Here is a 57,501-nt window from a genome sequence, read left to right as displayed (position 1 = left end):
CTGTTAGTGTAGACGGCTTTTTAAATACAACTGCCATTTGATTCTATCCTTTCGCCTTATTTCAAAAGTTTATCGATCTCGCCCAGAATTTCCTTCGGGGTAGGAATCACACCGCCGGTACGGCCGTAGAAGTGCACCGGCACACGGCACTCTGCCGCAAGACGCACATCGTCTACCATCTGGCCCATGCTCATCTCCACAACGAGCAGCTCTTTGGCGTGGTCTGCCGCGCGCTTGATCGCGTCCTTCGGGAACGGCCACAGCGTGATGGGACGAATTAAACCGACCTTCTTGCCGGCTTCACGCGCCTTATTCACGGCGCTGCGCGCCACACGGCTCGATGCGCCGTAAGCGACGACGATGACATCCGCGTCCTCCGTGCGGTATTCCTCCGCACGCTGCTCCTTTTCTTCGACGATCTTATAGCGCTCGTAGCGGGCACGCACAAGGTCTTCAAGGGCGTTCGGCGTAAGGTAAAGGGAGTTGATGATGTTGTGCTCTCTTTTATTTTCGTGGCCGCAGGCTGCCCACGGCTTTTCGGGAAGCTTTCTGTCTTTGTGCTCCGGCAGCTCCACCGGCTCCATCATCTGGCCCAGCATGCCGTCTGCAAGGATCATCGCGGGCATGCGGTATTCGTCGGCTTTATCGAATGCGTCGGAAACGAGGTCGACCATTTCCTGCACCGTGGACGGCGCGAAAACGAGAATCTGGAAGTCACCGTGGCCGAGGGCTTTCGTCGCCTGCCAGTAATCGGACTGTGAGGGCTGAATGCCGCCGAGGCCCGGGCCGCCGCGCTGCACGTTGATGATGAGCGCCGGCAAGTCGGAGCCTGCCATATAGGAAATGCCTTCGCCCTTAAGGCTGATGCCGGGCGAGCTTGAAGACGTCATGGCGCGCACGCCGGCCGCAGCCGCACCCAGCACCATATTGACCGCCGCAATTTCCGATTCAGCCTGCAAATATGTACCGCCGATCTTCGGCATACGCTTTGCCATATAAGCCGCAAGCTCTGTTTGCGGTGTGATGGGATAGCCGAAGAAATGATGACATCCCGCCTGAATAGCGGCTTCGGCCAGGGCTTCGTTGCCCTTCATCAAAACTTTTTCTGCCATAGTTTTTAACTCCTCTCTCAGCGTTCCACCGTGATCGCCGAATCCGGGCACATAGTCGCGCATGCCGCACAGCCCACGCACGCTGCCTCATCGGTCAGCTCTGCGGGGTGATAGCCCTTCGCGTTCAAACGATCCTTCGCGAGCGCGATGATCTTTTTCGGACACGCGTGAATGCACATGGAGCAGCCTTTACATACTTTTTCGTCTACAATGATCCTTGCCATTCGGTTTCCTCCTTTATCCTACTCGGTTTCGTCCTCCCAGACGAAACGTACATATCGCTTTACCGCTTTAAATCCCTCGGGCAGTGTGTTTTCCACCGCAAAATCCGGCACGGTGGAATAGAGAAGCGGCAGATGGCATAATTCTGCGGCTTTTTTCGCAAACGGCACAGCATTAAGCACCGTTTGCATATCGGTCTGCACAGCGAGGTTTGAATTGTTCACGACCGCCGTCGCTTTCAGGTGCGATGCCGTTTCGATCTCCCGAAGGAGCGGAAGCGTTTCTTCCGGCTTTGTGGAAAGCACGCGGTACCGGTTTACGACGTACAGCATCTCGTACCCGGCAGTCTCGATTTGCCGATGCAGCTGCCCGAGCGCCGTAGCGCCCACGTCGTCACCGCCCGCATCGATAAAAATATCGGCGTTCTCCATATTAAAGATGGAGAAAATCTCCGGCGGCAGCACAGGGGTATCGAGCGTTGTGTTCGCGAACACCGGCGCGATGAGCTCCACGCCGAGTTTTTTGAGCAGCGCGGAATAATCCGACGAGCGGAAATACGGGTTCACGACGTCCATATCGACAACAACGCTGCGTCTGCCGCGCTGCGCCGCCTCTGCTGCCAAATTCAGCACGAGATTGGTCTTTCCGCAGCCGTAATGCCCGCAAATGACCGTAATGGAGCTTTTCATGCGCTCACCCTTTCTTCTATAAATAAAGCGGTCCGGTACTCATCATCATACCACCGGACCGCCAAAAAATCAACCTTTCCCGCCGACTTCGCCGCTTTATTCATAAATTTTTATAAGTCTTACAAAATGTGGGATTCGTGAAAATCTTTTAGGCTTTCGGTTCTTTGGCGGTGTTGATGGAAGAAATCAGCATTCTTCGGATGGTGCCGCATAAGGTATACAACTCCCGCGCCGCCTCTCTGCCCAAAATATCGGATTTCACAAATATCTCTATCCAATACTCCGTTTCATAACACTCTTTGAGCGCGATTTGCAGCTTTGCAATGAAGTCCGCTTTTCCGTGCGCATAGTTCGCTTCCCGAATATTCGCACCGATGGAAGTTGCGGAGCGCTCAAGCTGATTAACGATAGACCGATGCCCGTGGATCGTTTCAGTTAACTTTATCGCCTTGACCGCAAAGTCCGTCGATAGGTCGCGCAATTTGGATTCTGACACGCTATCACCTTCCTTTTTAGGAAAGTATAGCATAACTTTAGCGATGAGAAATATATTTAAAGGAAATTTAGAAATTTTCAGAAGTTTTTTAGTGAAATATTTTGCTGATGCAAAATGTGAAATAATGCTAACGCATTGTGAAATTTGATGCCAGCATCAAGTGAAATGAAATAAATCCACGCACGCCCGCAGGCATTTCACACGCCATAGGCGTATTTCACGTGCGAAGCACATTTCACAAATCCGGCAGGATTTATTTCGTTGAAAAAGAGACCTGACACATTGTGTCAGGTCTCTTTTTCTGGAGCGGACGACGAGGCTCGAACTCGCTACCTCCACCTTGGCAAGGTGGCGCTCTACCAGATGAGCTACGTCCGCATTTCGGATTTCGTGTCACTTGTTTCGCAACGTGATTTATTATAACGGAGATGACCCGATTTGTCAAGCCTATTTTTGAATTTTTCCGACTTTTTTCGTAAATGCTTGCAATCCGTGAAAAAACTGCTATACTTTATGCAATGATTTTCGGCAGCACTGTGCGAATACGGAGCTGCTTTCTGTTATTTTAGAAGGAGTTATGTTTATGTATTGTAAAACCTGCCGTCAACCGCTGCCTCACGATGCCCGCCGCTGCCCAAACTGCGGCGCACCTGTTGAAAACACCGTTTTGCAAAGCGGCGCACGGGATTTCACCGCCGACTACGACCCGCGCGACATTCAGGAGAATCGCGGCTGGGGCATTCTTTCCTACCTCGGCTTTTTGGTACTCATCCCCATTTTCGCTGCGCGCAACTCGTATTTTGCGCGTTTTCACGCAAACCAGGGGCTTGTGCTGTTTCTTTTCCACGCGTGCTATTCGGTGCTGACGCGCATCATCACGAACATCTTAAACCTCGCGCTCGGCTTTATACCGTTTGTGCCGGGCATGATCTCCGCCGCGCTGCAATTTATCGGCATCATCTTCTTTGTGCTGATGATCCTCGGCATCGCAAACGCCGCTTCCGGCAAAGTAAAGGAGCTGCCGTTCATCGGCCGTATTCGCCTTTTGAAATAACCGTACATAGCAAAATTGCCCTGCGGGATTTTCTTTCGCAGGGTATTTTTATACGCGAATTTCGCAAAACCGTTGCGCATAAAGTCGATATATGCTATACTGCGTAAGGAAAAATTCAGCGTTCGGCGGATTTTAATCAAGCGGCAGCGCGGGGGAGCGCCCGATTTGCCGTGCCGGACTGCTTTCACATAGCGATGGGACTCCGTGTTTCGGATTGAGAGGAAGCAATTGAGCTTCGACCGCCCGGCCTGAATTTACATTCGAGCGCGCTTCGCTATGTGCATTTGTGCGCCTCTTTTAAATATGGGTCGGAAACGCTTATATTTAGAGAGGTACAAAAAATGAAAAGAGAACACATTCTGAAAATGGTCATGCTTGCAATGCTCGTCGCCATCGGCGTCGTCATTTCGCCGATTTTGCGCGTGGAGGGCATGTGCCCCATGGCGCATCTCATCAACATTGTCTGCTCCGTTTTCCTCGGTCCATGGTATTCCCTGCTGTGCGCCACGCTTATCGGCATCATTCGCATGACGCTGATGGGCATTCCGCCGCTTGCCTTAACCGGCGCGGTGTTCGGCGCGTTTCTTTCCGGCGTATTTTACCGCCTTTCGGGCGGCAAGATCCTTTGCGCAGTGCTCGGCGAAGTGTTCGGCACCGGCGTCATCGGCGCGCTGGCTTCTTATCCGGTGATGACGTACATCGTCGGGCGCGAGGGGTTGACATGGGCTTTTTATATTCCGTCGTTCATCGGCGGCACGCTGATCGGCGGCTCCATTGCGTTCGTGTTCCTCATGGCGCTGCGCCGCAACGGACTGCTTGCAAAATTCCAGCATGATTTGGGGGCGAAGGTCTATGACACCACAGCTGCAAAACGCGCTGCTCAAAGCACGAAATGATCTGCGCGAGACGGCGCCGCTCATCCACTGCATCACGAATCCGATTGCGATCAACGACTGCGCGAACGGGATCCTCGCCGTGGGCGGAAAGCCTATCATGGCGGAGCATCCCGACGAGGTGGAGGAAATCACGTGCATAGCGGGCGCGCTCGGCGTAAACATCGGCAACATCACAGACGCGCGCCGCACCTCCGTTTTGACGAGTGCCAAGGCGGCGAAAACGGCCGGTGTGCCGGTCTCTTTTGACGCGGTGGGCGTGACGTGCAGCGCCCTGCGCCGCGACCTGACGCACACGCTGCTGCGCGAGGCCTGTCCGGAAATTTTGAAGGGCAACGACGCGGAGATTCGCGCCATTGCGGGCGCGCATTTTGAAAGTCGCGGCATCGATGTTTTACGGACGAACACGGCGGAAACGATTGAAATTGCAAAAATGCTCGCCTCTACCCTGCACTGCGTGGTGCTCGTCACCGGCAAAACGGACATTATCACAAACGGCGAAACAACTGAGCTGTGCGAAAACGGCACACCACGCCTGTCGCTCGTCACCGGCACGGGCTGCATGGTACACGCGTTGTGCGCTTCATACAGCGCCGTGACGGATCCGTTTACGGCTGCGGTTTTAGCCGTTTCCACCATGGGCATTTGCGGCGAGCTGGCCGAACGGAAATCCGAGGGGCTCGGGTCGTTCCGCATTGCGCTTTTGGACGCACTTTCGCTGCTTTCGGACGATGATTACACGCGTTTATTACAGCTGCGCGAAGTTTAAAAGAAGGAGTTTTTCTATGAAATTCGATCCTACCTTATACCTTGTGACCGACAGCACCGGCCGCACGGACGATGACTTTCTTTCCATCCTCGAAAAGGCACTCACGGGCGGTGTGACGCTGGTGCAGCTGCGCGAAAAAGAGCGCGGCGGCGGTGAATACCTGCGCCTTGCGCGCCTCACAAAAGCTGTTTGCGACCGTTACCGCGTGCCGCTTATCATCGACGACCGCGCGGACATCGCCATGGCGGCAGATGCGGCGGGCGTACACGTAGGTCAAAGTGATCTGCCCGTCTGTGAAGCAAGAAAGCTTTTAGGTGAAGATAAAATCGTCGGCGCAACGGCAAAAACCGTGGAGCAGGCGCAGAAAGCGTACCGCGAAGGCGCGGACTACCTCGGCACGGGCGCGATCTTCCCGACGACCACGAAGGTGAAAACCGTGCTGACGCCGGTTTCGCGCCTGAACGATGTCTGCCGCAGCGTGCCGATCCCGGTCGTGGCCATAGGCGGTTTAAATGCCGGGAACATGGATGTTTTGAATGGCAGTCCCATTGACGGCATAGCGGTCGTTTCGGCCATCATGAAGAGTGCAGATCCCGAAGCTGCCGCGCGGGAGCTTTTCGCGCGCGTGCGGGTGATTAAAGAAAATAACCGCTGAAAGGCATAGAATGCTACACTTTGTGCTGATTTCACAAATTGAAACGACATTTGGCGGTGAAATCTTTTCCGAAATGACACACGGTTTTTACGCGCGGTTTATTGACTCTGCGTTTTACCGGTAGTATGATAATGGTAGAAGCAAAATTCCCCATAATTTGCGTACAAGCCACTTTTTATAAATCCACACCTTAAACGAAAAAATCACCGAGTTTTTCCTCGGTGATTTTTTCGTTATAAAGCGTCGGCAAAAAGATTTTTCGTTCTTTTTGCCGGCGCTCTCTGTTTATTCTTAAAAACTTTTACAGTGTAAACGTATACGTACCCGCGGTGAGCGTCATTTCTTCCGTAGTGCCGTCTTTTTTCGGCAGGTAGACTTCCGCTTCGGCGTCAAACGGGATGACGACGGTGTACGTCACTTCGCCGTTATCCTCGTACCGCCAGCCGGTTTCATAGTAGCCTGCGGCGGTATTGACCCTGGCTTTTGCCGCGCCGAGTCTTACATCGGGCTGCGGGCGGATGACGGCCTTTTTATAACCGGGCACGTCCGGCACGGGGTTCAGGCCGCAGACATTCTTATACACCCACTCGAACACCGCGCCGTAAGCGTAGTGGTTCATGGAGTTCATGCCGATGCCGCTGATCTTACCGTCCGGATTGACGGAGTTCCAGCGCTCCCAGATCGTTGTGGCACCCATATTGACCTCATACAGCCAGCCGGGATTTTCCTCGTTCAAAAGCAGCGTATAGGCTTCTGCATTCGCGCCGTTATCGGAGAGCGCGCGGCACAGCACAGGTGTGCCGAGGAAGCCGGTCTTCAGCTTGCCTTTATTCATCGCGAGCAGGCCGCGCAGGGTTTCGGTGATCTTCTCGCGCGCGAACTCCGGCGCAAGCCCAAACGAAAGCGAAATGGCGTTGCCGGTCTGCGTTGCGGCCGCGCATCTGCCGCCCGCAGTGTAAAACTCGCGGCGGATGGCGTCGAGAATTTCGTCTGCACGCTTTTTGTAGACGTCGTACTCGGTCGTTTTGCCGAGCGCGCGTGCGGCGTTTGCAACGCACATGGTGCTCTTATAGTAGTAGGCGGAGCACAGGAATGTAATGTCCGTGCCGCCGAGAACAGACTCGGGATTGAAGCCGGATTCCGGGCCGTCCAGTGCAAGCCAATCGGCAAAGTGGAACTCAATGCCCGGCCACAGACGCGTTGCGCCGTGCGCTTCATCGTAGCGGTAGATCCAATCCGCCCACAGCTTCATGCTCTCGAAGCCGTTTTCGAGCACGCTGATATCGCCCGTTGCAATGTAGGTTTCCCAAGGGACGATGGCCGCGGCATCTGCCCAGCCACAGTGACCGCCGCCGTTTGCGAGCATTGGGTTTGCTTCGCCCGGCTTGCGGCTGATGAGCAGCGGGGCAACATCCGGCACCTTGCCGTCAAGGCGCTTCTGTTCCTCCAAAAGGTCTCGGATATACTTCGTATAGAACGCGCCGCAATCCATGTTGTAGTTCGCCGTGGGGCAGAACGCCTGCGCGTCGCCCGTCCAGCCCATGCGCTCGTCGCGCTGCGGGCAGTCGGTCGGCACGTCGAGGAAGTTATCGCGCTGACTCCAGACAGAGTTCAAATACAGGCGGTTGACCTTCTCGTTTGCGGTCGTGATCTCGCCGGTTTGCTCGAGGTCGGAATACATGGCCCACGCCTGAATATCCGTGATGCCGGTGAGGTCTGCCACGCCGGAGAATTTGATGTAGCGGAAGCCGTAGAAGGTCGCAATCGGTCGAATAAAGGCTTTTTTGCCCGTCGAAATATAGCGGTATTCGGAAAGTGCAGTGCGCAGGTTATCGCGGTAGAAGCAGTCATCCTGCAACAGCTCGCCGGTCTGCACGCGCAGCTCGACACCTGCGGGCAGGTCGGCCATGAACGTGAACCAACCCGTAATGTTCTGGCCGAGGTCGAACACAAGCTCGTTTTTCGGCGTGGTGATCTGCTTCGGGGTGATGATATGCTTTGCTTTTACGGGCAGCGAGAGGCGCGCGGAAATTGCGCCGAGGTTCGTCGTGGTGTTGCGCTTCACCGGCTGCCAATTTGCATAGGTGCAGGACGGCGCGCACCAGTTTTCGATTTCGAGGTTCGCATCGTAGCGCTCGCCGTCGTAGATGTTGCCGAACGTCAGCGGGTTCGGCGCGCACTGCCAGCTTTCGTCCGTGACGATGACGGTCTCGCCCTGCGTGGTGGTGACGTGCAGCTCACCGAAGAGCAGGTATTCCTCTGTGTACATGTTGCAGGGTTTTCCCGGGAAATTCGTTTCGTAATCGCCGACGACGCCGTCAAAACCAAAGCGGCCTTTCGCCCAGCCGTTGCCCAAAATGGCGCCGATGACGTTTTCGCCGGTGTGAATGAGGTCGGTCACGTCGTAGGTCTGGTACTGAATCCAGCTGTCGTAGGCGGTGCAACCGGGGGCAAGGTACTCATCGTTCGCCTTTTCGCCGTTCAAATAGAGCTCGTAGATGCCGAGACCCGTGAAGTATGCGCGGGCAGAGAGAACTTCGCCGATGATCTCAAACGCGCGGCGCATGTACGGGGCGGTGTCCGGCGCAAGGCACGGAGAAATACGCTGTGCCGTGAACGGCTCATCAAGCTTTGCGGTCTCGAACCACGCAGTGTCGCTTGTGACCAATTCACCGTTATCGCCCATAACGGTAACGCGCCAGAAATAGCGCGTGCGGGGCTCGAGGGCGATTTCCACCGGTACACCGAGGGACGACGCGGTTTTGCACGCGCCGGTATCAAAGATAACGTCGGCAAAATTCTCCGTTTTGGAAACCTCCACGCGCGCCCAAAGCTGCTTTTTCGCTTCGGTATCCGTGACTGTCCACGAGACGTGCGGCGTTTTCAGATCAAAACCGAGCGGGTTGACGATACGGTTTGTTTTCATTCTCTGAATTTTCATGTTCCGTTCCTTTCTGTGCGTTTGCACGTGCGGCTTTTTCCTTTGCCGCTTTGTATTCCGGCCGCGTAAAGCTGCGGCATTTTGTTCTATTTCACAGAATATCAGATATGAAGATGAAAAACAAGGACTCAATTTCCGCAAAAATACGTCCTTATTTTCAGTAATTGCATGCGAAGATGTTGAACTAAGCCGTTTTCAAAAGTTCTTATAGGTTAGCCGCGACTTTAGCTTGACACAAGTCCATATTTGTGGTTTAATAAGCAAACATGATTATCGGTGCCGCAAAGCGGCACTGCGATAAGGGAGTAGTCGGCGCGAAGCGTTGTATGGTCGACACACTTGAGGTAACTCACGGCTATACATGAAATGACGAGACTTATCCGAAAGGCATTTCCGGGCTTTTCGGGTGAGTCTTTTTTATTGCGCGCACGCGTATACTTTTGTAACAAAATAGCGGAAAACGGTGATCAAAATGAACTTATGGGAACTCTTTATTCTGGCGGTAGGCCTTTCAATGGACGCATTTGCGGTTTCGGTATGTAAGGGGCTTTCGGTGAAAAAGCTGAAAGCGAAACACATGCTGACTGTGGGTGCCTATTTTGGCGGATTTCAGGCACTGATGCCCCTTTTAGGGTACATTTTGGGTATACAGTTCCAGTCAATGATTCAGCAGTTCGACCACTGGATCGCGTTTGTGCTGCTGGTGCTGATCGGCCTGAGCATGATAAAGGAATCGCGCGAGGAAGCGGAGAACCTCAACGATTCGTTCAGCTTTAAGACGATGCTGCCGCTCGCGGTGGCGACGAGCATCGACGCGCTGGCGGTGGGCGTAACGTTCGCGTTTTTGCAGGTCAAAATCGTACCGGCCATCAGCTTTATCGGCGCAACAACGTTCATTCTTTCGGCGATCGGTATTCGCATCGGCAACATTTTCGGCGCGAAGTATAAATCGAAAGCAGAGCTTGTCGGCGGCATCGTGCTGATTTTGATGGGTGTGAAAATTTTGTTAGAGCACCTCGGCGTACCGGATATGATTTTCGATTAAGAACCGGAAACAAGAAAGCGCCCCGCTTCCTTTTATTGAAAGCGGGACGCTGTTTTGTTTTAATTTACGAACTAAAGTAACCCGTTAAATTACTTCTGTGCGTCGTAGTAATCCTGATATGCGGTGTAGCCCTGGAGCTCGATGTTCGATGCACGCTTATCGGTGTAGATCTTCTCAATGTCATGAACCTGATTGGACTCAGCAAAGTCTTTCAGATCCTGAACGAGCTTATCGAACGTTGCGTCGTCGGAAGCCATGATGATCTGCGGGATACGCATCTTGCACTCATCGGCGATAGCCTGTCTGGACATACCGAGGTCCTCGGTCGGATCGATCTCAAGAGAGAGGTTGGCGTTTTCGTCGGTCAGGAACTTCTGGCCGGGGACTGCCGGATGGATGGAATCTTCCGGAGTGAAGACGTGAGCCTGAATGGAGATAACCCAGCTTCTGGATTCTTCCGGCTGTGCATCGTTAACTGCATACTTCGTCAAGTCAACGTTATCGGCGTGAGCCGGCTGAGCCCAGAACCAGCAACCTGCTGCGTTCTTTTCGTCAGAGCTAAGCTCTTCTTCCGGCTTCTTGAGGATCGGGTTGCCGTTTTCGTCCTTGCCTTCCCAGAGGCCGCCCTCAGGACCGTACATCATGTTGATGGAGCCGTCCTTCGTGAGCATCCAAGAATAGAGATCGAAGATACGCTGCGGGTTTTCAGCCTTTGTGGTGATGCAGTTGACGTTGCTACCAGGCGTGCCGTTTTCTTCGCCATATACCCAATCTACGCCTTCAGCCGGCGGGAAGATCGGAGAATCCTTAAGCTCCCAACCGAGGAGATCGTAGGTGTTGCCGTCTTTCTCCTGAAGGAGGGTACGGAAGTGGTTGGTATCGTCCTGAGAGAAGTCATAGTACAGAACCGCTCCACGGCCGTTGGAGAGCTTCTCTACGTACTGATCGTTGCTGTCGGTATAAATGGTTTCCGGGAAGAGGCCTTCTCTAAACCACTGGTTAGCAATCTTCAGAGCGGAGACGTAGTTGTCGTCAAAGACAGCAAGCTTAATGTCGTTATCCGCCTGAGACCAGTATGTATCAACAAGGTTCGGGTTGCCGTAGGAACGATAGATAGCGGAAACGGTGTTGAAGCCGTTATCGTCCTGTCTCGGGAGCCACGGGAAGATGCTCTGGCCGTCGGAGGTCTTAACGCCCTTGTCCTTAGCATCCAGCATGAACTGGTGCAGGTCTTCGAGCGTCTTGAGCTCCGGGGAACCGAGCTGCTCATAAACGTCATGGTTGACCATCCAGCTCGCGTTACCGCCGGTAGCGCCCTTACGAGCCCAGTTCGGGATACCATAGAGACCGCCGTTAACGGACAGCAGCTTCTGGGAGGATTCGAGGATGTCCTCATCAAAGGAGCAGCCTTCATACCTCAAGGTGTTGATATCGACGAGCTTGCCGAGGCTGATGAGCTTCTGCCAGTTCGCGTTACGGTCGAGGATGATAACATCCGGCAGGTCGTCGGAGGAGATCATCAGGTTCAGTCTGGAATCCGCATCGGCTTCCGGGCAGGAATAGTTGACCGTGATGTTGAACTTTTCGTTCATGTACTTCGATGCAGCGTCTTCGCCCCAGGGCTTAACGGAACCCTGATAGCTGTAATATGCATCAAATTCGTAGTGCTCGGTGGTGTCGTCCGGGCCGGAGGAACCGGTTACCTCGGAGCTTGCGTCACCGCCGTCTGTGGATTCCGCTGCGGAAGATTCCGTTTTGGAAGATGTGCTGCTTTCAGCCGTGGAAGAGTTTCCGCCGCCGCCGCAGCCGGCTACTGTCAGAATCATGGATGCTGCCATGACTGCTGCCAGAGCCTTCAAGAGAGAGTTTCTGGACTTCATACTTTGCCTCCTTAAAGAATGCTTCGTCAATACACCTTGCATTGACAATTTATTTTATGATTAGCCCTTAACGGAGCCGATCATAATGCCTTTTACGAAGTAGCGCTGCAGGAACGGGTAAACGATGATGATCGGAATGATCGTAACAAACATCGTAGCCATTGTGATGGAGCGCACGTTGGTCTCCTTGCCCTTCAACATGTTGGCGTCGATGGTGACGCCCATGCCCGCAGAGGCCATCTGTTCTGCGAACTTCGCTTCGTTGACGATTCCGAGAAGGACGTTCTGCATCGGCTTCAGGTAATCCTGTGTAATGTACAGGTTTGCCTGGAACCAGTCGTTCCAATGCTGCACACCGAAGTACAGGGCGATCGTCGCGATGATCGGTGTGGAGAGCGGGAAGTAAATTTTAAAGAAGATGGTTATGTAGTTTGCGCCGTCGATGAGGGCGGATTCTTCAAGCGCTTCCGGCAGAGACTGGAAGTAGCTGCGCATGAGAATCATGTTCCACAGGTTGACGAGTGCCGGGATGATGTACACGAGGAAGTTGTTCTTGAGACCGAGATTGAGGATCAAGAAGTAGGTCGGCATGAGGCCGCCGCCGAAGTACATCGGGATAAGACACAGCATTGCGTAAACTTTTTTGCCTACGAGATTCGTTCTGGAAATTGCGAATGCCAGCATACCGGTAATGAGCACGCCGCCGACCGTACCGATGACGGTACGTGCGATGGTGATGAAGTACGCCATCCAGATCTTCTGGTTTGTGAAAACCAGCTCGTAGTCGCTGGCCACGCGCTTGGCGCGGATTTTGTTTGGATTTTTTGCCATCTCTCTGTTCCCCCCTTAGAAAAGCTGTGCTTCGCCGAATTTACCTGCTACGTAGTTGGAACCAAGGAGCAGTGCGAAGTTGACGATAGACTTAAAGAGACCGGCCGCTGCTGCGAAGGAGAAACGACCCTGGCTGACACCCAAACGATAAATGAAGGTATCGAGCACGTCTGCGTATTCTTTCAACATGGAGTTGCCCATCTGCTTGGTGAGCATCATGATCTGGTCGAAGTTTGCATTCAGGATGCCGCCGACCTGGAAGATAAACATCAGGATGATGGTCGGTTTGATGGACTTAATTGTGATATGCCACATCTTCTGTGCGCGCGTTGCGCCGTCGATATCAGCCGCTTCATACATATCCTGGCTGATGCTCGTGATAGCGGAGATGAAGATGATCGCGTTCCAGCCAAGCTCCTTCCAGATATCCGTGCACAATGTAATGCCCCAGAAGTACTTGCCTTCGGTGAAGAAGCCGATTGGTTCTTTAATGACGCCGATCCACATGAGGAACTCATTGATGGCGCCGCCGTCGGTGGACATGAGGTCAAACATCAACGTTGCACATACAACCCAAGAGATGAAGTGCGGCAGGTAGCTGACGGTCTGAACCGTTTTTTTCAGCGGCTGGAAGTTCATTTCGTTCAGCAGCACTGCGAAGAAAATCGGCAGCGGGAAGCCAATGAACATCTTAAGGGCGCTGATGACCAGCGTGTTGCGCATGGCCAGTCCGAAGTACTTATCGGCGAACATGGTCTGGAAGTGTTTGAAGCCTACCCACTGGCTGAAGCCCGGGAAATCACCGAGCTGGAAATCCTGGAAGCCCATAACCACGCCGTACATCGGTACGTAGCTGAACAGGAGGACTAAGAGGATGCCGGGAACTAACAATATCTGCAGATCCCACTGGGCAAGCATTCTGGAAAAGACGTTCTTTTTGCGTAAGACCGTATTTCCACTCGCTTGTGCTTGTTTCAATCTCATCACGCTCCATTTCCACAAAAGATGGAAAATTTTTTACAAAAAGCAGAACTCAAAGCCTGCTTAAAGCCAAAATTTTTTTGAAACCCGACTGCCTTTTGCAGTTTTACGGTTTTCTCATCGAAAGCCCTGAACGATGTTCGGATGGTTTCCAAATTTGTCTAAATCTCCGCAACAACTTCTTCAGGAATTGTTCATATTATACACACGCATTTGTAACAATTCAAGGACAAATTGTGCAAAGCATATTGACAAATTATGCAAACCGTGTACAATATAGGTACAAAAGGTAAATTTTATGGTGAAGCTGGTGGGCATATGTCACAAAGCACTATCTTAGACACACAAAAATGCGAGCATGAAACCGCATCCATTTTGAACAATTTTACTATTGCCTTCGGAAAGGTGCATTGGGGCCTCCCAAATTTCGAAAATTTGGATGAATTGTTTGAAAATCAGCAGTTTGTTTTGATGCTCTGCGTCAAAGCTTCGTCTGAAAAAAGCGATTTATATTTGAATAACGACATTTTAAATGTAATTACCGGAGGGTTAATTTGTGCGCCGCAGCGATAAAATCCTTTGGAATCACTGCTGCTGCGACAACATGCAGATTCTCTGGCTTCCCTTTACAATGAAATGCGTTTCCGACTGTTCCTGCGAAGACGCCGATGTTTTAAATGACTTTTTGTGCGGAAAGCTGAGCCCTGTCGGTTATAATACACAGCTGATCGATTACAGCGACTTTCTCAGAAAGCGCGTTTGCAGCTATACCAAGTGCTGCCTGAACCAAGTTCTTTCCGGATTTATACTGGACTGCATTTTTACCCTTAAGCAAAATTACGACGGCCTCACCAACAAGGACAAAATCACCCAATACCTGCTCGACCACGCAACGGAGAAGATCAGCGTGCCGGAACTTGCGAAAAAGCTTTCGATTTCCGAACGCGCACTGTTCTATTATTTTCAAGATAACTTCGGTTCCACCCCGAGCAATTACATTAATCGTATACGCATGAACGCCGCCGCAGAGCACATCCACCGCGGGTTATCCGTGAAAGAAGTGACCGAAATGTACCACTTTTCGGAATCTTCTGCGTTCTGCCGGTTATTTAAGAAGTACTTCGGCATCACGCCGACGGAATACCGGCAGCTGGCAGAGAAATCGCAGCTGAAAATCGTCTCGCGGGACGAGCTGAAGGATTAACCGTATATCTTTCACGCGATCCATAGATAACAAAACACCGCCCGTTCGGAAAAGCTCCGAGCGGACGGTGTTCTTTATCTTATATTATATTGTATTCGATCAGTCAATGACCTTGTTGTCGCGATCCGGAACAATTTTTTCAAGGAACTGCTCTACGGTCATGGCGCCGAGGTCGCCCTCTTTGCGCTTACGGATAGAGATGGTGTTGTTTTCGATGTCCTTATCGCCGACAACGACCATGTACGGCACCTTTTCGAGCTGTGCTTCGCGAATCTTGTAGCCAATCTTCTCGCTGCGGTCGTCGACCTCGCAGCGGAAGCCCTTGTCTTCAAGCTGCTTCTTGACTTCATAGAGATAGTCGAGGTGGCGGTCTGCGATGGGCAGCAGCTTCACCTGTACCGGGGCGAGCCACAGCGGGAACGCGCCTGCGTACTTTTCGATGAGCAACGCGAGGGTACGCTCGTAGCAGCCGATGGAGGTACGGTGAATGATGCACGGGGTCTTCTGCTTGCCGTCCTTATCGGTGTAGACCATGCCGAACTGCTCGGCAAGCATCTGGTCAATCTGAATGGTGATAAGCGTATCTTCCTTGCCGTACACGTTCTTAATCTGGATATCGAGCTTCGGGCCGTAGAACGCAGCTTCGCCGATGCCGATCTCGTACGGAATCTCGAGGTGATTAAGGATGCGCTCCATGAGGCCCTGTGCCTCGTTCCACTGCTCTTCCGTACCGATATACTTTGCACGGTCATTCGGGTCCCATTGCGAGAAGCGGTAGGAAACGTCCTCATACAGACCGAGTGTCTTCAGCATGAAGATTGCAAGCTCCAGGCACTTTCTGAACTCATCTTCCAGCTGCTCCGGTGTGCACATGAGGTGGCCTTCGGAAATGGTGAACTGGCGCACACGGATCAGGCCGTGCATCTCGCCGCTTGCTTCATTACGGAACAGTGTGGAGGTCTCGTTGTAGCGCAGCGGCAGGTCGCGGTAGGAACGCTTGCGGTTTAAATAAGCCTGATACTGGAACGGGCAGGTCATCGGGCGCAGAGCGAAGACTTCCTTGTCCTTCTCCTCGTCGCCGAGCACGAACATGCCATCCTTATAATGATCCCAGTGACCGGAGATCTTGTACAGGTCGCTCTTTGCCATAAACGGGGTCTTTGTCAGCAGCCAGCCGCGGCGCTGCTCCTCGTCCTCGACGAAGCGCTGCAGAAGCTGAACGATGCGTGCGCCCTTCGGCAGCAGGATCGGCAAGCCCTGACCGATAACGTCGCTTGTGGTGAAAAGCTCCAGCTCACGGCCGAGCTTGTTGTGATCGCGCTTCTTGGCTTCCTCCATCATGGTGAGGTGCTCTTCCAGCAAGCTCTGCTTCGGGAACGCGATGCCGTAGAGACGCTGCAGCATCTTGTTGCTTGCATCGCCGCGCCAGTATGCACCTGTGATGGAGGTGAGCTTTACAGCCTTGACATTGCCGGTGCGCATGAGGTGCGGGCCTGCGCAGAGGTCCGTGAAATCGCCCTGCTTATAGAAGGAGATGTGCTCGCCCTCGGCAGCGTGCTCACGGATGAGCTCCTCTTTATAGTCCTGACCCTTCATGAGCTCCAGTGCTTCCGCGACCGGCAGCTCGAAGCGTTCAATCTCGATGTCTTCCTTGATGATCTTCTTCATCTCGGCTTCGATCTTTGCGAGGTCGTCGTTGGTGATGGCCTGCGGCAGCTCCATATCATAATAGAAGCCGTTATCCACAGCCGGGCCGATGGCGAACTTTGTGCCCGGGTACAGGCGGTTTACCGCCTGCGCCATGATGTGGGACGCGGTGTGCCAATATGCCTTTTTTCCCTCTTTATCGTCAAACGTCAAAATCTCTACTTTGCAATCTTCGTTGAGCACGGTGCGCAGGTCGCACACCTCGCCGTTCACTTTTGCGGCACATGCGGACTTATAAAGACCCATGCCGATGCTTTTTGCGACTTCCGCTACGGAAACGCCGCTTTCAAATTCCTTTTCGCTGCCCTTCAGGTCAACCTTGATCATGATTCTCAATCCTTTCCTAATTCTCTGATAAAATAAAAAGCCCCGGGATCCCTCACCGGGATCTCGGGGCGACACTGCGCGGTTCCACCCGAGTTCCTGCGTGTTAAAACACACTTGTGTTAACACACAGCTCGTTCTTCCGCCTTAACGCGGCGGCAACGTCCGCCTTTTCGGTAAACCGTTCGGCGGCGGCTCAAAGGCGGTATTTCGGTTTCGCTTTCCGCGGTGCTTTCAGCCGGTGGCAACCGCTCTCTTTCGAAAAGACCTGAACCCGAACTTCCTTATCAAAGCCCTTTTCTTGTCCCCATACTATCACCGTTTTTCTGAAATGTCAACACCCAAGAAAAGAGTTTTTCACATAAATCCATTATTGTCTATCATCATAGACAATAAAATGTCTATTTACGCATACAATTTGCGTAGAGGTGATACACTTGCTTTGGGAAAATAATATTGTGGGGCAAACGATACGGTCTGTGCGCAAAGCAAAAGGCATGTCGCAAGAGGTTTTAAGCGGCTTTGCGGGCATCGCGCGCACGCATTTGACGATGATCGAGTGCGGGACAAAGCAGGCGAATTTCTCGACGATATGCAAGATTGCGGAAGCGTTTGATATGCGCCCCAGCGAGCTTGTCCGCAAAATGGAAGAAGCGGAAGAAAAGCGGGATAAATAGACCCGCAGAAAAAATTTTTCTTCTAAAAAGCAAAAAAATCGGCTTATATACTGGGCTCTTGTATAAAACAGAAAGAAACCGTAACTATTTCTTAAATTCTTTGGTTGACATATGCAAGGAAAAGAGATAAAATTGTACATGGAGTGTTTTACACTTTTTAAGTCAGCCGTGTTCCGAGCAGTTTATGCGGCTGCTTTTTGTGTGAGCCTTCACAGGGAATAACGCACCCTGCATAACCTAATTTAGTAATTGAATATCGAAAACCTTAGCGAAGGAGGTGCCCAATGCCACAAGTACCAATTTGGGTTTGTGTTCTGATCGCAGTGTTGGCAGCCGCCGTGTGCGGTGCTGTCGCTTTCTTTGCGGGTGTGAATCATCGAAAAAGAGAAGCGGAAGCTGCCATCGGTTCGGCAGAAGACGAAGCCAAGCGGATCATCAGCAACGCGATCAAAACGGCTGCCGCAAAGAAAAAGGAAGCCGTGCTCGAGGGCAAGGACGAAATTCATCGTTTGCGCAACGAGTCCGAACGCGAGATGAATGACCGCAGAAAAGAAATTCAGCGTCAGGAGCGCCGCGTTTCCCAGAAGGAAGAATCTTTGGATAAAAAGATGGAAAATCTGGAATCCAAAGAAAACGCGGTCGAAAATAAGATGCGCAAGGCGGAGGAACGCCTGAAAGAGGCAGAATCCGTTAAGAAAAGTCAGATCGACATGTTGGAGAGGATCTCTTCCTTTACCGTGGACCAGGCAAAAGAGTATTTGCTCAAGTTACTTGAGGATGATCTTGTGCATGAAAAGGCCATTAAAGTAATGGAGTATGAACAGCAGACGAAGGAAGAATGCGACAAGCTGGCAAGAGAGATCATTTCGGTCGCCATTCAGCGCTGCGCGGCGGATCACGTATCCGAAGCCGCCATCAGCGTCGTTCCGCTGCCCAACGATGAAATGAAGGGCAGAATCATCGGCCGCGAAGGCCGTAACATCCGCGCCATTGAACAGCTTACCGGCGTGGATCTCATCATCGATGACACACCTGAAGCCATTACGCTTTCGAGCTTTGAGCCCGTAAGACGTGAAGTGGCAAGAATCGCCCTTGAAAAGCTGATCTCGGATGGCAGAATCCACCCGACCAGAATTGAGGAGACGATTGAGAAAGCCCGCCGCGAAGTGGATGCGACCATTAAAGCCGAGGGCGAACGCGCCGTGCTTGCTGCCGGCGTAAACGGCATTCACCATGAGCTTGTTAAGCTGCTTGGTCGGCTGCGTTACCGCACCAGCTATGGACAGAATGTCCTCAACCACTCTCTGGAAGTTTCTTACCTTGCCGGTATGATGGCTTCCGAACTGGGTCTTGACCCCACCATTGCAAGAAGAGCAGGTTTGCTGCATGATATCGGCAAAGCGCTCGACCACGAGATTGAAGGCTCCCATGTGGAGATCGGCGTGGATGTTGCAAGAAAGTACAAGGAAAGCGAAGCCGTTATCCACGCAATTGCCGCACACCACGGCGACATTGAAGCGAAAACGGTCATTGCCTGCCTGGTGCAGGCGGCCGATGCCATCTCGGCAGCACGCCCCGGCGCGCGCCGCGAGAACATCGAAAACTATATCAAACGTCTCGAAAAGCTCGAGGCCGTGGCTGCATCGTTTGACGGTGTGGATCGCTGCTACGCCATTCAGGCCGGCCGCGAGATCCGCGTCATGGTAAAGCCCGAAGTGATCAACGATGAGAAAATGACGCTGCTCGCCCGCGACATCTGCAAGAAGATTGAGGAAGACCTCGAATATCCGGGTCAGATTAAGGTTAACATGATCCGTGAAAGCAGAGCGGTCGATTTCGCGAAATAACATAGTTCGTCACAACGCTCAACCGAATCACAAGCAAAGCCCTCCGGGAGGAATCTCGGAGGGCTTTTGTTATGTAAAACCGCGCGTCGTTGGGTTCTCCCCCGCCTCGACACGCGATTTTGCTGTAAAAAAAGCAACACCTCTTACCCTGCCGACAAGATCAAGCATAAATGCTCGGATTTTCGGTGCTACGGTCAAAAGGTGTTGCTTTGCAAAATACAATTTTAATTATGTGCTGAAATTCGTGTTAGCTTTGATAAACGGAGTGCGCAAAATATGTGTAAAAAATTCACATTTTGTCGATTAAGACGCATTGTCCATCTGCAAACACAGTTTATCGGAAATCATGGCGATGAACTCGCTGTTCGTGGGCTTGCCCCGCGTATTGTGAATGGTGTAACCGAAATACGAATTCAACACATCCACATCACCGCGATCCCAAGCGACTTCGATCGCATGGCGAATGGCGCGTTCCACACGGGAGCTCGTGGTCTCGTACTGCTTTGCCACACTCGGATAAAGCTGTTTTGTCACCGCATTGATAATCTCCGGGTCTTCGATGGCCATGATGATGGAATCTCGAAGATAGTGGTATCCCTTAATGTGGGCCGGCACGCCAATCTGATGCAGAATCTCCGTAACCTGAATGCGCAGGTCGCTGCGGCTGGTGCCGTTTGACGGATGCTGTGCCGCACCGGCCAACGTAAAGATACGGTCGATGATCTCGGTTTTGCTGAACGGCTGGATGGCGTAATAATCTGCGCCGGCCTCCATGATCTGCCGCTCCAAAGTGTTTGAGGAATACGCTGCCGTGATGATGAACACCGGCTTTGGCAGTCCCTCGGCTTTCACCGCGTGCATAACGCCCAGCGCATCCACGCCCGCCATAAAGAGATCCATTACAACCACATCCGGTTTCTCATCCCGTATTTTGGTCAGTAGCGCTGTTCCGTTCCTGTTTACGGTCACAACCTGTGCACCCCGCGAAGCCAATGCGTCGGTGTTTTCACGGCTCCATTCGCCGTCATCCGCACAAATGATGACCTTTATTTGCTTTTCCATGGCTTACCTCCTGCGTGATTTAAATTGTGAACAAATTTTACCATATCATACACGCTATTTCAAGAGGGTAAATGAAATTTCTTTAATTTATTTGTTTTCTAACAAAAATATGGATCTTGATTTTGTTAGCTTTCATCACGATTTCGGTTGATACACTTCTTATTTCGACAAAAATCAGCAGATAATAAGATATTTTTATTACAGCTAATATCCCGGCGAGTTTCTTACCAAAAAGATGTATGAAACAGAACGGAAACCGATTCTGTAAGATTGTGTCATACCTTCTGTGAGAAACATGGCAAAGCGGCGCGAAAAAGGGACGCGTGCGCCGCAGCCCACCGTCCCCCTCGTCTTAATTTTCGTTCAGGTTTTCGAGCATCGTTTCGGCAAAAATGCCATAGCCGCGTGTAGCATCATCTACGAAAACGTGCGTCACCGCACCAACCAGCTTACCGTTCTGCAAAATGGGGCAACCGCTCATGCCCTGCACAATGCCGCCGGTACGTGCAAGCAGTTCCGGGTCGGTCACGTGCAGCACAAGGGTACGTGTTTCCTGCTTGCCGTCTGTGCTGACGCGCTCAAGCTCCGCATCAAACAGCCGCATACCCTCATCGTCGATTGTGGCGGCGATCTGTACGGCACCTGTATGCACATTTCCGCGCGGCAGCACCTCTACGGTCTCGCCCTCGTGCGGTGCGGAGAGTTTGCCGTAAAGCCCAAGCTCCGTGTTCTGCGTCAGCGTGCCAAGGCTCTTGCCGCCCGTAAAATACCCGCGCAGGCGGCCCGGCCGACCGCTGCTGCCGCGCTCGATGCCGCAGACGGAAACGGCAGCCGGCTCGCCGCTGCGGATCTCCAAAACATTGCGCGTGTCGGCATCGCAAATGCCGTGACCGAGCGCGCCGAACGCTTTGCCGTCTTCGGTGTAAAACGTCACGGTGCCGATGCCCGCAGCGCTGTCCCGTACCCACATGCCCGCTTTGTACGAGCCCTCACACAAAACGGAAGTAACTTGCGCCGTGAACACTTCCGTGCCGCGCCGCAGCGTGAGCGTGTTCGTTTCGTTTTCGGAAAGCACAGCGGAAAGCGCAGCGTTCGTCTCTACGTTATTGCCGTTTACGGAAAGGATATAATCGCCGGGCTGAATGCCGGCTTCGCTTGCAGGGCATTTTAAGCCACCGTCTGCATAAATTTCCGAAAGTGCGGCAACAATAACGCCGTCCGAAAAAAGTTTTATGCCGAAAACATCGCCGCCAAGCTGCACGGTGCGCACCGTTTCTGTCTTTGCCGTGATATGGGAAGCGGAAACGGCGTGCGCCGCTGCGTTTTCCGGCAGCGGCAGGCCGATGAGCCCGCACACGGAAAGCATCAGTAAAGCCGCCGTGCCCACGCTTGCCGCAAATGTGCGGATGCCCTCAAAAAGCGAGATGTCGCGTCGTTTTGGGGCGTGCGGTTGCGGTTCATTTTCAAAATTCAAATCTTCTCATCTCCTTACAGAAAAATTCAGAAAGCTCAAACGAGCCTTCTGTTTTTACTTTTCCACGCGGAGAGAAAAGTATTTGCGGCAATTAAAAACACCTTTGCACAACGAAGGAAATCGTTACGCAAAGGCGATCGTTTTTGGTCTGCCGCACTGCCGGGCTCGCAGCACCCGGCAGAGGACAGTGGGGTAAAAAATAGGGGTAATATCGGAAGAAACGAACTGTTTCCGATTTTCGGCTCCGCGTAAACGCTGTGGGGAAGCAGCGCCCGGCTATCGACCCGGTGCGGAACGTTTAAAGAAATGAAGGAAGTAAAAAATGAAGAAGTTTGTAACTCATTCGGCTCTCTCTTGTTCCTCCTGAGTACATTACGTAGTATAGAGGAAGAATATGAAAACGAAATTGATATTTCGTGAAAAAAGGAGGAAGTTTTTTTGAAAAACATGTGAACAAAAAAGGCCGCATACTCCACAAATTTTGATTGACTTTCGGCGGAAAAGCTGTTATACTTTGGATAGTGTAATAAACAATGTCAATGTCTCACAGGTTTTCTTTGTAAGTCATTCTTTGGGTGGTTTACAGGACCTGTGTTTTTTTGTATGGCGTTTACGAACACAATCTTTATTTTTATATGGAGGTACCACAATGAACAACGGTACAGTCAAATGGTTTAACGCAGAAAAGGGCTACGGCTTCATCTCCAACGATGAGGGCGGCGAGGACGTATTCGTACATTTCTCCGCAATTCAGGGCGACGGCTTCAAGACGCTGAACGAAGGCCAGAAGGTCACCTTTGAGACCGAGACCGACCCGAAGAACGGCAAGCTCCGCGCAGCAAATGTCGTAAAGCTCTAATTGTAAATTAGAACAGCGAGATAAGAGGCACCTGTGATTGATTTCACCGGTGCTTTTTTTTTTTGTATAAGCTTCGCTTTTCGGCGCACAATACTGTGGGAAGGAAGGGATGCCAAATGCAAAAGAAAAACGAAAAGAAGTTCACCCACGGCGAGCATGTGACGATTTACCCTGATACGCCGGAGAGCGTCGCAAGCGCTACGGAGTGCACCGGCCTCATGCCCACGCCGCCGCAAAACGACGCGGAGTTTACGTCGTACCAAGACCTGCACAGCATGGAGATCCCCAAAAAGCTCCCCGGCAAGCGAAACTTCGAGCTTGGCGTGTACGACGATAAGCCGGAAGACATTCAGTTATAAAAAGTCAGCCTCATCGGTCGGATTCGGCGCGATGAGGCTGGTTACTTTTTAGCTTTATATTCGCTTGTTTTACTCTTCCAGCTGTGCGGTATAAAGCTGGTAGTAGTGGCCCTTCTGTTCCATGAGCTCGTCGTGGCTGCCGCTTTCGGCAATGCCCTTATTCGAGATGTACAAGATGCGGTCACAATTTTTGATGGTGGATAGGCGGTGCGCGATGATGAAGCTTGTTCTGCCCTTTAAAAGCGCCTGCAGGCCTTCCTGCAAAAGGCGCTCGGTCTTCGCATCAATGGAGGACGTGGCTTCGTCCAGCACGAGAATCTTCGGGTCGGACAGCAGCGTTCTTGCAAACGCAATAAGCTGCTTTTGGCCCTGCGAGAGGCGCGAGCCGCGCTCGTTTACCTGCGTATAGTAGCCATCCGGCATTTCGCTGATGAACTCATGCGCACGCACGGTCTTTGCAGCGGCGATGATCTCCTCATCCGTGGCGTCCAAGCGGCCGTAGCGGATGTTATCCATGATGGTGCCGGAGAAAATGAAGCTGTCCTGCAGCATGATGCCCATTTGCGCGCGCAGCGAGTGCAGCGTCACCTTGGAGATGTCGTGCCCATCGACGAGCACCCGGCCGGAATTGATGTTGTAGAAACGCGAGATGAGGTTGACAACCGTCGTTTTGCCGGCACCCGTGGGGCCGACAAGCGCGATGGACTCGCCCGCTTTCACATCGAGATTGAAGTGCTCCAGAACGTTGATGGAGCCGTCGTAAGAGAATGTCACGTCGTCGAACGTCACGTCGCCCTTAATCGGCGGCAGCTCCGTTGCGTCCGGCGCGTCATCGACAAGCACGGGCTCATCGATCATCTCGAAGATACGCTCCAGATACGCCACGGCGTTGATGAACGTGTTGTAGAGGTTGGAAAGCTGCAAAATCGGCTGCCAGAAGCGCCACGCATACGCGGAAATGGCGATGAGCGTACCGATTTGCACGGCGGGACCCAAAAGCGAGAAGCCCACAAGGTACATAGCGCCAACGACCCATGTGGAGATGTTGTTGACGGAAAACCACACGAGGTTCGAGGTGTACTGCGCCTTCATCCAGCTTTTGTACATTTTGGTGTTAAGATTGTTGTAGATCTTCGCATTTTCCTCTTCACGCGTGAACGCCTGCGTGATCTTCATACCGTCAAGGCTCTCGTGCAGGTAGGCGTTGAGGTTGGAGCTCTTATTGGAAACATCCTGCCAAGCGCGGCGCTGTGCAGGCTTGATGACGAGCACAATGATGAGGAACAGCGGAATGCCCGCCATGACGACGAGCGAGAGCCTGACATCGCACATGAACATGAACACGGCGATGAGAATGAGGTTGAAAATTTCGAGAATGAAATTGATGATGCCGTTGGAAAGCGCATCGGAAACAGAGTTCACGTAGTTGATGACACGCGTCAGAATTTTGCCGTGCGGGCGGTCGTCGTAGAACTGGAACGAAAGCCGCTGCAAATGCTCAAAGAGATCCTTGCGGATGTCGTAGATGATGGCCTGCCCCACCACCGTCATGTAGCGTGAGCGCTTGACGGAAAAGAAAATGGAAAGCAGAATGGATAAGAGCATGATGCCTGCCAGAATGAACAGCATTTTATAATCGCGGTTCGGCACGGCGACGTTCAGGGCGGTCTCGATGAGCTTAGGACCTACAAGCGCACACGCGGCGGAAATGGCGGAGAAAACGAGCGATAAGATCATTTTCTGTTTGTGCCGCTTGATATACACGCCTGCACGCAGCAAGTGTTTGATATTAAATGGGGTTTCCAGCGTTTCGTCAACGTCAAAACGGTTTCTTGCCATTACGCAGCACCCCCTTTCTTTTCACCGGCAATGCCGTTTTGCAGTTCATAAACCTCGCGGTAATAGCCCGGGCGGGAAATGAGCTCTTCGTGCGTGCCGACATCCACAACGCGGCCCTTATCAAGGATCACGATGCGGTCTGCGCGCTTCGTGGTGGAAATACGCTGCGCGACAATGATCTTCGTGCAGTCGAAATCAAGGTGCGCAAGCTGGTCTTGAATATATTTTTCGGTCTCCATATCCACGGCGGAGGTGGTGTCGTCCAGAATGAGAATAGACGGCTTAATGGCGAGGGCGCGCGCCAGCGCGATACGCTGCTTCTGACCGCCGGAAAGGCCGGTGCCGCGCTCGCCGATGACCGTATCAAAGCCTTCGGGCAGCTTATCAACGAAATCGACGCAGGCGATCTTTGCGAAGCGCTTCACATCGTCCTCGGACATTTCGGGGTCGCCGTAGGCAATGTTGCCGTCTACGGTATCGGAGAACAGGAACACGTCCTGCGTGGCGATGCCGACGGAGCCGCGCAGCTTTTTGAGATCATACATACCGACAGGCGTGCCGTCCACGGAGACGGTACCGCCGGATACATCCGAAAAGCGCGGGATAAGGCTGATAAGCGACGTTTTGCCGCAGCCGGTTGGTCCCATGATGGCGATGGTCTCGCCGGGTTTGATGTCAAGATTGATGTCGTGCAGAACCTCTGTGCCGTTGCGCTTTAAGGTTACGTGGTCAAACTTCACGGCGCCCTGCACGCGGCCTTCCTTCTTCACGGCATCCTGACGTGTGACGATGGTGGAGCGCGCGTAGTAGAGCTCGACAATCTTCGACGCAGAGGCAAAGAAACGCTGCAGGTCGTTGATGAGCATACCGAGCGTGCTCATCGGGTTCGTCAGCGTCCAGCACAGCGAGTTAAAGAGTGCAAACGTGCCGATTGAAATGCGGCCCATGATGAGGAACGAGCCGCCGACGAGCAGAACGGCGATGGAAAGCGACTGCGAAAAACCATCGATATACGGCGAGAATTTGAACCACAGCAGCGACGCTTTGAGGTTCGCTTTGCGGTAATCCTCGTTTTTCTTATCAAACTGCTCGATCTCGTAGTCTTCGCGAGCAAAGGCTTTAACGACACGGTTGCCGGCGATGTTCTCCTGCGCGGCGGTGTTCATGCGCGAAAGGCGCTCGCGCAGGTCGACATACAGCGGGTGCACCTGCTTTGCGAAAACCTTCGTCAGGATGAAAATAATCGGCGTTACGGCCAGCATGGCAAGCGCGAACAGCCAGTCCACACAAAGGAATGTGATGGATGTGGTGAGAAACAGCACCACGCAGTCGATGATCATGCGGATGACATAGCACGTAGTGTGGCGCACCATGTCAAGGTCGCCGGTCAGGCGGGTCATCAGATCGCCGGTGCGGTTCTTTGAGAAGAATGAGCTATCCTGCGCCTGCATGTTTGCGTACAGATCGCGGCGCAGTTTAAAGAGCAGCTTTTGCGAGCACGTCTCGTACGTCATGACCGAAAGATAGTTAAAGCACATTCTGAACATCGTGAAACCGATCAGAATGGAGACGAGCACAACGAGCCGACGCCAAAGCTCCGGCGTAGTGCCCTGCCCCTCTTTTACCGGCGTAAATACGGTGTCCATGATCTGCGCGGTCAAAACCGAGTTGACCAGCGCCATCATAGAAAGAACCGCGGTAGAGCACAGCGCGAAAACATATCGCTTTCGGCAGCCTTCCAGGTTTTTCCAAACCCATTTCAGCTGAAACATAGCGTTCCCTTTCCTTTCAATGCATATCCTGCTTTCTCTGTACCCTTGGTACAGTTGTACCTTTGGTACAGTCCGCACCGTACGTGCGGTTTCCTCCTCAGGCGCATGGAATATTTACGCAGAAACACTTCATACGCTTGTTTAAACTATTATAACTGTATTCTGTTAAAATGGAACCCTTTTTCGCGATTTTCTCTCCGTGAGAACAAACAAACTTTGGTTGAGATTTTTAGGCAATAAAACAACCCCGCAAATCGGATTTTTCATCCGTTTGCGGGGCATGCTCTATATGCTTTTATTATATATAGTATACGTACTTTTGTAATTTAGATTTCAAAGACCGTGTAGGCGTACTCGGCTTCTTCGCCGGGCTGCAAAGTGCGCATGCCGTGCTTCTTTTCAAACACGTCGTCCTCCTGTACGGCGGTGGCGCAGCCGGTCCACGGCTCCAGCGCAACATACGGGCCGTCGTTTGCGGCAGACCAGATACCAAGCATCGGGAAGCCGGAAAACTCCATCATCACACCGCGGCCGGACTGGCGGCTTTTGAGTGAAACGCAGGTGGAGTTGAGGTTCTCGAACACGAGCGCGTCCTTATAGAACAGGCTGTGCTGCAGCGGGATGGTATCCGTATCGTCAAGCTCGAAGTTCGTCTTCTCAAAATCGATCAGGCAGCTTTCCATATCGAGCGTCGGGCATTTCTGCTCTTCCTTTTCCTCGAACACGATGTCGTAATCTTCAAAAATTTCATCGGACTGAATCGGGATATTAAAGCCCGGGTGACCGCCGATGCAGAACGGCATGGGCTTCGTATCGGCATTTTTAACGGTAAATTTCGTCGTGATGCTGCTGCCGGTGAGGTAATAGGAGACCGTCAGCACAAAATCGAACGGGTACTGCTTTTTCGTCTCCTCGTTCGCCGTAAGCTGCAGGGTGACGTAGTCCTCTCCCTGCTCTGTGACGGTGAATTCCTCGTGGCGTGCGATGCCGTGGCGCTTCATCTCGTACCACTCGCCGTTGATACATGTGCGGTTATCGCGCAGCGCGCCGACGATAGGAAACAAAACCGGCGCGTGGCCGCCCCAATATGTTTTATCACCCTGCCAAATGTGCTCAAAGCCGTCATCGCCCATAAAGGAGACGAGCTCGGCGCCGAGCGTATCAATGGCGGCAGTTTCGTTTTCGTTTTTTATGTGGATCAGCATAATTCGTCCTTTCAAATCGCGGCGCTTTTGCGCCCTGTCTTTTTGCATGCACATAACCTGATTTTCAATCAACAGTATTATAACAAACAAAACCGCTTGAAGCAAGAGCGAAAGCCTGCTATAATTGAGAAAACACCGAAGAAATCTCCCGTTTTATCGGTCAAAATCCACCAACCGGAAAGGAATTTACAATATGAGAGCAGTTATTCAGCGTATAAACGGTGCAGAGATCACCATAAACGGCGGCGAGACCCGCAAAGTCGGCGAGGGCCTCGTTGTCTTCATCTGCGCCATGGAGGGTGACACGGACGCGCAGGCGGATTTTCTCGTGCAGAAGGTGTGCGGTCTGCGCGTATTTAAGGACGAAAACGACAAGATGAACCGCTCACTCGAAGACATCAAGGGCGATATGCTCATTGTCTCGAACATCACGCTGAGTGCCGATATGAAGCACGGCCGCCGTCCGGATTTCAGCCGTTCCGCTTCCCCGAGTGAAGCTTTGAGATTATATAACTACTTTGTGGAACAGGTGAAAAACCAGCCTATCGGCAAAGTATGCACGGGTGAATTCGGCGCGCACATGCACGTAAGTGTGGAAAACGACGGCCCCGTGAACATCATCATCGACACGGAACGCATCGGAAAGTGACGGTGTGCCTATGACGCGATTTTTAACGCTGTTTGACACGGTTGTCACCGACCCGCTTGAGGACATTCCCACCGTGAACGAGCTTGAAAAATGGCTGAAAAACGTCGGCGAACAGGCGTTTTACTTTTTCATTCGCTTAGCCGCCGCAGGGCTGCTTTTGTTTATCGGCAGCAAGCTCATCAAATTTTTGATGAACCGCTTCAAGCGCTCGAAACTATATCAAAAGATGGACCCGGGGCTCGCTTCGTTCATGGCGAGCGGCAGCCGCATCGTGCTGTATATCATCCTCATTTTGATGTGCTTCGGCGTTCTTGGCATCGAGACCGCCTCGTTCCTCGCACTGTTCACCTCGGGCGGCGTTGCCATCGGCCTTGCGTTTCAGGGCGCCGTGACGAACCTTGCGGGCGGCGTGATGATTTTGCTTTTTCACCCGTTCCGCGTGGGCGATTACATTGAAACGACGGAAATTGCCGGCACGGTGAATGCCATCAGCGTTTTATACACCGTGGTGCTGACACCGGACAACAAGCGCGTGACCGTGCCGAACGGCTCGCTGACGAACGCCGCCATCACGAATTACAGCGCGGTGGGACAGCGCCGTGTAGAGCTGACATTCTCCGTCTCCTACGATTGTGACATTGACAAGGTGAAGCAAATTTTGCTTTCCGTTGCCGAAAGCGACCCGAAATCGTTGAAAGACCCCGCCCCGCTGGCGCGCATGAAAACGCAGAGCGCGAGCTCGCTCGATTTCGTCCTGCGCGTTTGGTGCGCACCGGAAAATTACTGGGACCTCTATTTTGACCTCAACGAAAACGTGAAAAAGGCGCTGGATGAAGCCGGCATGGAGATTCCGTTCCCGCAGATGGACGTGCACATGCGGTAAAGCACGCACGAAAATACGAATATTCCCGCAGCAGCGCCGTGAAACTTCCGTTTTCGGCGCTGAAATTTTCGTGGACTTTTCCAAACAGAACCCCCGAAGGGAGATTTATCAGGTCTTCCTTCGGGGGTTCTGGATCTTATTCTCATACTTTTGAAATTGAATATTCTCTTATAACTAAATCGGTATATAAATGTATAATCGAAGGACGATATTGATTCATCTATTCAACATTTTTTCATTCTGTTAAAACGAAATCGAAAAGAGGAGAAGGATCAAATCCCTCTCCTCTTCTTTTTTAGTTATTCAGCGGGGTAAAAAGCATCTTTTCCGAGGCCGCAGGTGGGGCAGACCCAATCTTCGGGGACATCTTCCCATGCCGTGCCGGGTGCAACGCCGTTTTCCGGATCGCCGAGTGCGGGGTCATAGACATAACCGCAGGGACACTCATATTTCATAAAATACACTCCTATTACTTGTCACCGAAATATCTCTTAAGGAGACCTGCGAACGCCTTGCCGTGGCGGGCTTCGTCGCGGGCCATTTCGTGAACGGTGTCGTGGATGGCATCGAGATTTGCGGCCTTTGCGCGCTTTGCAAGGTCGAACTTACCGGCGGTTGCACCGTTCTCGGCTTCAACGCGCATCTCAAGGTTCTTCTTCGTGCTGTCCGTTACAACTTCGCCGAGCAACTCTGCGAACTTTGCAGCGTGCTCTGCTTCTTCGTAAGCAGCCTTCTCCCAGTAAAGGCCGATTTCCGGGTAGCCCTCGCGGTGTGCAACTCTTGCCATTGCGAGGTACATGCCGACCTCGCTGCACTCGCCCTGGAAGTTTGCACGGAGATCAGCAAGGATATCCTCGCTGACGCCCTGTGCGACGCCGACAACGTGCTCAGCCGCCCAAGTCATGTTCTCTTCCTGCTTCGTGAACTTGGAAGCCGGTGCCTTACATACGGGGCAGAACTCCGGAGCTGCTTCGCCTTCAAAAACGTAACCACATACGGTGCATACAAACTTTGCCATAATAAGATCCTCCTAAAATTGATTTTCGTTTGCGGCTTTTAAGCCGTTTTATTTTTGCTTTTTTCTTTGCATTCGGCGCACATACCGCCGAACAGCAGGTCTTCTTTTGTGATTGTAAACCCGTGTTCCGCTTCCATGCGCTCGAGTGTTTCTGTATCCACAAGCGGTTCAAAGATATCGAGCACGCGCCCGCAGCAGTCGCAGACGAAATGGCTGTGTGCCGAAGTATCGCCGTCGAAATGCTCCTGCCCGTTGATGACGCCGACGCTTCTCGCTTTGCCCTCTGCACAGAATTTTTTAAGATTGCGGTAAACTGTGCCGAGACTTAAATCGGGATATTCGGGCCGCAGCGCAGCGTAGAGCCACTCCGCAGTTGGGTGCACCGTTGTGGCACGCAGTGCGTTGTAGAGCGCCTCACGCTTTCGGCTGAACTTTTCCGGCATCGGCTTCACCTCCTTTAGGTTTGTGGGATTTCTTTCTCTCTCACTTGTTGGCACTATTATAGCACGCCTTTTTCGATTTGTAAATAGTAATAATTATCATTTTTATTATTATTTTGTAAACAAATTGTGAACAAGCCTATTGAAAAGCTTTCAAAACCCCGTTTGCTTGCTTTCCGAAAACCAGATGCAAAACGGCTCTGCATTTTACCCGCAAAGCCGTTTTCTTCGTTTCTATTTATTCTCCTTTGGTCTCATCGTTTTCCGGTGGAAACATTTTCATGAAGTTAAGTGCTGCGCCGACGAGGTCGTCGTTTTTCATCATTTCGGGAACATCCTGCGGCCGGAACCAGATCTGCGCAAACTTCTCTATGACGGGACGCACCATTTCTCTTTCCGCATCCGTATGCGGTGTGCCGATGCCGCCCGGGTTCATCATGTGTGCAATGAATGTCGCGGCACTCTGCACGCGCGCTTCACCTTCGGGGTTCCACCCGTCTTTTGTCATACAGTTCACGCCTTGCTTTGCGGCAATTTCAATTTTCTTTTCCGCGCGGTGTTCAAAATCTGCGTAATCCCCTGCTTCGTTCCACGCGATTTCGGATACGGCATACAGGCGCGGGAACAGCAATTCTTCGAGGTGTTCCGGCGTTTCCACCTGCTCCGACCACAATGCCGCTTCGTAACCGAGCATATTCGGACTATCTGCGTAGCTCTTGCCCATGACGACCGGCTGATAATGGTAAACCTTATTCAACGAATTGATGCCATGCGGATAATCGAAATACAAAGCGGACATATTGGAGAAGATCACCTTGCCGCCACGCTCGATAAATGCCGGCACCGGCGCTTCATGCTGCGCCGTCCAATACTGTATGATGTTTCCGGTATCGACATCTTTGGATTCCAGAACGTCGTTCCAGCAGACGGCGCGCTTGCCGTGCTTTTTGAGGATAGCGACGACACGCTTCGTGAAGTAGCCCTGCAAATCTTCATAATCGGTAAGGCCAAGCGCTTCCATGCGCGCCTTGCAGTGCGGGCATTTTTTCCATTCGGTCTTCGGCGCTTCGTCACCGCCGATGTGGAAGCGGTCGTCCGGGAACAGTGCGCAGACTTCTGTCAGAAGCTTTTCGATAAACTCGAATGTTTCGTCCTTACCGGGGCAGAGAATTTTCTCAAAAATGCCGCCAAACTGGCACAGCTCCGTTTTTTCGCCAAAGCAGCTCAAATGCGGGTATGCCGCAATCATCGATCTGGTGTGGCCCGGCATATCGATTTCCGGGATGATCTCCATGCCGCGCACGCGGGCATATTCGATAACGCTCCTGATCTCCTCCTGCGTGTAATACGTGCCGGTCGTTTCGTGCAGCAGCGGCAGCGTTTTGCACTCGATGCGCCAGCCCTGGTCATCTACAAGATGCCAGTGCAGAACATTCAGCTTCACACGCGTCATCTGGTCGATGACCTTTTTCACTTCGTCCGCCGTAAAGAAATGACGGGAGCAGTCAAGCGACAGGCCGCGATGGCCGTAGTGCGGTGCGTCTTCAATGGTGACGATTGGCAGCGCTTCGCCCTCTGCTGTGAGCTCCGTGACAGTCGTCAGCGCCCACACGGCGCCGCTTTCGTCCGCCGCTTCCACGGTGATGCCGTCCTTTGTGACGGTCAGCTTGTAGCCCTCTTTTGCGATATCGGCCTTTTTCAGCGTGATAAACCCGTTTTCGGCGATCTCCACGTGGCCGTTCAGTCTTGCAGCAAATGCCTCAAGGCACCACGATGAAAAATCACCGAGCGAAACGGTGACGGTCTCCGGCAGCTTTACACTGCCCTCCTGCATGTGCACCGATCCGCGCGGCGCGGGAATAAGATTCAACATAAGCAAGATTCCTTTCTTCGGGCAAACGAATAACACGCTTGTCCTTTTACAACTTCTCCTCGGCTGCAACCGAACCGCAGCCTTTTTGTTCTATTAAGAACATTATACCGCAATTTGCTTCTTTTGCAAGAAAATCGTGCTATATTTCTATATAATTTTCAAAATTTTAATAATTATAAGCAGATGTGACAAAGCGGAATTTTGAATCTCCGTCTGGACTTGTCGAAATAGATATGGTATACTTCAAGCGAAAAGTTTTTGCATGACGGAGGAGCAAGCATGGGCAGATTGATCTTAATTACGAATGACGATGGCATTGACGCAGGCGGCATTCGCCAGCTGGCAGAGACAGCAAAAGCATTCGGCGAAGTGTGGGTCGTCGCACCGGAGAGCCAGCGCAGCGGCAAATCGCACAGCGTAACGTATTTAGAGCCGCTTTACGTGCGCGAGCGTCCGGGCTACATGGACGGCGTAAAGGCATACGAATGCAGCGGCGTACCGGTGGACTGTGTGCGCGTGGGCATCCATCTGCTCGGTCGTAAGCCTGACGTTGTGCTTTCCGGCATCAATAGCGGCTACAATATTTCCGGCGATATTCAGTATTCCGGCACGGCGGGCGCCGCGCTGGAGGCCGCTTTCTGGGGAATCCACGCCATCGCGCTTTCCCAGGCCAACCTCGATTATCATCCCGTGACCGACCGCTACTTGCGTGCGCTCATCGGTGAATATATGGATAAACCTCTGCCGCAAAACACGGTTTGGAACATCAACTTTCCCGGCTGCGCACCGGAAGACTGCAAGGGTGTAAAGCACGGCTGCGCCGTTTCGCAGGATAATTTTTACACGGACAGCTTCACCTGCAAAACACTCGGGGACGGCACGGTGGAATACACGGTCGTGCCCGGCAGAAACTGGCACGGCAGCGAAGGCACCGACCTTGGCGCAGTGTGCGACAACTACGTCGCCGTCGGCACCGTGACGAATGTGCGATAATAAAAACATACAGATTTTGCACCTGTTCTTTGAAATCGCAAAAGCAGGTGCTTTTCTATTTTTAAAAACCGTGTTATACTGAAGAAAAGCAAAACATTGAAAGGAAACAGAACATGGTTATATTAGGTGTAGACCTCGGCAAAGCGCGTACGGGCGTTGCCGTATGCGATAAAAGCGAGCTGCTCGCAAGCCCCGTAGAAGTCGTGAACGAGCACAACCGCGAGCGCCTTTTGGAGCGTGTAGCGCAGCTTGCCAAAGAGCGCCGCGCCGAGCAGATCGTTGTCGGTCTGCCGCGCAACATGGATGGCAGCGAGGGCGAAAGCGCGCAGAACGCGCGCGCTTTCGGTGCGGAGCTTGCGGAAAAGACCGGGCTGCCCGTTGATTTCTCCGACGAACGCGGCACGACTATCACAGCACACGGCTTTTTAAACGAAACAAATACGCGCGGTAAGCGCCGCAAAGCAACTGTGGACGCCGTGGCGGCGACGATCATTTTGCAGGATTATCTCGATTATCGGCGAAACCGCAAAGGGTAATTTACACAAAAAACGCATAGACAAATTCGCTTCGCCTGTGCTATAATAACGATGTGCCGCGCAGAAATGCGTTTTTAAGGCACGGAAAGGAAAGATAACTATGGGTTACAAAATCATCACCGATTCCACCATCGATATGGATCATAAAATGATCGAAGAGTTAGGCCTCACAGTGGTGCCGCTCCGCTTTACAATCGACGGTAAAACATATAAAGACAAGGCAGATCTTTCGGATATGCCGACGGAAACTTTCTACGCAAAGCTGCGCGAGGGCAAAATGTCCACCACATCGCAGATCAACGCCGACGAATTCACACGGGTCTTTGAGCCTGTTCTGCAAGGCGGCGAAGACGTTCTGTACATTGCGTTTTCCAGCGGTTTATCCGGCACCTGCCAAAGCGCCTTCATCGCGCGCGATGAATTGAAAGAAAAATATCCCGAACGCAAAATTTATGTGTTCGATTCGCTCTGCGCGTCCCTCGGCGAGGGTTTGCTCGTATACCACGCAGCCATGCTGAAGCGCGCCGGCACGGACATTGATTCGCTGTATAAGTGGCTCGGTGAAAACGTTTTGAAGCTCTGCCACTGGTTCACGGTGGACGACCTCAACCACTTAAAGCGCGGCGGCCGCGTTTCCGCCACAGCAGCGCTCGTCGGCACTTTGCTCGGCGTAAAACCCGTTTTGCATGTGGATGATGAGGGCCACCTCATCCCGGTCAGCAAGGTGCGCGGCAGACGGCAGTCCCTTGATGCGCTTGTGCAGAAAATGGAAGAGACCGCCATTCAGCCCGCAGACCAGACCGTGTTCATCAGCCACGGCGATTGCCTGGCAGACGCCGAATACGTCGCAAAACGCGTGCGTGAAAAGTTCGGTGTGAAGAACATTTATATCAACTTCGTCGGCCCTGTCATCGGCGCACATTCCGGCCCCGGCACCGTAGCACTGTTCTTCATCGGCGAGCATAGATAAAGGAGCAACACTATGTTAAACGGCAACACGATAGAGCTCGGCGTATGCTATTACCCGGAGCACTGGGATGCTTCGTTCTGGAAAGAGGATATGCTGCGCATGAAATCCTACGGCATCGGTGTCATCCGCGTGGCGGAATTCGCGTGGAACCTCTTTGAGCCGGAGGAAGGGCGCTTTGACGACAGCTTTTGGGACCGCTTTTTAAATGTGGCAAAGGACTGCGGGATGCAGGTCATCTTCTGCACGCCCACCGCGACCCCGCCCGCCTGGCTGACGGAAAAATACCCGGAAGTATTAAACTGTGATATTTACGGCCACCCGGTCTACCACGGTATGCGCAAGCACCACAACATGACATCTCCCGTGTACCTCGATTTTGTAAAGAAGATCGTTGAGCACATTGCGGCGCATTACAGCGCACATCCTGCGATCATCGGCTGGCAGATCGACAATGAAGTCAACTGCGAAACAAACAGCTACCACGCGCCGAGCGACCACGAGGCGTTCAGAAAGTACCTTAAAGAGAAATACGGCACGCTCGAAAACCTGAACCGCGCCATGGGCACGACATTCTGGAACCAGACCTACACGGACTGGGAGCAGGTTCACCTTTCGCGCTACACGCTCGCAAACTCCAACAATCCGCACATGATGCTGGAGGAAAAGCGTTTCATTTCCGAAGCGGCCATAAACTACATCGGCATACAGGCGGATATTATCCGGAAATATCGCCGTCCGGAACAGTTCATCACGACAAACGGGCTTTTCGGCGTGCTCGATAACCACAAGCTCGTCAAGGAAAAGCTCGACTTCATGACGTATGACAGCTACCCGAACTTCGCGTTTGCGATGGAGGGCAGCAAGCTCTCTCCGCGCTCCTTGCGCGACCGCGAAACATCATTTAACCTTGCAAAAACGCGAAGCGTCTCAAACCGCTTCGGCATCATGGAGCAGCAATCCGGCCCCGGCGGTTGGAACACCCGCCTTCTGCAGCCCGCGCCGAAGCCGGGTCAGTTAAGGCTGTGGACTTTCCAGTCTATCGCGCACGGTGCAGATTTTGTCAGCTACTTCCGCTGGCGTACCTGCACATTCGGCACAGAAATGTACTGGCACGGATTATTGAACTATGATAATTTCCCGAATCGCCGCACGGAAGAGCTTTTGCGCGTAAGCGAGGATATTCAGAAGATTCAGCGCATCGCAGGCACGAAGCATACGGCAAAGTTCGCAATCCTCTGCGACTACGACAATGCGTGGGACGGCATGGAGGACAAATGGCACGGACCCTTGAACCGGGAGAGCACCGACGGGTGGTTCAAAGCCTTGCAGCGCGCGCACATCCCGTTCGAGTTCGTCAATATCAACGACGAGGGCACGTCCCGGCCGCTTGAGAACTTCACGGCTGCTGTGTACCCGCACCCAACCATCATGACGCCCGCCCGCGCGGAAATATTACGCGCTTACACCGAAAACGGCGGCACTCTTTTCTTCGGCTGCCGCTCCGGCTATAAAGATATTGACGGGCAGTGCCCCATGATGCCGATGCCGGGGCTCTTAGCGCCGCTGACCGGCTGCACCGTGGAGGATTTCACGTTCATCGGCCCGGCGGACGAAAAGGAATACATGACGCTCGGCGAAAAGAAAATCCCCGCGCCGACGTTTAACGATATTCTGCGCCCGGATTTTGAAAGCTGCGAGGTGCTGGCGACGTATGACGGTAACTATTACAACGGCAAACCCGCGCTGACCAAAAACACCGTCGGCAAAGGCACGGTCTACGCCTGTGGCTCCGTTTTTGCGGAGGAGACCGCTGCGGCGCTCTTGGAGCTGCTGCCGAAAGCAGAGCTTTGCCCTGTGACGGGCTGGCTGGAGCTGCCCGAGGAGATCGAGCTCACGGTGCGTACAAACGAGAAAAACGGCCGCAGCTACGCGTTTTTGCTGAACTACACCGCACAGCCGCAAACCGTCACCGTGCAAAAGCCGACGAAGGAGCTGCTTACACGCGAAACGCTCGACGGCACATATACCATGGAGCCTTACGGCGTGCTCGTGCTCGATAAACCACAATAAACGACAAAGGCCGTTACGATAAACATTTTGGGAGGAATTCATATGAAAGAGGAAGAAAAAATCTTTGCCGGGCAGTTTTTCTGCCCCGGTCACCCGGACTTGAAAGCCATCAAGCTGCGCTGCCACAACCTTTGCAGCGCCTATAATGCAACGCTCGAAGACGAAACCGAAAAGCGTAATGCAATCGTGCATCAGATCTTCGGCGATTTCGGCGAGGGCTCGTTTGTGCAGGGGCCGATCCAGATCCACTATGGCACGCACACGCACATCGGCAAGAGCTTTTTCGGCAACTTCAACCTGACCATTCAGGATGACGCGCCCGTGACCATTGGTGACCGCTGCAACTTCGGCCCGAACGTGACTATCGTCACGCCGATGCACCCGATCATCGCAGAGGAACGCCGCGTGCTGAAAACAAAGGACGGCCGTGAAATTCGCGTTTGCTACGCAAAACCCGTCACCATCGGCAACGATTGCTGGTTCGGCGCAAACGTCGTCGTATGCCCGGGTGTGACCATCGGCGATAACTGTGTCATCGGTGCAGGCAGCGTGGTAACGAAGGACATTCCGTCAAACAGCGTGGCCGTCGGCAACCCCTGCCGTGTACAGCGCACCATTACGGAAGCAGACAGCATGAAATATCATCCGGAACGCTTCGGCGAAGATGAATTCGTGTTTGACGAATAAACTGAGCTTATAATACGCAAAAACAGCTCCGAGCTTTTCGCTCGGAGCTGTTCTCAATTCATCTTAATTCGAATTAGAAGTAAACGACCTGATTCTTCTCTGCGCTCTCAAAGATCGCTTCCATCAGCTTCATCAGCTGGCGCTGCTGGTCGTGCGTGACGATCTGCTCTGCTTCGCCGTTGACAACTGCTGCGATGTTGCGATAATAATCGTGAATGTCGCAGTCGATTCTCGGCAGCGGAAGCTCGCTGATCGTTTCCGGCGTTCTCGGCGCCATGGTCTTCGTGAGGCCTGCTGCGGTGACGATCGGCACTGCATCGTGCTCTTCGTCCGCCGTTGCGATGACGATCTTGCCGTTGACCTGGAAGTCATCGATGACAGCCGTGCCGTTCAGACCTTCGACATACCAACGCGGCAGGTTGATGAAGTTGCTCGTGCCGACTTCTACGGTGAACACGAGATCGTTATCAAACTTGAACGTAGCGGTGAAGCCGTCGTCCACTTCTTCGTTCGTTACGTTGGACAGCGTTGCGTAAACGGAAACCGGCATTTTGCCCATCATCATGTTCATCTGGTCAAGGAGGTGCACGCCCCAGTCAAGAACCATGCCGCCGCCCTGTGCCTTCGTGTTTCTCCAGTCGCCCGGGATACCGCGGGAACCATGAACACGGGACTGAATGGCGAAAACACGACCGAGCTGGCCGGACTTTGCAATCTTCTCCGCAACGCGGAAATCCTCGTCCCAACGGCGGTTCTGATGCACCGTGAAGACGGAGCCCGTGCGCTTGGAGGCTGCGATCATCTCTTCGAGATCAGCGGTGCAAAGCGTGACCGGCTTCTCGCTGATGGCAACCTTGCCCGCTTCCATAACCTGAATGCAAACCTTCTTGTGCTGATCGTTCGGAATTGCGACCGTTACAACATCAACGGTCTTGTCGGCAAGCAACTCCTCAAAAGAGCTGTATGCGTGAATACCGTTTTCCTCAGCAACCTTGTTGCGCTCCGGCTTAATATCATATACGCCTGCAAGCTCTACAACACCCGGGATTTCCTGTAATCTCTTCGTGTGCCAGCCGCCCATGCCGCCATAGCCCACGACTGCTACTCTTACTACTTTAGACATAATCAATTGGACTCCTCTCGATTTAAAATAAATAACCTGTCTGCGCTCTCTAAACTACGCGCTATACACCTTATTATACTAAAAGACACGCAAGTTTCAAGATGTTTTTATAGATTTTTGCATCTTGTCCGCGATTTCGGCGAAAGATACAAAGACCACCTGCGCAAAACTGTGTATAAATCCCACGTTTGATTGGAAATCGGTGCAAAAGGAATTTAGCCCCTTGAGTTTTTTCACCCGATGTGCTACGATGAACCTGAATAACGCGTGAATACACCGGAAAGGTTGATTATATCTATGAAAATGTCATTTCGCTGGTATGGCCCGGACGACCCCGTAACCCTCCAAAATACTCGTCAGATTCCGAACATGCAGGCCATCGTCACCGCTGTATACGACGTGCCTGTCGGTGAAGTTTGGAGCCGCAAGAGCATTGCCGCGCTGAAAAAACAAGTGGAAGATAACGGCCTGCAATTTGAGGTCATTGAAAGTGTGCCGGTGCACGAGGACATCAAACTCGGCAAACCCACGCGCGACCGCTATATCGAAAATTACTGCGAGAACATCCGCCGCCTTGCCGAGGCCGGCATCCGCTGCATCTGCTACAATTTCATGCCGGTGTTTGACTGGACGCGCACGCAGCTTGACCACCGCCTGCCGGACGGCTCTACAAGCCTTGTCTACTATAAAGAGCAGGTGGATGCCGTGGACCCGTTGAAAAGCGACAGCGACCTCACGCTGCCCGGCTGGGACGCAAGCTACACACGCGAGGAGCTGAGGGCCGTCGTGGCGGAATACAACAAAATGACCGAGGAAGACCTTTGGGCAAACCTCACTTATTTTCTTGAGCGCATCATTCCCGTCGCTGCGGAATGTGACGTGAACATGGCCATCCACGAGGACGACCCGTGCTGGAGTATTTTCGGACTGCCACGCATTATCACGTGCGAAAAGAATCTCGACCGCTTCCTGAAAATCGTCGATGACCCGCACAACGGCATCACGCTGTGTACCGGCTCACTCGGATGCAGCGCCGAAAACGATGTGGTGCACATGGCGGCAAAATATGCCGCGATGGGCCGCATCCATTTCGTTCACGCCCGCAACGTCGCCGTGTTGGAAAACGGTTTTGAGGAGCGCGCACACTACTCCGCATGCGGCTCGCTCGATATGTATGCCATTTTGAACGCGCTCTACAAAAACGGTTTCAACGGTTACATCCGCCCGGACCACGGCAGAATGATCTGGGGCGAGACCGGCCGCGCCGGCTATGGCCTTTACGACCGTGCCCTCGGCGCCGCGTACTTAAATGGCCTGTGGGAAGCCATCACAAAGCGCAACTCCAATATGGAGCGATAAATTAAAGCCAACAAAAAACCGATGCAGTCGAAACTCTGCATCGGTTTTTTTAATAGATACCGTAAGCTTCACCTTCTGTTTTACCGCAGCGAACACAGGTCTTGGGGTAGTTGATCGTAGCAGCTTTCCAATCATGCCCAAGCGGCTCGCCTTCCGTCATACCGCAATATACACAGGTTTTCGGCTCGGTGCAGGTGGCTTCCTTCCATTTATGCGCACAGGTGCAGGTCGTAAGAAGAAAGCATACCAACAGCATGGCCAAAATTACTCGTCCCCAGCGTTTAAGCATTGCTTTTCTCTCCTGTCTCTCCTCTTTTCCCAATTTTAGATGAAATATATCTAAAAGTCAATAGATAAAATCCGTCTACATATACTTTGAGTTGATACCACTCAAAGCAGGTGAAAAAATTGACGGAAAACAGAATACGCGATCTGCGGGAGGACTCTGATTTAACGCAGCAGCAAGTCGCAGATGCAATCGGCATTACACAGCGCAAATACAGTTATATCGAAACAGGCCAGCAGCAACTTACGGACGACATTCTAATTAAACTCGCAAACTTCTATAACGTGAGCATTGATTATCTCTTGCGGCAGACGGCAAACCCCAAACGAAACCTCTGACGTAAAATTCCCGAAAAGTCGTTTGTTAGGCTTGACAATTATTCAAAAAAAGGGTAACTTTATAGATAAGAACGCCGACAAAAATGCGGCGTTTTGTTTCCGTATGCAAAAACGCAAAAGCACTTTGCGATTATTTGCAAATACACTGACAAAATACTAAAACAAAGGAGTGGAGAAAATGGACGCTGGCAGTAGTGGCGGTGCGGTTCCTCGAGAACGGATGCAGCCGCCCGCAGAAAAACAGGCGATTTTCTCCGCTTGTTTTTTATGTGACCTTACATTTGTAAACGGCTGAGTTCAAACCGTATCGTCCGATTGCCGATTTTTGCACGATTGCAGAGAAAGGACGGACGAACTATGTTGGATACGTTGGACAAAATTTTAGAGCTGCTGGAGAATAAAGATTTCCCCCAGTTGGGCAATCTTCTGAAAGACATGAACCCGGCAGACGTGGCAGAACTTTTTGAAGATCTGCCGCGTGAAAAGATGGCGCTTGTGTTTCGCCTGCTCCCAAAAGAGCTTGCAGCGGACGCGTTCGCTTATATGAACCCGGACGAACAGACGGTGCTTGTTGAAGCATTCAGTGATAAAGAGCTGCACGACGTCGTGAACGAGCTGTATGTGGACGACGCTGCAGACATGATTGAAGAAATGCCCGCAAACCTCGTCAAGCGCATTCTGCGACACACGGACGCCGAAACGCGCGTACTCATTAACCAGATTTTAAATTACCCCAAAGACAGCGCAGGCTCCATCATGACGATGGAATACGTCGATTTGAAGCGCGGCATGACGGTGGAGGAGGCGTTTGACCGCATTCGTGCCATCGGCGTGGAAAAAGAGACGGTGTACACCTGCTATGTCACGGACAGCCGCCGCAAGCTGAAAGGCATTGTGACCGTGAAAGACCTGCTGCTTGCCCCGAAAAACGAGCTGATTCGCAATATCATGGAAACGAACATTATTTACGTTTCCACCCATACCGATAAAGAAGAAGTGGCCTCCCTGTTCGGCAAGTACGATTTTCTTGCCGTGCCGGTCGTCGATAACGAAGAACGCCTTGTGGGCATTGTCACCGTTGACGACGCGATCGATGTTATTCAGGATGAGGCGACGGAAGATATCGAAATGATGGCGGCTATCACGCCGACCGATAAGCCGTACATGAAGACGGGCGTTTTTGCCACATGGAAAAAACGTATTCCGTGGCTTTTGCTCCTCATGATCTCCGCTACATTTACGGGCAGCATCATCACCTCGTTTGAAGATGCGCTTTCCGCTTCCATTGTGCTGACGGGTTTTATCCCCATGCTGATGGACACGGGCGGCAACGCGGGCAGTCAGGCTTCGGTCTCCATCATTCGCGGTCTTTCCCTCGGCGAGATCGAATATAAAGACATCGGGCGTATCCTCTGGAAGGAAGCGCGCGTGGCTTTTTTGTGCGGTGTTTCGCTTGCCGCCGCAAACTTTGTCAAATTGCTGCTCGTTGATCGTGTGACCATCCCGGTCGCCATCGTTGTGTGCAGCACGCTTGTTGTAACGGTGCTCGCTGCAAAGCTTGTCGGCTGTTCGCTGCCGGTGCTTGCAAAGCGCATCGGTTTTGACCCGGCCGTCATGGCCAGTCCGTTCATCACGACCATTGTAGACGCGCTTTCCTTGCTGATCTATTTCCGCATTGCGTGCGCGGTGCTGCATATCGGTTAACTTTATCCATCAAAGGAGGCTGTTGTTATGAACCAAAAAGATATTGAAACGCTTGCAATCGCGCTGCCGGAAGACATTTTAAAAGCAAAATGGTGCGGCGATTTTGACCGCGCGTTCCACCTTATCGACCTATACCTTGCAAACGAGAAAGTCCCGGCATTTATGAAAACACGCCTTGCACTGGAGCGTGAGGTCTTGAAAGCACTGCCGACGGGCTACACATACAGCGAAGAAGACGCTTTGGCGCTCGTGCAGAAGGAAATTCCGGATTTCACGAAGGCAGAGCTTGACGCATTGCGTGACCGCGGTGCCATCGACTGGATCTACATCAACGGCAAAACGACGTATTCCCGCACGTTCTACGATACGCTTTTGGGCGTTTACCCGGATATCGCTACGCGTGCAGGCAAGCCGCCGAAGGACAAAAGTGATCGCGTGGAATTTCTGCGCCAAAATGTACGCGACATGAAAAAAGACGGCGACGCGCTGTGGAGCATTCAGCTGCGCGCCCAGTTCCGTCTGCATGACGATGTTTTCCGTCCCGGCGAAGAACTGACCGTGCATCTTCCCGTACCGAAGAACGCGATGAACATGCGCGACATTGAGATCCTTGCGACCTCCCACCCCATTTATAAGCTTGCAGATGAAAATGCACCCGCGCGCACGGTCTCATTCCGCGGCAAATTCGAGAAAAACGAAACCTTCTGGGTCGAATACAAATATCTTTCCTATGTGAAATACAACAACCTCGAATCCGCACAGGTCAGTGCAGAGCAGCCGACGTTTGACACCGAGGAGCTTTACCCGCACATTCGCTTCACGCCGCTCATCCGTGCGCTTTGCAAAGAGCTTTCCGGCGATGAGAAGAACCCGCTTCTGCTCGCACGCAGATTTTACGACTACTGCACGAAGGTCGGTACATATTCGTATGTGCGCGAATACTTCGCGCTGCCGGGCAGCATTCCGGATTATTATGGCGCGGGGCTGCACGGGGATTGCGGCGTGCAGGCGCTGCTGTTCATCACGCTGTGCCGCTGCGCAGGTATTCCTGCACGTTGGCAGAGCGGCCTGTTCGTCACGCCGGATGACACCGGCTGCCACGACTGGGCGCAGTTCTACATTGCTCCCTACGGCTGGCTGTTTGCAGACCCGTCCTTCGGCGGCAGTGCGCACCGCATGGGCGACAGCGAGCGCAACGACTTCTACTTCGGCAATCTCGACCCGTTCCGCATGGCGGCAAACAGCGAGCTTCAGGCGGATTTTGACCCACCAAAGACACAGCTGCGTATCGACCCGTTCGACAACCAGCGCGGCGAAGCCGAATATGCAGATGTCGGCATCCGCTGGATGGACAAGGAGTGCGACTGGAAGACCATCGAAATGAAGAAGCTCTCTTAATTTAAAACGTTAAATGCCCGCCGTGCTTTTGCACGCGCGGGTATTTTTGACCGTAAAGGAACAGATCTATGGAAACGAAACTCGATATTCTGCGGCGCTATTTCGGTTATACGTCCTTTCGCCGCGGTCAGGAGGAAATTGTAGACGCACTGCTCACGGGCCGCGATGCGCTGTGCGTCATGCCGACGGGCGCAGGCAAATCCGTGTGCTATCAGGTGCCGGCACTCCTGCTGCCGGGCATCACGCTTGTCATCTCCCCGCTCATTTCGCTGATGAAAGATCAGGTAGAATCGCTGACGCAGGCGGGCGTGCACGCGGCATACCTCAACAGCTCGCTCAGCCCGGCACAGTACAGCCGCGCACTGCACAATTTATCCGAGGGGTTGTATAAGCTCGTCTACGTCGCGCCGGAACGCCTTTCGACCGAGAACTTCCGTACGGCCGTAGAGAACCTCAATATTTCTCTCATCGCCGTGGACGAAGCGCACTGCGTCTCTCAGTGGGGGCAGGACTTCCGCCCGGACTATTTAAAGATTGCGGAATTTGCCGAAAGTTTGAAAAATCGCCCGACGATCGGCGCATTCACCGCCACGGCAACAAAAGCCGTGCGCAAGGACATTGCGGAGCACCTGCACCTCATTGACCCTGTGCGTATCACGACGGGTTTTGACCGCCCGAACTTATATTTTGGCGTGCAGATGCCGCACAGTAAGGCGCTGGCGCTTTTGAAGCTCATTGAGGAACGCCCAGGCAAATGCGGCATTGTGTACTGCTCCACGCGCCGCACCGTGGAAGAAGTGGACGCGCTTTTAAACGACAAGGGCATCCCTTCCACGCGCTACCACGCCGGTCTGACGGAGGACGAACGCAGGCGGAATCAGGACGATTTCGTCTATGACCGCAAGCCCATTATGGTCGCGACAAACGCGTTCGGCATGGGCATCGATAAATCCAACGTGTCGTTCGTCATCCACTACAACATGCCGAAGAACCTCGAGAGCTATTATCAGGAAGCCGGGCGTGCCGGGCGCGATGGCAGCCCCGCCGAGTGTATTTTGCTTTACAGCCCGCAGGACGTGCGCACGAACCGCTATTTAATCGAAAACAGCGACCCGAACCCCGACCTCGACTTTGAAACGCAGGAAAAGCTCATCCAGCGCGAATACGACCGTCTGCGAAAAATGACATATTACTGCACGACGGCCGATTGCCTGCGCGCATTCATCTTAAAATACTTCGGCGAGCCCGCCGAGGAATACTGCGGCAATTGCTCCAGCTGCGCGGGCGGCTCCGTTTTGGTAGAGGCCACCGTGGAAGCACAGCAGGTGCTCTCCTGCGTGGCGCGCACCGGGCAGCGGCTCGGCATCAGCATGATCTGCGACATTCTGCGCGGCAGCGAAAACGAGCGTGTTTTGCAAATGAATCTGCAAACACAGTCCACCTACGGGCTCATGCGCGAAAAGCCGATTTTTGAAATCAAGCGTATCATCGACGCACTTTTGATGCAGGAATTGCTCATCCAGACCGACGGGCAATACCCGGTTTTAAAGCTGACGCAGAACGCGCGGCCGGTTTTGCTTGGGGAAAAAAGCTTTGAAATGCGTATTCCCGTGCCGCAGGAAAAAGCGAAGAAGCCGGACAAGGCCGCAGGCGATGCCGACCCGAAGCTTTTCGCACGGCTGAAAAAGCTGCGTGCCGCGCTTGCCGCAAAAGCAAGCGTGCCGGCCTACGTCGTTTTCACCGACGCCACTTTGCGCGATATGTGCGCCAAAATGCCGACGGACGAACAGGAGCTTTTGCAGGTCTCCGGCGTGGGCGAGCGCAAGGCGCATCGCTACGGCAAGGCCTTTTTGGAAGAGATCAACCGCAAAGCGGAGGAAGAATAAATGGAACAAGCAAAGCACAAATTCAATCTTGTCGACCACATCGAGGTGCGCGGTGCGCGCGTGCACAATCTCAAAAACATTGACGTCCATGTGCCGCTGCATAAGATCGTTGGCGTAGCGGGTGTTTCGGGCTCCGGCAAATCGTCGCTCGCGCTCGGTGTTTTGTATGCAGAGGGCTCACGGCGGTATTTGGAGTCGCTTTCCACCTACACGCGCCGCCGTATGACGCAGGCGGCACAGGCACAGGTGGACGAAGTTCTATATGTCCCGGCCGCGCTCGCACTGCACCAGCGCCCCGGCATACCGGGCATCCGCAGCACATTCGGCACGGGCACGGAGTTACTCAACAGCCTGCGCCTGATGTACTCGCGCCTCGCAAGCCACCGCTGCCCGAACGGACACTACATTCAGCCGACATTGGCCGTCGCGGCGGGTCAGCCGTGCGTGTGCCCCGTTTGCGGTGCGGAGTTTTTCGCGCCGTCCGCGGAGGAACTCGCGTTCAACAGCCAAGGCGCGTGCCGCAAATGTGACGGCACCGGCATCGTGCGCATTGTGGACGAAAGCACCCTTGTACCGGACGACACCCTCACGATTGACGAAGGCGCCGTGCGCCCGTGGCAGACACTGATGTGGTCTTTGATGAAGGACATCGCACGCGACCTCGGCGTGCGCACCGATGTGCCGTTCCGCGAGCTGACGGAAAAAGAAAAAGACATCGTGTTTCACGGCCCTGCCATTAAAAAGCACATGATCTACCAGAATAAAACGAGCGGCGCAGCAGGCGAAATGGATTTCACCTACTTCAACGCCGTGTATACCGTGGAAAACGCACTCTCCAAAGTCAAAGATGAAAACGGCATGAAGCGCGTGGAAAAGTTTCTCAAGACCGAACCGTGCCCGGACTGCGGCGGCTCACGGCTATCGGAGAAAGCTCGCGCTCCGAAGCTTTGCGGCATTTCTTTAGATGAAGTCTGCCGTATGACGCTCGCCGGCCTCACCGATTGGGTCGCGGACGTGCCGGGTTCGCTGCCCGAAGAAATGCGTCCCATGGCGCAGAGCATATGCGATTCGTTTACATTGAATGCCAAGCGCCTTTTGGAGTTAGGGCTCGGCTACTTGACGCTGGACCGCGCCGCCTCCACGCTTTCCACAGGCGAGCGCCAGCGCATGCAGCTTGCCCGTGCCGTGCGCAACCGCACCACCGGCGTTTTATATGTGCTCGATGAGCCTTCCATCGGCTTGCACCCGGCGAACATCGTCGGCCTCACCGGCGTGATGCACGATCTCATCGACGACGGCAACTCCGTTCTGCTCGTCGATCACGACACGCAGATTTTGAGCGAGGCCGATTGGCTCATTGAAATGGGCCCGGAAGCCGGTGCAAAAGGCGGCCATGTCATCGCGGAGGGCACAACAGACGACATTAAGATAAACGAAAACTCGCAGATTGGCCCGTTTTTGGCGGGAAAGCAGGGCATCTCGCGACAGAAAGCACCCGAAAGCGAGCTTTTCCAAAACGGCGCTATTCACCTTTCCACCGACCGCATCCATACGGTGAAGCCGCTCGAAGTGGATATTCCGAAAGGCCGCCTGACCGTTGTTACGGGCGTTTCCGGCTCCGGCAAAACGACGCTCATTCTGGAAAGCCTTATCCCGGCGCTTTCGGCGCATATTCGTGGTGAAAAGCTACCAGCGCACGTGAAGTCGGTCAGCGCCGAGGGCATTGACCAAGTGAAGCTCATCGACGCTACGCCTATCGGTATCAACGTGCGCTCCACCGTTGCGACATACGCCAATGTGCACGATGAGCTGCGTAAAATTTTCGCCCGCACGCCGGACGCCAAAAAAAGCAAATACAAAGCCGGCGACTTCTCCTACAACACCGGCAAGCTGCGCTGCCCCACCTGCGACGGTACCGGCAGTATCAGCCTGGACGTGCAGTTTTTGCCCGATGTGAATATCCCCTGCCCGGACTGCCGCGGCAGCCGTTACGGCAAAGACGCATCGAAAATCCGCTGCGTGACGAAAAGCGGCGAAGCGTACACCCTGCCCGAAATCATGGACATGGACGTGCGCACGTCGCTTTCGGCCTGCAAGGACTGGAAGCTCGTCTCGCAGAGATTAAATGTCTTAAACAGTCTCGGCCTCGGCTACCTCACGCTCGGTGAGGAAACGCCCGGACTTTCGGGCGGCGAAGCGCAGCGCTTAAAGCTTGCGAGTGAGATGGGCAAGGCACAAAGCGGCTCCGTGTTCGTGTTCGATGAGCCGACCATCGGCCTGCACCCGCTCGACGTGCAGACACTGCTCACCGTGTTCCAAACGCTCATCGAAAGCGGCGCGACCGTCATCGTTATTGAGCACGACCTCGACGTCATCCGCAGCGCTGATTACATTCTCGACATGGGCCCCGGCGGCGGTGAAGCGGGCGGTCGGCTTGTCGCCTGCGGCACTCCGGAACAGATCAAAAACACCGCGGACAGCGTGACCGGAAAATTTATTTAAACTAAGCGCGTGTACCCACAACTCCGTGTGATGCACGCGCCTTTTTTATTCGTCGAATGCTTTTCGCAGCTTTTGCAGCGCTTTTTTCTCAAGGCGCGAGACATAGCTGCGGGAAATGTTCAGCTTTTTTGCGACTTCTCTCTGCACGAGCGGTCGCTGGCCCGTAAGCCCGTAGCGCAGCAAAATGATCTCGCGCTCGCGCGGCGAAAGACGGGTCTTCACCGCCTCGTACAGCTGCCGCACCTTCATGCGCAAGTCGATGTCCTCCAAAATGTGGTCGTCCGTCGCGATGGTGTCGAGCAGCGTCAGCGTGTTGCCGTCCTTGTCTGTATCGATGGGGTCATTCAGCGATACGTCCTGCGCTGTCTTTTTCGCGCTGCGGAAGAACATCAGAATCTCATTTTCAATGCACCGCGAAGCGTAGCTCGAAAGCCGAATGCCCTTTGTCGGGTCGAAGCTGTCCACAGCCTTGATGAGCCCCACCGTACCAATGGAAACGAGGTCATCGCGGTCATTTTCATCGGCATAGTATTTCTTCGCAATGTGCGCCACAAGCCGTAAATTGTGTTCGATGAGTTTTTGCCGCGCGTGGTGGTCGCCCGCCGCCATTTGTTCCAGATATTTTTTCTCCTCCGCCGCAGTCAGCGCCTTTGGAAACGACCCGGCGCTTGTGATGTGCAGAAAGAAAAACAAAATCGACGATAAATACTCCAAAAGCCCCTGAAGCATACCCACTCCCCCTTTGGAGAATGGTATGCTTCAGGGGCTTTTCTTATGTCTTTTGCTATATATTATTTGTGGACAACATACTGGTTCGGGTCGCCGAGCAGTTCCTTCGGCAAGTGGCTTTTATCGCTGAGGCGCACCGTTTCCACGCTGCCGTCTTTGCCGATATAAAATTCCGAAACCGAGGTGTTGCCGCCGATACGAATATCACTCAAACGTTCAATATCGTGCTCCAAAATCTCACACGCCATGCAGCGCAACAAAAAGCCGTGCGACGTGATGACCGCTGTTTTGCCCATGCAATCCGCTTTCACGCGTGCAAGCGCTTTTTTTGCGCGGTCATAGACTTCCGCTGTCGTCTCTCCCTCCGGAAAAATGCAGTTTTGCGGGGAATTCTGCCACTTTTCGGCAAATACCGGATAGTCCGCAAACGCTTTGTCAAGCTTCATGCCGGACAGCGCGCCAACATCCACTTCCATCAGCTCCGGCAGTTTTATGATGGGCAAACTGTGGTATAAATCCACCGCTTCCGCCGTTTTATACGCGCGCTTTAACGGGCTCGAATACACAGCATCGATAGGGATGTTCCGAAACCGCAGCGCCAAAAGCGCCAACTGCTTTTCTCCTGTAGCGCTGATATCGAGGTCAAGCTGACCCTGAAAAATATTCTCGTGGTTGCCGAGGCTTTCGCAGTGGCGCACAAGATATAAGTGTAATTTTTCCATATCATTTACCACGGACGCATCGCACCGGTCAATTCGGAAAGGGTCTTCACGCCGTTTTTATCCATGTAATTCGTAAGCCCTTCGGTAATCTTCACGGGCGCATACGGGTCTGTGAACAACACGGTGCCGATTTGCAGCGCCGTCGCACCTGCAAGCAGCATTTCCACGGCGTCCTGCCACGTGCTGATGCCGCCGAGACCGACGATCGGAATTTTCACCTTCTGATACGTCTGCCACACCATGCGCACCGCAATGGGCAAAAGCGCCGGGCCGGAGAAGCCGCCTGTGTTGTTGTGAATGATCGGACGCTTCGTGTTGATGTCGATACGCATGCCGGTCAGCGTGTTGATCATGGAGACGGCATCCGCACCGGCGCTTTCCGCCGCGAGCGCGATCTCGGAAATATCCGTCACATTCGGGGAAAGCTTCACCATCAGCGGCTTTTTGCAATGCGCGCGCACCGCTTTCGTGATGTCTTCAACGCCTGCGCAGCTCGTGCCGAACTGCACGCCGCCCTGCTTCACGTTCGGGCAGGAAATGTTCATTTCGATCATGTCGATGTCGGTGTCATTCAGTTTTTCTGCCATGGCGCAGTAATCCTCCGGCGTGTTGCCGGCAATGTTCGCAATGATGGTCACGCCCTGCTCGCGCAGCCACGGGAGATCTTTTTCGATGAAGTGATCGACACCCGGATTTTGCAGACCCACGGCATTCAGCATACCGCCGGGGGCTTCCGCAATGCGCGGCGCAGGATTGCCCGGTCGCGCCTTTAACGTGATGCCCTTAGAAGAAATACCGCCGAGTGCGGAGAGCGGGTAAAACTCTGCATATTCGCGGCCGAAACCGAACGTGCCGGACGCCGCAATGAGCGGGTTATGGAACTCCACACCCGCAACCGAAACCTTTAAATCAGCCATCAGAATACCACCCTTTCCGCCGGGAACACCGGGCCGTCCTTACAGACATGGCCCATATACGTTTCACCGTTTTCGTCGTAAAGCTCCACCGCGCAACCGAGGCACGCACCGATGCCGCACGCCATGCGCTCCTCAAGGGAAATTTCGCACGGAATGTTGTGCGCTTTTGCAAACTCCTTCACGGCGCGCAGCATGACCTTCGGACCGCAGGCAAAAATTTTATCGGGGTGCACATCCTGAATTAAATCGATGACAAGGCCGTGGTGGCCGTAGCTGCCGTCATCCGTCGCAATGCGCAGGTCGCAGCCTGCCGTACGGAAGTCGTCTTCCAAAATCACGAAATCCTTATTGCGGAAACCGACCGCCACCGTGGCGTTTTTGCCGCATTGCCTTGCTGCGCCGAAAAGCGGAGGCACACCGATACCGCCGCCGATGAACAAATTGTGCGCGTTCGGGTCGAACGTAAAGCCGTGGCCGAGGGGCGCCAAAATATCCATCTTATCGCCGACCTCAAACTTCGAGAGCTGCTCTGTACCCGCGCCGCGAATCTGGAACACAAAGCGCAGCGTGCCGTTTTCCTTATCGATGTCACAGATGGAAATCGGGCGGCGCAGCGTTTTACCGGGCACGTAAATGTGCGCAAACTGTCCGGGCTGCGCCACTTCTGCCAGTTTCGGCGCTAAGACCGTATAATCAAAGGTGTTCTCTGCGGTCTGCGCGCGGCGCAGTACCTCGCAGAGCTGAACGTCATATTTCATAGCTTGTCCTTTCCGAGCGTTACTCATCCGTTCGCGCGAATTTCGCCGATGCGTGCGCAGATCTCGTCGCGCATGCGAATGGCTTCGCGTCTTGCCGCCTGTGCATAGTCATGCTCGTCGCACTTTTCCTTCTGCCATGCGCACATAATGCCGCGGGAGGAATTGATGATGGCGCCGAGACCATTCTTGTCAAACGCCGGGGCAACGTCATCCGCGCCGCCGCCCTGTGCGCCGTAACCGGGCACGAGGAAGAACGTGTGCGGCGCTTTCTCGCGCATTTCGCCGAGCTGTGCCGGGTACGTTGCGCCGACGACCGCGCCGACGCCGGAGTAGCCGTATTTACCCATAACGCTTTCACCCCAGTGCTCGCAGAACTCGCCCATGGTTTCGTAAACGGTCTTGCCGCTTTCCATTTTCTGATCCTGCAATTCGCCGGAGGACGGGTTGGAGGTCTTCACGAGCACGAAAATGCCCTTATCTTCCGCTTCGCAAACGCCGAGCAGCGGCTTGATGCCGTCCGTGCCGAGGTAGCCATTCACGGTCAGCGCGTCCGCACCGAAGGCTTCCGTTTTCTCGCCGAATACATCCGTTTTGCCGAGGTGCGCCGTGGCGTAGGCTTCCATCGTGGTGCCGATGTCGTTGCGCTTGCCGTCCGTGATGACGAACATGCCCTTTGCGCGCGCGTAAGCGACGGTCTCCGCAAGGGTTCTCACGCCCTGCCAACCGTACATTTCATAGTACGCCGCCTGCGGCTTTACGGCCGGGACAATATCGCATAGCGCGTCGATGAGGCCCTTGTTGTATTCGAGCAGTGCGGCGGCCGCAGCCTCCAGCGTTTTGCCATACTTTGCGACGGCGCCGTCCAGAATGTAGGACGGAATGTACGCGAGCTTCGGGTCAAGACCCGCAACGGTCGGATTTTGGGTTTCCACGATTTTTTCAATCATACGGTCAAAAGACATAGTAATCCCTCTCTCATTTCAAATCTATAATTTCAAATTTCTCAAACTTTTACAGTTCATTAAATACAACTCTGCCGCCACAGACGGTCGCCTTTACGCGGCCCGTGAGCGTCATGCCCTTAAACGGCGTGTTGCGGCTTTTGCCGTGCAGTTTTTCGGAGTCCACAACCCACGCTTCGTGCTCGTCAATCAGCGCAATATCGGCCACTTCGCCCGCACCGATGGCGCCGGCTTCAATGCCGAGCAGCTCCGCCGGGCGCACGCTCATCTTTTCGATGAGCTCTGTAAGCGTCAAAACGCCGGTCTTTACAAGCGCGGTATATGCCGCCGCAAACGACGTTTCCATACCGATGGAGCCGTTTGGCGCGTGCAGAAAATCAGCTTTTTCCGCCGGCGTGTGCGGCGCGTGGTCGGTCGCGATGACGTCGATCGTGCCGTCCTTTACGGCCTCGATCATCGCAAGGCGGTCCTTCTCGCTGCGCAGCGGCGGGTTCATGCGGTAGTCCGCGTCGTGCTTTTCGAGCGCTTCGTCGGCCAAAAGCAAGTAGTGCGGTGCGGTCTCCGCCGTCACCTTTACGCCGCGGGCTTTGGCATCACGGATGAGCGCCGCAGAGGTTGCCGTGCTGACATGGCAGATGTGCACCGGCACGTCATACGCCGCAGCCGCCGCAATTTCGCGCGCCGTGCCGCAGTCCTCCGCCGCCGCAGGTACGCCGGGCAGATTGAGCTTTTCGGAAACTTCTCCCTCATGCATGACCCACTTTTTCGCGAGGAACAAATCTTCGCAGTGCGCCGTCACGCGCATGTGGAGCTTCGGCGCTTCGCATAATGCCTTTACAAGGCAGGCGGTATCGATGACCGGGCGACCGTCGTCGCTCAAAGCAATGGCGCCGGCATCGTGCAGCGCTTCTAAGTCGCACAGCTCTTCGCCTTTCAGTCCCTTTGTAATCGCCGCCGCAACATAAACATGCGCATCGGCGGTCTTTGCTTTGTCCAAAATATAGCGCACAGTCTCGGGCGTATCAACCGCCGGCTTCGTGTTCGGCATACACAAAAGGCTCGTCACGCCGCCCGCCGCAGCCGCACGGCAGCCCGTGTAAATATCTTCTTTATCGGTAAAGCCAGGGTCACGCAGATGCACATGCATATCCACAAAGCCCGGCACCGCCGTTAAACCTTTTGCTTCAATGACTTCGGCATCCGCATCGTACAGGTTTTCGGAAACCGCGCTGATGCGGTCCCCGGAGATCAAAATATTGCCGATATAATCCTCGCCGCGCGCGGGGTTCAAAATGCGCGCACCGCGGATCAGCAAGCGCTTTTGCTCTTGTTCCATTCGTCTCATTCCTTTCGGGTAAACAGCAGGAATTTCAGGATAGCCAGAAATTCTCGGCACAGGTTTTTCGGCAGACTTTTCAAATTGGTCTTCGCATGCAGCGGATACGGCGTAAGTCCCAACATTTTTGCCATGCGGCAGGCGCGCCACTGGTGGTAACTTTGCGTTGCAAGCAAAACGGTATCGGAAAAGCCATTTTCGCGCAGAATATCCCGCGCAAAACGCAGGTTTTCAAGCGTCGTTTTGGAGTTTACTTCCGCAAAGATGCGCTTCGGCGCAACCCCGAACTTCATCAGCGCTTCCTTTGCGGCTTCGCCCTCGCTTTGCGGCTCGTCCTTGCCCTGCCCTCCGGTCGTGATACAAACGGCTTTCGGATAGGCTTTTAGATACGATGCTGCAGTATCCACACGATATTGAAACGCGCGACTGAGGTGCGCGGGGCAGGTTTTCGATGCCCCCACCACCCGTGCGCCAAGCACAATGACAACGCCGTTTTCGGGCAATTTTCTTCTTCGGTGCATAGTTTCTCCTTGTTGCATACTGAATAGCCAAAACACCTCATAATAATTATAAAGAATTCCCCCGAAAACCGCAAGGGCTTCGGGGGAAAAAGTTTACATGGTATGAAATCTCATTTAGGCCGCAGGCTCTGCGATTGTTTCGCCGCCGTTTGTGCCGGGATCCGGCTCTGCGGGTGTCTCGTCGCCGCCGGAGGGTTCGGAGGGAGTCTCTTCGCCGCCGGAAGGCTCAGACGGTGTCTCGTCACCGCCCGCAGGTTCAGACGACGTTTCGCCGCCGGAGGGTTCGGAGGGCACAGAAGGCTCTTCGTAGCCGGAATTATCGGAGCCGCCCGAATAGCTGTAATCGTTGCTGTCGGAGTAGCTGTAATTGTTGCTGGAGCTGCTCTGGGTACCGCTTCCGCTGCTCGTGTACGAGGCTGCGGGATCGCCCGGCATAGAAGCATATCTTGTGCGGTCCGCATCCGTAATGTTCGTATCGGTCTTCGAGAGCGTTTTGCCGTCCTTAACAGCCTGCATCAGCTCTTTTGCCTTATTTACGGTGTTATAATCCGGACGCATGACGTAGGCGTAATCACTCATGGAGTACGGGATCTGCGAATCGCCCGTGCCGGTCACGCTGCATTGGACAACGTTCCAAGAGCCGTTATCGGAAAGCTGACGGCGCACGAGCGCCGCGATGTCGTCATACGGCACATCCATCTCGAAGCAGTCCTTGATGCTGTCCATAATGGAATTGTAGCGCACCAGAATATCCGGGGAAAGTGCCTTATCGATGATGGCGGAAATAACCTTCAGCTGGTTTTTACCGCGCTGAATATCGCCATCCACAAACGAATAGCGCTCGCGGGCAAAGGTCAACGCCATTTTGCCGTCCATCTGCACCTTGCCCACCGGGTACGTGTAGTCGCCCTTTGTAAACGCAACATCGTTATCGACCGTAATGCCGCCGAGCGCATCCACAATGCCGGTAAAGCCGGAGAAATTGAGGCGGAAGTAGTAATCGATATCCGTATCATACAGCATTTCGAGCGTGCCTATGGAAACGTTCACGCCGTAAATACCCGCATGTGTCAGCTTATCCGGGATGCCGCCCGAAACAGGCAGCGGCACATAGTAGTCGCGTGGGGTCGTCACAAGCAGAATCTGGCGCGTTTCCGTATTGATTGTCGCCAAAATGTTTACATCGCTGCGGCCGACCGTGTTAAGGCCCTGGCGCGTATCGCTGCCGCTGATGTACAGGGTGTAAATACGATTTTCCACATCGCCGTTGCCGGTGCTCTGCGTCTTTCCCGCTTCGCTCTGTACCGCCGTTTCCACGTGCAGCACTTCAAGCTCGCGAATTTTGCTTTCCACATCGGCGTATTTATCGAGCTCCGTCACAACGTCGAGGTATGCAGTATTTAGGATGATCGCATCGCATTCTTTGTTGAGCAGGCCGTCGATGAGCTGTGTGATGCCGGCATACGTCTTCGTTGTCACTGCACTGCCAAAGCGCTCTGTGATCTGGCTGACGGCGGAATCGGTGCTTTCGCGGTCAAGCGATTCCAAAATGCCGAACGTATAGCCCTTCGTGTCTTCCAACGCGGAAGCCGGGTCATCCGTGCGCACATAGACCGCTACGGGCGTATATTCCGTGCGCACCGTGCCAATCTCCGTCAGCGTGCCGGTCGCGACCGAAATGTAGTTGCTCGCAAGACCAAGCACCAGCGCCAGTACCAGAGAAAGCGACGCGCCGCAGATGAACTGCCCTTTATTTCGGATGCTGCGTACCAACAAAACAGCAGAAGCCACCAAAAGGACAAGTGCAATACCGCCAAGGATCAGCAGCTTCGTCGGCACCATCTTGCTTTGCAGAAGGATCACCATAAACACGGCAAACACTGCCACCAAAAGGACAGAGATCACCATACCCGGAATCCGTTCCTTCCATTTGCTCATATCATGTACTCCTTTGATTTTGACGTTTCAGGGAAACTCAGCACGTCGCGCATTCCGCGGCAGTGCCTTATCCGAGTTATTATATCGCTTTTACCCGTTGTGCGTCAACGGATTTGAACAAAAAGCCGTCAAAATCAGTAAAACGCCGACAAAACATCTGCATTTTTAGCTACAAAACACTATTTTGACGAAGCCGTCCGCACAGCAAAAAGCTGCTGCGGGTGCACAGCCGCGTAAAAATTATTCAGGATAAATCCGGCAAAATCCGTCCCGCTCTGCGTGAGCGCGTCGGCGCAGTCGTTTAATATACCGGCCGGCGTGTAGTCCTGCCGTACAACGAGCACCGAAAGATCCGAAAGCGCACTGAGCGCCTCGGCATCGGCGGAAAGCAGCATCGGTGGGGAATCGAGCAAAACGTAGTCAAAGCGTTCGTCCGCCCGCGCCGCCAAAAGCAGCTTTTTCAGCTTTTCGCTGTGCAAAAGGCGCTCCGGGTGCGCGGCGGGCGCGGTAAGGCCGAGAGAAATGCCGTATTTTTCCGAAAAAATAAGCGGCGGCTCCGCGTCTTTCTCTGCCTGCAAATACTGCCCGATCCCGTTTTTAGCCGCCGCCCGCAGGCCGAAAATTTTGTGCAATGCCGGTTTTCTTAAATCGAGATCCAACAGCAGCACATGCCGCCCGCGCATGGAAAGCGCCAGCGCCAAATTCACCGCTACGCTTGATTTTCCTTCGTTTTCTCCCGCGCCCGTGAGCAGCAGCACTTTTTTGCCGTCCCGCCGCATGCGGTGCTCCAACGCCGCGCAGAGATCCTGATACGCTTCCGTGTAGGTGTACCGCACAAAAGGGTCTGTCAGCAGCGCCGCAGCCTTGCGTCCCGCACCGCGGCTCTTTTTTACGAACAGCCGCTTTTCCTTGCGCTCGTGCCCGATGGTGCCCAGCACGCGCCGATCCAGCGTATGCCGCGCGGCCTGCGGAGTTTGCACCGTATCGCGCCGCAGAAACAAAACCG

The 57,501-nt window shown here is 53.5% G+C and carries 54 protein-coding genes and 1 tRNA gene (1 of these 55 only partly in view); 24 read left to right on the top strand and 31 right to left on the bottom strand.

The features are described 5' to 3' along the window. The 6 genes from ACLTX1_RS08815 to ACLTX1_RS08790 form a co-directional block, all read right to left on the bottom strand. Positions 1-37, bottom strand: partial view of a thiamine pyrophosphate-dependent enzyme gene (locus ACLTX1_RS08815; RefSeq protein WP_176820004.1) — the beginning only. The gene continues 719 nt to the left of window position 1, outside the view; 37 of the gene's 756 nt are visible here — the first part of the coding sequence; it begins with the start codon at positions 35-37; its stop codon lies off the left edge, out of view. Positions 38-56: 19 nt separating this feature from the next. Further along, complete coding sequence (locus ACLTX1_RS08810) at positions 57-1,112, bottom strand: 3-methyl-2-oxobutanoate dehydrogenase subunit VorB (RefSeq protein WP_308448923.1); 1,056 nt, start codon at positions 1,110-1,112, stop codon at positions 57-59. 17 nt (positions 1,113-1,129) lie between these two features. Next, on the bottom strand, positions 1,130-1,336 hold the full coding sequence (locus tag ACLTX1_RS08805) for a ferredoxin family protein (protein ID WP_176820002.1): 207 nt from the start codon (positions 1,334-1,336) through the stop codon (positions 1,130-1,132). An 18-nt stretch (positions 1,337-1,354) separates the two neighbouring features. Next, positions 1,355-2,023: a ParA family protein gene (locus ACLTX1_RS08800; RefSeq protein ID WP_412330789.1), complete on the bottom strand. Its 669-nt coding sequence runs from the start codon at positions 2,021-2,023 to the stop codon at positions 1,355-1,357. Between the two features lie 148 nt (positions 2,024-2,171). Further along, positions 2,172-2,519, bottom strand: coding sequence for a four helix bundle protein (locus ACLTX1_RS08795; protein WP_308448925.1), 348 nt, complete (start codon positions 2,517-2,519; stop codon positions 2,172-2,174). A 302-nt stretch (positions 2,520-2,821) separates the two neighbouring features. After that, a tRNA-Gly gene (locus tag ACLTX1_RS08790) sits at positions 2,822-2,897 on the bottom strand. Positions 2,898-3,102: 205 nt separating this feature from the next. Between ACLTX1_RS08790 and ACLTX1_RS08785 the strand changes: the two genes are divergently transcribed. The 4 genes from ACLTX1_RS08785 (at position 3,103) to thiE (ending at position 5,890) form a co-directional block, all read left to right on the top strand. Next, entirely contained in the window at positions 3,103-3,573 is a 471-nt protein-coding gene (locus ACLTX1_RS08785) for a hypothetical protein (RefSeq protein WP_308448926.1), read from the top strand. A 341-nt stretch (positions 3,574-3,914) separates the two neighbouring features. Further along, the gene (gene thiW / locus ACLTX1_RS08780) at positions 3,915-4,469 is read left to right on the top strand and encodes an energy coupling factor transporter S component ThiW (RefSeq protein WP_176820192.1); all 555 of its coding nucleotides are present in this window, start codon (positions 3,915-3,917) and stop codon (positions 4,467-4,469) included. Then, on the top strand, positions 4,426-5,235 hold the full coding sequence (thiM, locus tag ACLTX1_RS08775; protein WP_412330788.1) for a hydroxyethylthiazole kinase: 810 nt from the start codon (positions 4,426-4,428) through the stop codon (positions 5,233-5,235). The genes thiW and thiM overlap by 44 nt, the downstream gene beginning before the upstream one ends. 16 nt (positions 5,236-5,251) lie before the next feature. Next, positions 5,252-5,890, top strand: a complete 639-nt coding sequence (gene thiE / locus ACLTX1_RS08770) for a thiamine phosphate synthase (RefSeq protein ID WP_308448929.1) — start codon at positions 5,252-5,254, stop codon at positions 5,888-5,890. Positions 5,891-6,191: 301 nt separating this feature from the next. Here thiE and ACLTX1_RS08765 read toward each other — a convergent pair whose 3' ends face one another. After that, entirely contained in the window at positions 6,192-8,831 is a 2,640-nt protein-coding gene (locus ACLTX1_RS08765) for a family 78 glycoside hydrolase catalytic domain (RefSeq protein ID WP_412330787.1), read from the bottom strand. Positions 8,832-9,303: 472 nt separating this feature from the next. Between ACLTX1_RS08765 and ACLTX1_RS08760 the strand changes: the two genes are divergently transcribed. Further along, entirely contained in the window at positions 9,304-9,876 is a 573-nt protein-coding gene (locus ACLTX1_RS08760) for a manganese efflux pump MntP family protein (protein ID WP_412330786.1), read from the top strand. Between the two features lie 89 nt (positions 9,877-9,965). Here ACLTX1_RS08760 and ACLTX1_RS08755 read toward each other — a convergent pair whose 3' ends face one another. From ACLTX1_RS08755 to ACLTX1_RS08745, 3 genes are read right to left on the bottom strand one after another with little or no spacing between them, the layout of a single operon-like run. Beyond that, the gene (locus ACLTX1_RS08755; RefSeq protein WP_412330785.1) at positions 9,966-11,756 is read right to left on the bottom strand and encodes a hypothetical protein; all 1,791 of its coding nucleotides are present in this window, start codon (positions 11,754-11,756) and stop codon (positions 9,966-9,968) included. 60 nt (positions 11,757-11,816) lie between these two features. Then, positions 11,817-12,587 (bottom strand): carbohydrate ABC transporter permease, encoded by a 771-nt coding sequence (locus tag ACLTX1_RS08750; RefSeq protein ID WP_412330784.1) that lies wholly within the window; start codon positions 12,585-12,587, stop codon positions 11,817-11,819. Positions 12,588-12,602: 15 nt separating this feature from the next. After that, entirely contained in the window at positions 12,603-13,571 is a 969-nt protein-coding gene (locus ACLTX1_RS08745; protein ID WP_176820198.1) for an ABC transporter permease subunit, read from the bottom strand. Between the two features lie 255 nt (positions 13,572-13,826). Between ACLTX1_RS08745 and ACLTX1_RS08740 the strand changes: the two genes are divergently transcribed. Beyond that, positions 13,827-14,141: a hypothetical protein gene (locus ACLTX1_RS08740; protein WP_412330783.1), complete on the top strand. Its 315-nt coding sequence runs from the start codon at positions 13,827-13,829 to the stop codon at positions 14,139-14,141. Continuing rightward, the gene (locus tag ACLTX1_RS08735; protein WP_308448936.1) at positions 14,125-14,772 is read left to right on the top strand and encodes an AraC family transcriptional regulator; all 648 of its coding nucleotides are present in this window, start codon (positions 14,125-14,127) and stop codon (positions 14,770-14,772) included. Before ACLTX1_RS08740 ends, ACLTX1_RS08735 begins: the two co-directional genes overlap by 17 nt. A 99-nt stretch (positions 14,773-14,871) precedes the next feature. On the opposite strand, the gene thrS is transcribed toward ACLTX1_RS08735, so the two are convergent. Then, positions 14,872-16,806 (bottom strand): threonine--tRNA ligase, encoded by a 1,935-nt coding sequence (gene thrS / locus ACLTX1_RS08730; RefSeq protein WP_343284873.1) that lies wholly within the window; start codon positions 16,804-16,806, stop codon positions 14,872-14,874. A 425-nt stretch (positions 16,807-17,231) separates the two neighbouring features. Between thrS and ACLTX1_RS08725 the strand changes: the two genes are divergently transcribed. Together ACLTX1_RS08725 and rny are read left to right on the top strand one after the other, a co-directional pair. Beyond that, entirely contained in the window at positions 17,232-17,480 is a 249-nt protein-coding gene (locus ACLTX1_RS08725) for a helix-turn-helix domain-containing protein (protein WP_412330782.1), read from the top strand. Positions 17,481-17,764: 284 nt separating this feature from the next. After that, on the top strand, positions 17,765-19,327 hold the full coding sequence (rny, locus tag ACLTX1_RS08720) for a ribonuclease Y (protein WP_395590551.1): 1,563 nt from the start codon (positions 17,765-17,767) through the stop codon (positions 19,325-19,327). Positions 19,328-19,630: 303 nt separating this feature from the next. Here the strand turns inward: rny and spo0A are convergent, their stop codons facing one another. After that, positions 19,631-20,389 carry a sporulation transcription factor Spo0A gene (gene spo0A / locus ACLTX1_RS08715; RefSeq protein WP_412330781.1) on the bottom strand — a complete coding sequence of 253 codons (759 nt, stop codon included), beginning with the start codon at positions 20,387-20,389 and terminating at the stop codon, positions 19,631-19,633. Positions 20,390-20,741: 352 nt separating this feature from the next. Continuing rightward, positions 20,742-21,863 carry a SpoIVB peptidase gene (gene spoIVB, locus ACLTX1_RS08710; RefSeq protein ID WP_412330780.1) on the bottom strand — a complete coding sequence of 374 codons (1,122 nt, stop codon included), beginning with the start codon at positions 21,861-21,863 and terminating at the stop codon, positions 20,742-20,744. A gap of 649 nt (positions 21,864-22,512) precedes the next feature. Here spoIVB and ACLTX1_RS08705 point away from each other — a divergent pair. Further along, on the top strand, positions 22,513-22,722 hold the full coding sequence (locus ACLTX1_RS08705; protein WP_176820205.1) for a cold-shock protein: 210 nt from the start codon (positions 22,513-22,515) through the stop codon (positions 22,720-22,722). Between the two features lie 116 nt (positions 22,723-22,838). Further along, positions 22,839-23,081: a hypothetical protein gene (locus ACLTX1_RS08700; protein WP_308448942.1), complete on the top strand. Its 243-nt coding sequence runs from the start codon at positions 22,839-22,841 to the stop codon at positions 23,079-23,081. A gap of 69 nt (positions 23,082-23,150) precedes the next feature. Here the strand turns inward: ACLTX1_RS08700 and ACLTX1_RS08695 are convergent, their stop codons facing one another. The 3 genes from ACLTX1_RS08695 to ACLTX1_RS08685 all read right to left on the bottom strand — a co-directional run bounded on the left by ACLTX1_RS08695 (position 23,151) and on the right by ACLTX1_RS08685 (position 27,897). After that, positions 23,151-24,920 (bottom strand): ABC transporter ATP-binding protein, encoded by a 1,770-nt coding sequence (locus tag ACLTX1_RS08695; protein ID WP_308448943.1) that lies wholly within the window; start codon positions 24,918-24,920, stop codon positions 23,151-23,153. Beyond that, positions 24,920-26,692, bottom strand: a complete 1,773-nt coding sequence (locus ACLTX1_RS08690) for an ABC transporter ATP-binding protein (RefSeq protein WP_412330779.1) — start codon at positions 26,690-26,692, stop codon at positions 24,920-24,922. The genes ACLTX1_RS08695 and ACLTX1_RS08690 overlap by 1 nt, the downstream gene beginning before the upstream one ends. Positions 26,693-27,018: 326 nt before the next feature. Beyond that, the gene (locus ACLTX1_RS08685; RefSeq protein ID WP_412330778.1) at positions 27,019-27,897 is read right to left on the bottom strand and encodes an aldose 1-epimerase family protein; all 879 of its coding nucleotides are present in this window, start codon (positions 27,895-27,897) and stop codon (positions 27,019-27,021) included. A 193-nt stretch (positions 27,898-28,090) separates the two neighbouring features. Between ACLTX1_RS08685 and dtd the strand changes: the two genes are divergently transcribed. Together dtd and ACLTX1_RS08675 are read left to right on the top strand one after the other, a co-directional pair. Then, on the top strand, positions 28,091-28,546 hold the full coding sequence (gene dtd / locus ACLTX1_RS08680; RefSeq protein WP_316686897.1) for a D-aminoacyl-tRNA deacylase: 456 nt from the start codon (positions 28,091-28,093) through the stop codon (positions 28,544-28,546). Positions 28,547-28,556: 10 nt separating this feature from the next. Next, on the top strand, positions 28,557-29,429 hold the full coding sequence (locus tag ACLTX1_RS08675; protein ID WP_395590554.1) for a mechanosensitive ion channel family protein: 873 nt from the start codon (positions 28,557-28,559) through the stop codon (positions 29,427-29,429). Between the two features lie 299 nt (positions 29,430-29,728). On the opposite strand, the gene ACLTX1_RS08670 is transcribed toward ACLTX1_RS08675, so the two are convergent. The 4 genes from ACLTX1_RS08670 to ACLTX1_RS08655 form a co-directional block, all read right to left on the bottom strand. Beyond that, on the bottom strand, positions 29,729-29,884 hold the full coding sequence (locus tag ACLTX1_RS08670; protein WP_176820713.1) for a rubredoxin: 156 nt from the start codon (positions 29,882-29,884) through the stop codon (positions 29,729-29,731). A gap of 14 nt (positions 29,885-29,898) precedes the next feature. After that, positions 29,899-30,447, bottom strand: coding sequence for an NADH peroxidase (locus ACLTX1_RS08665; RefSeq protein ID WP_176820714.1), 549 nt, complete (start codon positions 30,445-30,447; stop codon positions 29,899-29,901). Positions 30,448-30,485: 38 nt separating this feature from the next. Then, entirely contained in the window at positions 30,486-30,890 is a 405-nt protein-coding gene (locus ACLTX1_RS08660) for a Fur family transcriptional regulator (protein WP_412330777.1), read from the bottom strand. A 235-nt stretch (positions 30,891-31,125) separates the two neighbouring features. Continuing rightward, complete coding sequence (locus ACLTX1_RS08655) at positions 31,126-32,760, bottom strand: beta-N-acetylhexosaminidase (RefSeq protein ID WP_412330776.1); 1,635 nt, start codon at positions 32,758-32,760, stop codon at positions 31,126-31,128. 279 nt (positions 32,761-33,039) lie between these two features. Here ACLTX1_RS08655 and surE point away from each other — a divergent pair, with 279 nt between their 5' ends. The 5 genes from surE to ACLTX1_RS08630 all read left to right on the top strand — a co-directional run bounded on the left by surE (position 33,040) and on the right by ACLTX1_RS08630 (position 38,016). Beyond that, the gene (gene surE, locus ACLTX1_RS08650) at positions 33,040-33,753 is read left to right on the top strand and encodes a 5'/3'-nucleotidase SurE (protein WP_412330775.1); all 714 of its coding nucleotides are present in this window, start codon (positions 33,040-33,042) and stop codon (positions 33,751-33,753) included. Positions 33,754-33,866: 113 nt separating this feature from the next. Further along, positions 33,867-34,289 (top strand): Holliday junction resolvase RuvX, encoded by a 423-nt coding sequence (ruvX, locus tag ACLTX1_RS08645; RefSeq protein ID WP_412266771.1) that lies wholly within the window; start codon positions 33,867-33,869, stop codon positions 34,287-34,289. Between the two features lie 100 nt (positions 34,290-34,389). Beyond that, positions 34,390-35,259 carry a DegV family protein gene (locus ACLTX1_RS08640; protein WP_316519422.1) on the top strand — a complete coding sequence of 290 codons (870 nt, stop codon included), beginning with the start codon at positions 34,390-34,392 and terminating at the stop codon, positions 35,257-35,259. Positions 35,260-35,271: 12 nt separating this feature from the next. Next, positions 35,272-37,329, top strand: a complete 2,058-nt coding sequence (locus ACLTX1_RS08635; RefSeq protein WP_412330774.1) for a beta-galactosidase — start codon at positions 35,272-35,274, stop codon at positions 37,327-37,329. A 42-nt stretch (positions 37,330-37,371) separates the two neighbouring features. After that, positions 37,372-38,016: a sugar O-acetyltransferase gene (locus tag ACLTX1_RS08630; RefSeq protein WP_316686911.1), complete on the top strand. Its 645-nt coding sequence runs from the start codon at positions 37,372-37,374 to the stop codon at positions 38,014-38,016. Between the two features lie 73 nt (positions 38,017-38,089). Here the strand turns inward: ACLTX1_RS08630 and ACLTX1_RS08625 are convergent, their stop codons facing one another. Next, positions 38,090-39,139: a Gfo/Idh/MocA family protein gene (locus tag ACLTX1_RS08625; protein WP_176820722.1), complete on the bottom strand. Its 1,050-nt coding sequence runs from the start codon at positions 39,137-39,139 to the stop codon at positions 38,090-38,092. Positions 39,140-39,436: 297 nt separating this feature from the next. Between ACLTX1_RS08625 and uxuA the strand changes: the two genes are divergently transcribed. Continuing rightward, positions 39,437-40,498 carry a mannonate dehydratase gene (uxuA, locus tag ACLTX1_RS08620; RefSeq protein WP_308448956.1) on the top strand — a complete coding sequence of 354 codons (1,062 nt, stop codon included), beginning with the start codon at positions 39,437-39,439 and terminating at the stop codon, positions 40,496-40,498. A 49-nt stretch (positions 40,499-40,547) separates the two neighbouring features. Here uxuA and ACLTX1_RS08615 read toward each other — a convergent pair whose 3' ends face one another. Continuing rightward, the gene (locus ACLTX1_RS08615; protein WP_308448957.1) at positions 40,548-40,787 is read right to left on the bottom strand and encodes a hypothetical protein; all 240 of its coding nucleotides are present in this window, start codon (positions 40,785-40,787) and stop codon (positions 40,548-40,550) included. 119 nt (positions 40,788-40,906) lie between these two features. Here ACLTX1_RS08615 and ACLTX1_RS08610 point away from each other — a divergent pair, with 119 nt between their 5' ends. From ACLTX1_RS08610 to ACLTX1_RS08590, 5 genes are all read left to right on the top strand, one after another. Further along, positions 40,907-41,122, top strand: a complete 216-nt coding sequence (locus tag ACLTX1_RS08610; RefSeq protein WP_176820725.1) for a helix-turn-helix domain-containing protein — start codon at positions 40,907-40,909, stop codon at positions 41,120-41,122. Positions 41,123-41,479: 357 nt separating this feature from the next. Next, positions 41,480-42,826 (top strand): magnesium transporter, encoded by a 1,347-nt coding sequence (mgtE, locus tag ACLTX1_RS08605; protein WP_412330773.1) that lies wholly within the window; start codon positions 41,480-41,482, stop codon positions 42,824-42,826. Between the two features lie 27 nt (positions 42,827-42,853). Beyond that, on the top strand, positions 42,854-44,224 hold the full coding sequence (locus ACLTX1_RS08600; RefSeq protein WP_395590377.1) for a transglutaminase-like domain-containing protein: 1,371 nt from the start codon (positions 42,854-42,856) through the stop codon (positions 44,222-44,224). Positions 44,225-44,292: 68 nt separating this feature from the next. After that, positions 44,293-46,110 carry a DNA helicase RecQ gene (gene recQ, locus ACLTX1_RS08595; protein ID WP_412330772.1) on the top strand — a complete coding sequence of 606 codons (1,818 nt, stop codon included), beginning with the start codon at positions 44,293-44,295 and terminating at the stop codon, positions 46,108-46,110. Next, entirely contained in the window at positions 46,111-48,612 is a 2,502-nt protein-coding gene (locus tag ACLTX1_RS08590) for an excinuclease ABC subunit UvrA (RefSeq protein ID WP_412330771.1), read from the top strand. A gap of 45 nt (positions 48,613-48,657) precedes the next feature. Here ACLTX1_RS08590 and sigK read toward each other — a convergent pair whose 3' ends face one another. The 9 genes from sigK to ACLTX1_RS08545 all read right to left on the bottom strand — a co-directional run. Beyond that, entirely contained in the window at positions 48,658-49,341 is a 684-nt protein-coding gene (gene sigK / locus ACLTX1_RS08585; protein ID WP_412330770.1) for an RNA polymerase sporulation sigma factor SigK, read from the bottom strand. A gap of 62 nt (positions 49,342-49,403) precedes the next feature. Next, positions 49,404-50,063, bottom strand: coding sequence for a histidine phosphatase family protein (locus ACLTX1_RS08580; protein ID WP_176820731.1), 660 nt, complete (start codon positions 50,061-50,063; stop codon positions 49,404-49,406). Between the two features lie 5 nt (positions 50,064-50,068). Continuing rightward, positions 50,069-50,980: a dihydroorotate dehydrogenase gene (locus ACLTX1_RS08575; protein WP_308448962.1), complete on the bottom strand. Its 912-nt coding sequence runs from the start codon at positions 50,978-50,980 to the stop codon at positions 50,069-50,071. Continuing rightward, on the bottom strand, positions 50,980-51,738 hold the full coding sequence (locus ACLTX1_RS08570) for a dihydroorotate dehydrogenase electron transfer subunit (protein ID WP_412330769.1): 759 nt from the start codon (positions 51,736-51,738) through the stop codon (positions 50,980-50,982). The genes ACLTX1_RS08575 and ACLTX1_RS08570 overlap by 1 nt, the downstream gene beginning before the upstream one ends. 23 nt (positions 51,739-51,761) lie before the next feature. Beyond that, entirely contained in the window at positions 51,762-52,700 is a 939-nt protein-coding gene (gene pyrF, locus ACLTX1_RS08565) for an orotidine-5'-phosphate decarboxylase (RefSeq protein ID WP_343284887.1), read from the bottom strand. A 49-nt stretch (positions 52,701-52,749) separates the two neighbouring features. Beyond that, entirely contained in the window at positions 52,750-54,036 is a 1,287-nt protein-coding gene (locus tag ACLTX1_RS08560; protein WP_412330768.1) for a dihydroorotase, read from the bottom strand. A gap of 5 nt (positions 54,037-54,041) precedes the next feature. After that, a complete protein-coding gene (locus tag ACLTX1_RS08555) occupies positions 54,042-54,557 on the bottom strand; it encodes a YdcF family protein (protein ID WP_316519434.1) in 516 nt (171 codons plus the stop codon). 114 nt (positions 54,558-54,671) lie between these two features. Continuing rightward, positions 54,672-56,495, bottom strand: coding sequence for an LCP family protein (locus ACLTX1_RS08550; RefSeq protein WP_412330767.1), 1,824 nt, complete (start codon positions 56,493-56,495; stop codon positions 54,672-54,674). Between the two features lie 179 nt (positions 56,496-56,674). Next, positions 56,675-57,501, bottom strand: an 827-nt coding sequence (locus ACLTX1_RS08545) for a CpsD/CapB family tyrosine-protein kinase (RefSeq protein ID WP_412330766.1), incomplete at its 5' end; no start/stop codon positions are given.

It is taken from the genome of Hominenteromicrobium sp. (assembly GCF_046974225.1).
In the GTDB taxonomy this organism is placed as follows: domain Bacteria; phylum Bacillota; class Clostridia; order Oscillospirales; family Acutalibacteraceae; genus Hominenteromicrobium; species Hominenteromicrobium mulieris.
This window is presented reverse-complemented; position numbering and strand designations above follow the sequence as displayed.

Bases quoted from the DNA above. Each gene is read 5' to 3' on its own strand.
- ruvX (WP_412266771.1), top strand. From the start codon at position 33,867: ATGGTTATATTAGGTGTAGACCTCGGCAAAGCGCGTACGGGCGTTGCC.
- dtd (WP_316686897.1), top strand. From the start codon at position 28,091: ATGAGAGCAGTTATTCAGCGTATAAACGGTGCAGAGATCACCATAAAC.
- ACLTX1_RS08690 (WP_412330779.1), bottom strand. From the start codon at position 26,692: ATGTTTCAGCTGAAATGGGTTTGGAAAAACCTGGAAGGCTGCCGAAAG.
- ACLTX1_RS08660 (WP_412330777.1), bottom strand. From the start codon at position 30,890: ATGCCGGAAAAGTTCAGCCGAAAGCGTGAGGCGCTCTACAACGCACTG.
- ACLTX1_RS08810 (WP_308448923.1), bottom strand. From the start codon at position 1,112: ATGGCAGAAAAAGTTTTGATGAAGGGCAACGAAGCCCTGGCCGAAGCC.
- ACLTX1_RS08705 (WP_176820205.1), top strand. From the start codon at position 22,513: ATGAACAACGGTACAGTCAAATGGTTTAACGCAGAAAAGGGCTACGGC.
- ACLTX1_RS08745 (WP_176820198.1), bottom strand. From the start codon at position 13,571: ATGAGATTGAAACAAGCACAAGCGAGTGGAAATACGGTCTTACGCAAA.
- ACLTX1_RS08550 (WP_412330767.1), bottom strand. From the start codon at position 56,495: ATGAGCAAATGGAAGGAACGGATTCCGGGTATGGTGATCTCTGTCCTT.
- ACLTX1_RS08670 (WP_176820713.1), bottom strand. From the start codon at position 29,884: ATGAAATATGAGTGTCCCTGCGGTTATGTCTATGACCCCGCACTCGGC.
- ACLTX1_RS08625 (WP_176820722.1), bottom strand. From the start codon at position 39,139: ATGTCTAAAGTAGTAAGAGTAGCAGTCGTGGGCTATGGCGGCATGGGC.
- ACLTX1_RS08685 (WP_412330778.1), bottom strand. From the start codon at position 27,897: ATGCTGATCCACATAAAAAACGAAAACGAAACTGCCGCCATTGATACG.
- recQ (WP_412330772.1), top strand. From the start codon at position 44,293: ATGGAAACGAAACTCGATATTCTGCGGCGCTATTTCGGTTATACGTCC.
- ACLTX1_RS08760 (WP_412330786.1), top strand. From the start codon at position 9,304: ATGAACTTATGGGAACTCTTTATTCTGGCGGTAGGCCTTTCAATGGAC.
- pyrF (WP_343284887.1), bottom strand. From the start codon at position 52,700: ATGTCTTTTGACCGTATGATTGAAAAAATCGTGGAAACCCAAAATCCG.
- uxuA (WP_308448956.1), top strand. From the start codon at position 39,437: ATGAAAATGTCATTTCGCTGGTATGGCCCGGACGACCCCGTAACCCTC.
- ACLTX1_RS08695 (WP_308448943.1), bottom strand. From the start codon at position 24,920: ATGGCAAGAAACCGTTTTGACGTTGACGAAACGCTGGAAACCCCATTT.
- ACLTX1_RS08575 (WP_308448962.1), bottom strand. From the start codon at position 50,980: ATGGCTGATTTAAAGGTTTCGGTTGCGGGTGTGGAGTTCCATAACCCG.
- ACLTX1_RS08805 (WP_176820002.1), bottom strand. From the start codon at position 1,336: ATGGCAAGGATCATTGTAGACGAAAAAGTATGTAAAGGCTGCTCCATG.
- ACLTX1_RS08700 (WP_308448942.1), top strand. From the start codon at position 22,839: ATGCAAAAGAAAAACGAAAAGAAGTTCACCCACGGCGAGCATGTGACG.
- thiE (WP_308448929.1), top strand. From the start codon at position 5,252: ATGAAATTCGATCCTACCTTATACCTTGTGACCGACAGCACCGGCCGC.
- ACLTX1_RS08665 (WP_176820714.1), bottom strand. From the start codon at position 30,447: ATGGCAAAGTTTGTATGCACCGTATGTGGTTACGTTTTTGAAGGCGAA.
- ACLTX1_RS08580 (WP_176820731.1), bottom strand. From the start codon at position 50,063: ATGGAAAAATTACACTTATATCTTGTGCGCCACTGCGAAAGCCTCGGC.
- thiM (WP_412330788.1), top strand. From the start codon at position 4,426: ATGACACCACAGCTGCAAAACGCGCTGCTCAAAGCACGAAATGATCTG.
- rny (WP_395590551.1), top strand. From the start codon at position 17,765: ATGCCACAAGTACCAATTTGGGTTTGTGTTCTGATCGCAGTGTTGGCA.
- ACLTX1_RS08785 (WP_308448926.1), top strand. From the start codon at position 3,103: ATGTATTGTAAAACCTGCCGTCAACCGCTGCCTCACGATGCCCGCCGC.
- ACLTX1_RS08555 (WP_316519434.1), bottom strand. From the start codon at position 54,557: ATGCACCGAAGAAGAAAATTGCCCGAAAACGGCGTTGTCATTGTGCTT.
- ACLTX1_RS08740 (WP_412330783.1), top strand. From the start codon at position 13,827: ATGCAAACCGTGTACAATATAGGTACAAAAGGTAAATTTTATGGTGAA.
- ACLTX1_RS08675 (WP_395590554.1), top strand. From the start codon at position 28,557: ATGACGCGATTTTTAACGCTGTTTGACACGGTTGTCACCGACCCGCTT.
- mgtE (WP_412330773.1), top strand. From the start codon at position 41,480: ATGTTGGATACGTTGGACAAAATTTTAGAGCTGCTGGAGAATAAAGAT.
- thiW (WP_176820192.1), top strand. From the start codon at position 3,915: ATGAAAAGAGAACACATTCTGAAAATGGTCATGCTTGCAATGCTCGTC.
- ACLTX1_RS08635 (WP_412330774.1), top strand. From the start codon at position 35,272: ATGTTAAACGGCAACACGATAGAGCTCGGCGTATGCTATTACCCGGAG.
- ACLTX1_RS08600 (WP_395590377.1), top strand. From the start codon at position 42,854: ATGAACCAAAAAGATATTGAAACGCTTGCAATCGCGCTGCCGGAAGAC.
- ACLTX1_RS08765 (WP_412330787.1), bottom strand. From the start codon at position 8,831: ATGAAAATTCAGAGAATGAAAACAAACCGTATCGTCAACCCGCTCGGT.
- ACLTX1_RS08630 (WP_316686911.1), top strand. From the start codon at position 37,372: ATGAAAGAGGAAGAAAAAATCTTTGCCGGGCAGTTTTTCTGCCCCGGT.
- ACLTX1_RS08590 (WP_412330771.1), top strand. From the start codon at position 46,111: ATGGAACAAGCAAAGCACAAATTCAATCTTGTCGACCACATCGAGGTG.
- ACLTX1_RS08640 (WP_316519422.1), top strand. From the start codon at position 34,390: ATGGGTTACAAAATCATCACCGATTCCACCATCGATATGGATCATAAA.
- ACLTX1_RS08655 (WP_412330776.1), bottom strand. From the start codon at position 32,760: ATGTTGAATCTTATTCCCGCGCCGCGCGGATCGGTGCACATGCAGGAG.
- sigK (WP_412330770.1), bottom strand. From the start codon at position 49,341: ATGCTTCAGGGGCTTTTGGAGTATTTATCGTCGATTTTGTTTTTCTTT.
- ACLTX1_RS08560 (WP_412330768.1), bottom strand. From the start codon at position 54,036: ATGGAACAAGAGCAAAAGCGCTTGCTGATCCGCGGTGCGCGCATTTTG.
- ACLTX1_RS08750 (WP_412330784.1), bottom strand. From the start codon at position 12,587: ATGGCAAAAAATCCAAACAAAATCCGCGCCAAGCGCGTGGCCAGCGAC.
- spo0A (WP_412330781.1), bottom strand. From the start codon at position 20,389: ATGGAAAAGCAAATAAAGGTCATCATTTGTGCGGATGACGGCGAATGG.
- ACLTX1_RS08755 (WP_412330785.1), bottom strand. From the start codon at position 11,756: ATGAAGTCCAGAAACTCTCTCTTGAAGGCTCTGGCAGCAGTCATGGCA.
- surE (WP_412330775.1), top strand. From the start codon at position 33,040: ATGGGCAGATTGATCTTAATTACGAATGACGATGGCATTGACGCAGGC.
- ACLTX1_RS08800 (WP_412330789.1), bottom strand. From the start codon at position 2,023: ATGAAAAGCTCCATTACGGTCATTTGCGGGCATTACGGCTGCGGAAAG.
- ACLTX1_RS08570 (WP_412330769.1), bottom strand. From the start codon at position 51,738: ATGAAATATGACGTTCAGCTCTGCGAGGTACTGCGCCGCGCGCAGACC.
- ACLTX1_RS08615 (WP_308448957.1), bottom strand. From the start codon at position 40,787: ATGCTTAAACGCTGGGGACGAGTAATTTTGGCCATGCTGTTGGTATGC.
- thrS (WP_343284873.1), bottom strand. From the start codon at position 16,806: ATGATCAAGGTTGACCTGAAGGGCAGCGAAAAGGAATTTGAAAGCGGC.